The sequence below is a fragment of the Meridianimaribacter flavus genome (assembly GCF_004366715.1).
Lineage (GTDB): Bacteria > Bacteroidota > Bacteroidia > Flavobacteriales > Flavobacteriaceae > Gaetbulibacter_B > Gaetbulibacter_B jejuensis.
The window spans coordinates 1-57,671 of the sequence record NZ_SOQZ01000008.1; the positions used below are offsets into that span (position 1 = coordinate 1).

The window sequence follows — 57,671 nt, forward strand, 5'->3', positions numbered from 1 at the left end:
AACACAGTAACGTTAACAGTAACAGACAATAACGGAAACGTATCGACTTGTAGTGCAACAGTAACTGTTCAGGATAACACAGCACCAACAGTTCCTAATCTACCTGTAATTTCTGCAGAGTGTAGTGTGACAGTCCCTGTTCCTACAGTATCAGATAATTGTTTGGGAACAATTACTGGAACTACATCTGACCCTTTAACCTATACAACTCAAGGATCATTTGCAATAACATGGAATTTTGATGATGGAAATGGAAATTCTATTAATGTTGTACAAAATGTAGTGGTTGATGATGTTACAGACCCAACAGCTATCTGCCAAGATATTACTGTTCAATTAGATGATACAACAGGTTTAGCTACAATTACTAGTACTCAAATTGATAATGGATCTAATGATAATTGCGGAGTAGTTAATTTATCTTTATCGCAAAGTACTTTTGATTGTACCGATATTGGAACAAACATAATAGTATTAACAGTAGACGATGGTAATGGAAACAGTTCTACTTGTTCAGCTTCAGTAACAGTTACGAGTCCAACTATTACAGGTGGAACTTTGATAGGTCATTTGGTTGATGGTAGTGGTGATCCAATTAATACGAATCCAGATTCTAATATCATAGAAGTAACGGCATGCCCTGATGAACCTCAATATGCTTTGTTGAATTTAAGTGGTTACACTGGGACTATTTCTGGTTATGAAGTTTCAACAGATGGTGGACTTAGCTGGAGTTCTCCTTCAAACGATAGTACTAATGCAACATATACTTCACTAGCAATAACCGAGACTACTTTAGTGAGAGCTGTAATTGCTTTTGGTAGTTGTGAGGCGAGATCAAATATTGTTTACTTAGCAGTCATTCCGCCAGATATTCCTCCAACTATCGTAAGCCATAGTGATTTAACAATTTGTTTAGGAAGTGATATAACTGTTGTGGCTCAAAGTGAGTTTGGAATTAATCCTGATTTAACTGAAGGAGGATTATTCAATACATCTAACCTTAATAATTTAGGGTGGTTAGTTGATGGTATGGCTACTTGGGATGCGAGTGGGAATACAGGAAATGATACGTATTGGAAAGGAACTAATGGTCCGAAAAATTTTAACAATAAATGTTATGATTCGCCAGAAGGAAATAAATTTGGAATAGCTAGTGGTATTCCTCCATATGATAGTCCAAATCATACAATAACACCATTAACAACTCTTGAAACACCAATATTTAATACATTAGGATTAACAACTGCTACTTTAGAGTTTGATCAAGCGTATTTTTTAGAGGCTGGAGCATGGGTGAAAATAGAACTTTCATTAAACGATGGTGCAACTTATCCAATTACTTTAGATCCAGGACCTTCTTATAATTATACTGGTCCTAGCAGTACTACTTTTGGAAATGTTGGATTTGGTGGAGGTGGACCTAATGGATGCAATGGAAGACCTCAGACTTATGTCGATAATCATGTTTCTATTGATCTTCAGGATTATATTGGTCTTGTTGGTTTACGAATTAAATTTACCTATCATGGGACAGCTAATAGTGCTTGGGCATTAGAAAATATTACTATTCCACAAGCTCCTATTGATGAAGTTATAGAATGGACAGATGAAAGCGGAGTTGTTGTTACCACAGGATCAACAACAACAATTACTCCTGTTACTCCAGGAGTACAAACCTATGGTGTTACCTCTTTGATTAATGGTTGTCGTTCTGATGGAGACGAGGGAACTGAGTTTATTTCTGTTAACGCAAGTTTAGCTTATGCAGGCGAAGATATAACGCAAATTGTTGCCGAATGTGGAGAGGAAGTGAGTTTAAACGCTTATGATAATACTATAACTGCTGCTGATAATATTGTTAATGGAGTTAATAATCCTGCAATATTTACTTCAGGTACGTATCCAGGAACTGGTGTTGCTGGTGTTTGGTCTGCAGTTTCTATTTCTGGGTGTGGTAGTAGTTATTCTTTTTCAGATATTTCTAGTCCAAGGTCAAAATTTTTCGCTGAACCTGGAACTTATGAATTGACTTGGACAATACCTTCTGTTGGGTGTTCGGATGTTATGTTAGTCACTATTGAAAGTTGTCCTACTGTGGATTTTGATGGAATTGACGACCATGTAACATTTAGCAATAATTATAATTTATCAAATCAATTTAGTCTTGAGGTTTGGGTTAAGCCAGAATCTGTAGTGGGTACTCAAGCCATTTTTTCTAAGCGTGATGCAAATGATTTATCTACAGGTTATGATTTAAGACTTAACAATTCTATTGTTCAATTTAACTGGAACGCCTCAGGAACTATTCAATCGTCATACCCAATATCAACAGATAGGTGGTATCATATTGCAGTAACTAACAACAATGGTACATATAGAATGTATATAGATGGAATTGAGGTTAGTACAGGAGTTTCTGGTGCTTCTCCTTCAAGTAATTCAATGAAAAGTTTAGTAGGAGCAATGGATCAAGCAAATAATGCTCCTAATAGACCTGTGAATTATTTTAATGGATGGATAGATGAGTTAAGGATATGGAATTCTGCATTAACCGTTGACCAAATTCGTCAAATGATGAATCAGGAAATTGAAGATAATACAGCTGTTATTGGAGCTGTAGTACCACTAGATGTTCCTGGTTTAAATTGGACTGATTTAGATGGGTATTATCGTATGGATTCTAATTGTGGGTTCTTAATTCCTTATAAAGGTATTAGAGGCCAACTTATCAATATGGATACAGCTCAGCCTAACACAGCTCCTTTACCTTATACATCTAGAGTTGATGGTCAATTATGGTCTACTGATAATACATGGACAGAATTTGATGTTTGGGATGCGCCTAATAGCATTGGTGTTGACGGAGTTACTCCAATCGATTGGAATATAGTTGAAACTTCTCATAATATTGATTCAGGTAACAAGGATATAACAGTGTTAGGTTTATTGTCTATAGTACCTAATAAAACATTAAATATTACTGACCCAGGAACCTCTCAAGATGAATACAATGATGGTCAGTTTTTAAGAGTAACTCACTACCTTAAATTGGATGGAAATATAGATTTATTTGGTGAGTCTCAGTTGCTTCAAGATGAAGGTAGTATATTGGATGTTACAAGTTCTGGTCAGTTAGAACGTGACCAACAAGGAACAACTAATTTGTATAATTACAACTACTGGACTTCTCCTGTTAGTGAATTAAGTACAACATCTAATAATAATCCGTTTGCAATTAATAGTGTTTTAAGAGATGGAACTAATTCAAATACACCATTAAGTTTGTTATGGACTACAGCTAATGACGCAATAGGAAGCACAACTCCTATTACCTTAAGTAGTAGATGGTTGTATGCTTATGAAAATTACCCTGAAGATACTTATGCTGCTTGGAGAGACTTGTCTGAAAATGATGCCCTAGCAACAGGTTTAGCATTTACAATGAAAGGAAGTGGAGCAGGAGACCCAGTAAATGATGTTCAAAATTATGTTTTTGTTGGAAAACCTAATAATGGTACTATCACTACTCCAGTTACTATAGGTAACCAAGCCTTAATAGGAAATCCATACCCTTCAGCAATTGATGCTAATGCCTTTATTTTTGATAATATTCCAGGTGGAAATCCAGGAACATCTCAAAGTATAGATGGAACATTGTATTTCTGGGAACATTATGTTTCTAATTTCACCCATATTTTAGAAGATTATGAAGGTGGTTACGCAACGTATAACCTTACAGGAGGAAATCCTGCGGTATCACCTCCTTTAGTGAGTGGTAGCGGAACACCAACCAAGATACCAGGACAATATATACCTGTTTCTCAAGGGTTTTTTGTTACAGCAAGTCATTTAGGAGGAACTATTCAATTTAAAAATAGCCAGCGTGTATTTGTTAGAGAAACTTCTGCAAACTCTCAGTTTATAAGATCTAGCAATTCAAATGCTGGTACATCATATCAGATTGATAGTGATCCAAATCAAGACATTAAACGTGTTAGAATTGAATTTAAAACTACTGATGGTAATATTCGCCCTTTATTATTAGGATTTGTACCAAATAATATGGCTACAGATGGTATCGATGTTGCATATGATGCTGAAAATGCTGATGCGGAGTTTTCAAACGACCTGTTTTGGAGAATAGAAGACAGGAATTTTACAACACAAGGAGTAGGAGATTTTGATGTTAATAGTCAATATCCTTTGGCAATGTTTATAAATACCTTTGGTACTTATGAAATATCGTTAAAGGCTTTAGAAAACTTTGAAACAGATATTGACGTATATGTGTATGATGCCTTAATGGGTACTTATTTTGAAATAAATGATGAAGCTTTCCAAATATTACTAGATCCGAATGATTACTTAGGTCGTTTTTATATCACATTTACAACAGAAAGTAGCCTATCAATTGATGATGAAGTTTTTGCTAAAACAATCATTAATTACTTAAACAATACTCAAGAAATTTACATTAAAACACCTAATGTGTCTGCTATTAAAAATGTCCAGTTAATAAATATGATAGGTCAAGAAATTCAGAATTGGGATAATATACAAGCGTTTGAGTTAAATGGAGCAGTAAGAATTCCTGTGACAAACATTCCAGATGGAAGTTATATTATAAAAGTTAGTTCAGATAAAACCACAAATAGTGTAAAAGCAATTGTGAAAAACAACTGATCATTTTCTATGATTTGAATTATCTTGTATAAAGTAAATTGATAGCTTTTTTTTGTAATTTTAAGCATTGTTAAATGCTATATTATGTCTGAAGAAAAGCTAGGATTAAATACCATTTGTACACATGTAGGTGAAATTAAAGACGAACAGTTTAAAGGAGCTGTATCTCCAATCTATATGTCAACATCTTATCAGTTTGAAGATGTGGATGTAAAACGTTATCCTCGCTATTTTAATACGCCTAATCAAGAATTTTTATCCAAAAAAATAGCAGCTTTAGAACATGCTGAAGCAGCTATGATTTTTGGTTCTGGTATGGCAGCTATCAGTACTACACTTTTTGCTTTTCTAAAAGTTGGAGACCATTTGGTAGTTCAAAACACATTGTATGGAGGTACAACAAATTTTATTAGGGAGGAGTTTCCAAAGCATAATATAGAGTACACATTTACAAATGGATTTAATGTGTCTGACTTTGAAAATGCGATAAAACCAAACACAAAACTTATTCTTATAGAAACCCCTTCAAACCCTCTATTAACAATTACTGATATAAAAGCTGTTGCAGATTTAGCAAAATCAAAAGGTATTGTAACCTGTATTGACAATACTTTTGCGAGTCCTGTAAATCAAAATCCTATTGATTTAGGAATTGATATTGTAATGCATTCAGCTACTAAATATTTAGGAGGTCATAGTGATATTTTAGCTGGAGCTATTGCAAGTTCTAATGAGCACATTGATACCATTTGGAATGTTGGTAAAAATCTAGGAGGAAGTTTAAGCGATTTTACGGTTTGGATGCTAGAGCGTAGTATCAAAACGCTTGGTCTTAGAGTAAAAGCCCAAAACCGAAATGCTAAAAAAATGGCTAAGTTTTTAGATGCGCATATTGACATTAAAAAAGTGTATTACCCTGGTTTAAAAAGCCATCCGCAATATGAACTAGCTAAATCACAAATGAAAGGTTTTGGAGGTATGTTGTCTTTTGAATTAGCTGACGGATTAGACGCTAGCCAATTTCAAAAAGCATTAAAATTGATTAAACCTTCAATGAGTTTAGCAGGTGTAGAAAGCACAATGCTATCACCACATAAAACCTCACATGCATTATTAACACAAGAACAACGAGATAGCTTAGGGATAAGTGATAATTTGATACGTTTTTCTGTAGGAATTGAATCTCGAAAAGATTTAATGAATGATATTGAACAGGCTATTCATTCAGTGAAAAAGAGCCAACTAATAAGTTAAAAAAGAAATGAAATTAGATATACTTGCTATAGGAGCGCATCCTGATGATGTAGAGTTGGGTTGTGGCGCAACAATAGCCAAAGAAATTGCCAATGGTAAAACAGTAGGAATTATTGATTTAACTAGAGGTGAATTAGGAACACGAGGTACTGTTGAAACTCGAAAAGAAGAGGCTGAAAACTCAGCTAAAATATTAGGAGTTTCGGTAAGAGAAAACTTAGGATTTGCAGATGGGTTTTTTATAAATGATAAAAAGCATCAATTGGAAGTCATAAAAATGATTCGTAAATATCAGCCAGAAGTCGTACTGTGTAATGCTATTGATGACAGACATATAGACCATGGTAAGGGTAGTAAATTGGTTAGTGATGCCTGTTTTTTAAGCGGACTTACAAAAATTGAAACAGAAATAGAAGGGAAACCACAGGAGCAATGGAGACCTAAACATGTATACCATTACATACAATGGAAAACAATAGAGCCTGATTTTGTGGTTGATGTTTCTGATGTAATTGATATTAAAATGAAATCTGTATTAGCTTATAAAACACAGTTTTATGACCCTAGTAATACAGCACCAAACACACCAATTTCAAGTAAAAACTTTACTGATAGTGTTAAATATAGAGCTAGGGATTTAGGACGGTTAATAGGAGTAGAGTTTGCTGAAGGCTTTACTGTAGAACGCTATGTAGCAGTAAATAGCATATTTGATTTAAAATAATTTAAAAAAACACTTTGTAGAAAATAGTAAATGAATTACATTTGCAATCCAATTTAAAATGGTGGTTGTAGCTCAGTTGGTTAGAGCGCCTGATTGTGGTTCAGGAGGTCGTCGGTTCGAGACCGATCTTCCACCCAAAAATAAAAGCCTTTCAGTATTCTGAAAGGCTTCTTTTGTATAATGCATTTAGGCTTTAATCTTTTTTGGCTTTATCAACAATAAGTCTTTGCTCTCTATTAGCAACTTCCCAAGCAGTATAAAACACTAGGCGAGTTCTGTTTTCTAATAAATCGTATTCAATTTTATCTGGTGTGTCTGTTGGTCTGTGATAATCTTCATGAGTTCCATTATAATAAAAAATAACAGGAATATTGTTTTTAGCAAAGTTATAATGGTCAGATCTATAGTAGTAACGATTTGGATCAGTTTCATTATTGTATCTGTAGTCTAAGTTTATTTTAGTATAGTTGTTGTTTGCCTTTTGTAAAGCACTATCTAGCTCAGAACTTAACATATCAGATCCAATTACATAAACATAATTTCTGTCGTCTTTGTGAGCATCATCAACTCGACCAATCATGTCAATATTTAAGTTGGCAACCGTATTTTCTAAAGGAAAAATAGGATCACTGTCAGTATAATATTTTGAACCTAAAAGTCCCTTTTCTTCACCTGTAACGTGTAAAAACAATATAGAACGTTTTGGTCCATAGCCATCATTTACAGCGGTTTTAAATGCCTCAGCAATTTCTAAAATAGCAACTGTGCCAGAGCCATCATCGTCAGCACCATTGTATACTTTTCCATCCTTTACACCCTCGTGGTCTAAGTGAGCAGATATAACAACAATTTCATCAGGTTTTTCAGTTCCTTTAATAAAGGCAACCACGTTTTCTGAATGTACTGGAGTTACTTCACTTTTAATATCAATAGACAAACTAGTATTAATAGTCTTAGCTTGGTCGTCTTCAAGGATATTTTCATAAATGGCTTTAGCTGTTGTGCTGTTAACCATAAATTGTGGTAAATCAGAATCATTGTTTATTAATGAGATTCTACCTTTACTTTGCGAATTAGAAACTCGTTTGTAATAAGCTGCATATCTAGGAAAAGTAACATCGTCTAAAATAATAATAGCTTTCGCACCTTTTTCTGATGCAACATTCTTTTTTGCACTTCTAGCTCTTCGACCTTCAGACCAAGTAGTGTTTTCAGTTTTACCTGTGGTAACATAAGTTCCATCTTCGTTTTTAGGTTCACCAGCTTTAATTAATACTACCTTATTTTTAACATCAATATTTTTATAGTCTGAATAATTTTCGGCTTCAATACCATAGCCTGCATAAACAATGTCATTTACCGAAAATGATTGCGTTGTTGGACTCCCTATAGAAATAAAGTCTTCAAGATTAAGTAAGTTCTTATTGTTAAGTTGAATACTTACTTCAGGAGTTTTTCTGGCTTCAAGAGCCACTTCTTGAAAGTAATCATCATCACTTAAAGGAGATGGTATTTCTAAGTTTTTGTATTGTTGTTTTAAGTATTCTACTGCTTTTTTCTGTCCTGGTTCTCCTGTATTTCTACCTTCAAATTCATCAGAAGCATAAATGTAGAGCATTTCTTTAAGTTCTGCAGAGGTAATCGTGTTACCATACTTGGTTGGGTCAGCTGGAGCTTTAGGTTTGGAATCAACTGAGTTTTTTGTTGAGTTACAACTAAATACTAAAGCGCTTAGAGTAACTCCTAAAATTAATTTTTTCATTAGCTATTAATTAGTTTGGAGAGAATGTATGTAATTAAAAATTTAGCGATAATACAAAAAGTTATTTGTAACCTTGATTAAAGCTTAAATCTTTAACAGATTTTAACAACAATTTTTAATATTATTTTTTGTCGGCAACTATACGGTTTTTGGAATTGGCTAAATACCAAGCTGTAGTAAAAATAAGTTGTGTGCGTTTTTGAAGTAACGGATAGTTAATTTTGTCTGGAGTGTCAGTTGGTTTATGATAATCTTCATGCTCTCCATTGAAATAAAAAATTACAGGAATACCTTTTAAAGCAAAGTTATAGTGGTCAGACCTATAGTAATAACGGTTGATATCGCTTTCTTTGTTTAACTCATAATCGAGTTCAAGATTTGTGAAAGTATCATTTGCAATTTCAGAGATGTAATGTAGCTCAGTACTTAATCTATCATCGCCAATTACATATATATACTCAGGGTTTTCAATATGTTTTTCATCTACTCGACCAATCATATCCATATTAAGATTGGCAACTGTATTTTTTAATGAAAAAACAGGATGATCAGTATAATAAGTTGAACCTTTTAACCCAATCTCCTCACCAGTAAGGTGTAAAAATGCAATACTTCGTTTTGGACCAAATCCTTTTTTTTGTGCTATTTTAAAAGCTTGGGCAATTTCCATTAATGCTGCTGTACCAGAAGCGTTATCGTCAGCACCATAATAAACTTGATCTTCTTTTACACCTTCATGATCTAGATGCGCAGAGATAATGATAACTTCGTCAGGGTATTCTGTACCTTTTATATAAGAAATTACATTTTGAGAACTTTTTATGTCATCAGAAAAGAATGATTCTGGAATTTGTTGGTAATAGTTGTTTTCTCCTAAAGGGGAACTTATAGCTTCATTGATATAATAATCTTTAATGTAGTTTGAAGCTTTGTGGTAACCTAACTCTCCTGTTTTTCTTCCTTGAAATACACTAGAAGACAAATCGTAAACCAGTTTTTTTAACTCGCTAGAGTCAATGGTTTTAGAAATTTCTTTGATTTGTTGTGAGTTCTCAAAAACAATATTGTCTTTAATATCTTGAATTTTTTCGCTATATCTTTTTGTTGCACAAGAACCTACTAAAGATAGTGCTGAAGCAAAAATAAATACCTTCATCTATTAACCTCTTATTTTCAGTCAAATAAACTAAAAAAAAAGGGAATACCGAAGTATTCCCAATGATTTTTAAGAGATGGATTTTTAATCTATTTCAAGACCATCGAGTTCTTCCATATCAATATCATCAATCTCTTCAATGTCAAGGTCTTCAAGGATTTCTTTAGAATCTTCAACAGATTCATCTGCACGTTCTTGGAGTTCTTCGGTATCACCAACTTCAACTTCGTTAAATACCGATTTGTAAGTGGTAATTCCTATAGATACAATTGTAAGTATAAAAATATACTGAACAACTTTTTTAGATTGGTTTTGTTTTTTTGATAGGTAAAAAATTGCAAGCCCTAAAATAAATGCTACAATAGCAGGGATTAATGCAATGTTTGATAATGGAGTTACAGCTAAAACTACAGCAAGAATAGCTGCAATAAATCCTAGTATTACTAAAAATTTTCTCATTGATGTTTAATTTTTTAAGCCAGAAGCCGATTTTATTTTTAACTCACCACTTCCTACTGCAATTTTAAATTTAGCGTAAACAGGAATTTTATTTTCATCGGCAGTTAACCATAATAAGTTGTCATTAGAACCTTTAAGTACATTACTGTTATTTATAGAAATAGCTAGTTTATAGCATGTTTTTTTACCAATGTTGGTTGAAATAGTTTCAGTTCCTAAATATTTAAAATTAACAACGTTTTCTTTGTTGTCAAACAAAACAGTAAATGATTTAGAGGTTCCTGTTGAGTAGCTAGAAAAATCTAAAGTTCTCAATTTGTATAGAGTAGATACTAAATCGCGCGTGGCACTTCCTATGGATACATTTTTGTTTTCATCCCAAAAAGTTCCATCTTTTCTCTTTTTTCTTTTTAAACTTTTAACAGTACCAGTTTTATGACTGTATTTGTACTGCATAAACTTGTAATAACCACCTTCGTTTATATCTCTTTTGTAAAGATAAGGCGTAAGCGTTTTAGGGCTTACGTAGCTTTCGTATAAGTCTCTAATTTTAAAAAAATTATCCCATTTGCTATATGTAGCAGCAGTACATTTTAGCCTTAGCAATGTAGCTTTAGAGGTTTTTACTTCACTAGTTTCCATTGTTACTTGGGCTAAGTCAGTCATTAAACCTGACATATTATAAGAAGCAGTAAATGTTAATTTTTCTCCAGCGCCAACAGCATTGTTTTGAGAATAGGTGAGTGATGAGATTAAAATAGCGAGTACTAAAATAATTCTTTGCATAGGTTTTAGTTTGATTTCTATAACGAAGATAATAACATTTATTGTGCCAAATGTATTTTTAATTTATAACAATAAAAAAAACGCTCCATAAAATTATGAAGCGTTTTAAGCGGAGAAAGAGGGATTCGAACCCCCGGAGGTGTGACCCTCAACAGTTTTCAAGACTGCCGCATTCGACCACTCTGCCATTTCTCCGATTGCGGATGCAAATATAGAACCCTTTTTTAATTCTTTCAAATAAAAACGACAATTTTTTATACTAAATATAATACTATAGAATTAATTTATGGAATGTATATCCTCTAAACCTATGCAAGTGTTAACTTTGCACAAAAATTTAAAAATAAATAATGGATATAATAAATAGCCTTAAATGGCGATATGCAACAAAAAAATTTGATGCAACTAAAATTATTTCTAACGAAAAGCTAAATATAATTAAAGAAGCATTTAATTTAACAGCAACATCTTTTGGTTTACAAACTATAAGTATGGTTATTGTTTCTGATAAAGAAGTTAGAAATTCTTTAGTAGAACATTCATACAATCAATTACAAGTAAAAGAAGCTTCACATTTGTTGGTTATATGCATACAAGATAATATTACTGATGAAGATGTTGATAAACATTTTGATAATGTTAGTAATATAAGAAACACACCAGAGCACATTTTAGCACCTTTTAGGTTAGATTTAAAAACCATGATGCAGCGAATGACTGAACATGAAAGACAACAATGGTCAGTTAAACAAGCTTATATTGCTTTAGGTAATTTAATGACTGTTTGTGTTGTTGAAAAGATAGACGCTTGCCCTATGGAAGGTTTTAAAGCTGATAGCTATGATGAAATTTTAAACTTAAAAGATAAAAATTTAAAATCTGTATTGTTACTACCTGTTGGTTATAGAGCAGAAGACGATATGTTTGCTTCGTTTAAGAAAGTTAGAAAGAATGTTAATAATGCTGTTATTGAATATTAATAATATTCGTTAAAAAAGGCTTTGCCTTAATCGCTGAATAATTTATATTTGTTAATCTTATTAATTAATACTTCACTTATGAAAAAGCTTATCGTATTATTCGTTTGCCTAATTAGTTTAAACTTTTATGCACAAGAAAGTCAGTTTAATTGGTTAACAGATTTAAACACAGCTGTTAAAGCTTCAAAAGACCAAAACAAACCAATTTTGTTATTCTTTACTGATACTAATTCAACTGAAAGTCAGAAAATGAATATTGAATTATTCAAATCTCAGGAGTTTAAAGCTATCGCTGATAAAGCAATACTTTTAATTGCTGATAACTCTTCTGAAAACAATATACCTAAGCGATTAATTATTCATTATAATAAAATCAATCAATTTTCATCATTTGTAACTTTAGATTCTACTGGAAAAGCAATTGGTACTCCAACGACTGATTTCAGTACAGAATCATTAAACAGTTATATTTCATTTTTAAATTCGCTTTAAAATTAATACATGCCAGGATTTGAGCTTTTCGGAGATGCAGAACGAAAAGAAGTAAATGACGTTTTAGAGAGTGGTGTTTTAATGCGCTATGGCTTTGATGCTATGCGTAATGGTCACTGGAAAGCAAAAGCGTTAGAACAAGAACTTCAAAGTACATTACAAGTTAAACACGCTCAATTAGTGTCTAGCGGAACAGCTGCTGTATCTATAGCATTAGCTTCAGCAGGAATAGGTTCGGGAGATGAAGTTATCATGCCAACATTTACTTTTGTAGCTAGTTTTGAGGCTATTATGATGTTGGGAGCAATTCCTATTCTAGTAGATATTGATGATACTCTAACTTTAGATCCTGAAGCTGTGAAAGCAGCAATTACTCCAAAAACTAAAGCCATAATGCCTGTGCATATGTGTGGTAGTATGGCAAATTTAGATGAGCTCCAATCCATTTGTAAAACACATAATCTAATATTAATTGAAGACTCTTCGCAAGCTACTGGTGCCACTTATAAAGAAAAACCTTTAGGAAGTATTGGTGATTTAGGTTGCTTATCTTTAGATTATGTGAAAATTATTACTTGTGGTGAAGGAGGTGCTGTATTAACCAACAACGAAAAGTATTATACAAATTCTGATCACTTTTCAGACCATGGTCATGACCATAAAGGAAATGATAGAGGAGCAGAAACTCACCCGTTTTTAGGCTATAATTTTAGAATATCTGAACTCAATGCAGCTGTTGGTTTAGCACAACTGCGTAGGTTAGATGAATTTGTAGCTATCCAAAAGAAAAATTATAGTATTATTAGAGAAGCACTTTCTGTAATTCCTGAACTTACATTTAGAACAGTGCCAGAAGGTGGAGAAGAAAGTTATTCGTTTCTTAGTTTTTTCTTACCTGATTTAGAAACCTCAAGAAAAGCAGTAAAAGCTCTAAAAGACACAGGAATTGATGGCTGCTTTCATTACTATGATAATAATTGGCATTTTATTAGAAAGTGGGAACATTTAAAAGATTTAAAAACACTTTATCCGCTTTCTAAAGAAGTAAAGGATGGGTTAAAGTATCTTCAAACTAAAAATTTTTCTAAATCTAATCACTTTATCGGTAGAAATATTTCTTGCTTAATAAAATTATCTTGGACAGAACTAGAAGTTAAAGAGCGTGCTTCTAAAATGGTAAAAGCCATTCAGTCAGCTCTTTAAATCCCTGTTTTGTTAGGCAATTTCTTCAATGTTACATTTATTGTATACTTTGTTACAATAGTGATACTCCCTTTTTTACTTTGATTATAGTTTTACAATGCTATTAATTGAAGGAGAAGGGAGATGACAATACACAACACTGTTGTTTCCCTTTTATTTTTAAATACTTCAAGGTTAATCTTCTATATCATTATGAAATGTATAACCTTAACTATCAAAACTTTATTTGTTGTTAATACATATGCGGTTTCTATAATATATGGACAAGACATTAAACAAGAAAATAAGACAGATGTAAAGTAACATTTAGTTATAGAGTAAAATAAATGCTGTTTTCAGCTTTTTTAAATAATCGTTTTACAGTCAGTTTTAAGGTAATAGGAGATTTTAGTATAAAGATGTTTTTTGAGCATTTTAAAAACACTCAATTTTGATCAGTTAGACTAATCATGGAAAAGGACCAAATATCAAAACAATTTTATAGTAACCAAACTCAAATTGACGATTCGTCAAGGCGAACGTTTTTTAAACAATTGGTACTTGGGAGTATGGGATTTTATCTTTCACCAATGCTCTTGCAAAGTTGTGGTAAAGATGATTTAGGTAAACCTCCTTTTGGCGTGTGGAAAGACATGATTAAAATTTTAGAGCAAAGTCCAGATCATTTTATTGGAAGACGAAACGCTTTAGTTGCTTCTAAAAACCCAGAAGCAATGACCAACTTTGTTAGAGATAGTTTTCAAATTATTCCTTGGCAAAGCGATTTTCTTCACCATTCTGCTAATGGTACTATTTATGGTAAAGAGATGGCTTTACGCTGCGGACTTGCAACACCTCGCGAAAAAGCTGAAATTTTAAAAGACATGCTAGTAGATGCTGGTTATGAGGCTAAAGTAGTTTTGGAAGAAACCGAAATAACCTTAGATGAAGCAAAGGCAATAGTTTATCAAAAATTAACTCCAGAATTTGCGCCACCAATTACCAATAAAAAAATGCGCAAGTGGCAAAAAATGATGGGAGTAACCAATAAAGGGGAAACTTACAAACAAATACCAAATATTGTAGAAAGCTCCGAAACACTAGCCAATAATCTTTTAAACAATATTGATAAAAAATATATTAGAGATAGAACGGTTAATTTCAGGTTTCATAAAGCCTATGTGCCTTCGGTTGTGTTTTATGAAGAAGGAGCTGAAAAGTATGCGCATGTGTTTGACCCAAAAGTGTCTTTTGGGAACTTGCATCCAACTAACAAAAAAAAGACCTTTAATAAAGCAGGCGAATATAAAGACCCAAAAGATGAAGATGTTACTATTACATTGTCTTGTAGAAACGCCTTAGACCATTGGAGTGAAACAGAGCTGTTGACAGGAACCTGGAAGCTTTCTGAATTATTAGGGAATCAGTTGCAGGTTCAGTTTCTCAATAATATGAGTTTTGAAGAACAGTCAGTAAAATCTATTTCTGAAATTACTTCTTTCACTCCTTGTTTTGCACTTCAAGATATTAATAAGGATGCTACTTATCTAGAGGAGCGTACAGTTTTAGGAGAACCAATAACCTTAGAAGCTGTAAAAATATTTGAAAATTATAATCCTGATAGTTTGCCAAATAATGAAGAGCCAGCAGCTATAAAAAAAGTACACTCTTTTGAAGGAACAGTTTTTCCACAGGCATTTCCAAAAGTACGATTGGAGCTAAGCCCTAAAGATGCTCAAGGAAATATTATTGAAGGTATATCAATAGGCAATTTTGAAATTACTGATAATGGACAAACCGTATCAGGTTGGATGAATCAAAATGTGCTTTCACCCAAAATTTTATTGTTATATGATACGTCTGCAAGTATGCCTGGTGAATATGCAGGTGAAAATATAAAACTGTTTTTACAGAATACCGAAGCAGCAATCAAAAAAACCTATCCAAAAGCTAGAGTAATACTTCAGCAAACGGGTTCAAACATTTATACAGCATTACTCAAATCAAAACAGTTGGATGTAGATGTAATTCTTTATGCAACTGATGGCGATAATAATGATGCATTTGATGCTTCATATACACCAATTTATGAGGCTGGTCCACCTGCTATTTTTCTTAATGTAAAACCTCAAGGTACAGTATATAAACATTTGAGAGAAAATATGGACTTTATTGAGATTGCTGCAGATGATCAAGAGCTTACCATTACTGAGATTACTAAAATTATTGATGGTTTAAAGTTTCCTACTTATGTAGTAACATATTCTGCTTTTGCTGAAAAAGACGCACATAATGTAGAGGTTAAGCTAAAAGATACAACACATAAAGTCAATTTAAACTATAAGTTTCCAGAACCTAGTGACCATCTTTTAGGTAATCGTATGGTTGGACTTTATCTCACCATAAAACGATTAGGAAAAAATCCTATTAAACGTGTGTTAGCAGGTTATGAGCCTCATAACGATTTTTATGCTAATCCAACCCAACTCACCCGAAAAATGATAGATGAAGTGCACGAAATGCTTCTTGGAGGAGCAGTTATGGCTTTTGAACGAGAAGCACCAACACTTTCTATTCAGCTAACGGAGTATTTACAAGCATTAATGAGTAATCAAAACTGGTTTGAAGCCTATCAAGAAGGCAATATTAAAACAGCGGTTGAAGAAATAGCTAAAGGTGGTTTTAGTTATCCTTCTCTATTATTAAGTATGTTGCAGCCTATTCAAAATAATGTAACAGAGCAAGCCATAACCTATCCAAACGGATTTAGATCTTGTATTGTTAAATTTTCTCCAGGATTTTATAATAACGAAACTAAGACTTCTTTCGATTTTTTACCAACTTCAGAATATCAAACTGTAAGTAGAAGTGGAACTGGAAATTTTGAGGAAACCCTAAAGAAAACAGCTCAATTAGCAATTTTAGAAGGTTACGTGTTTGAAGATAGTGCCTATTCTCAACTCAAAGAAAAACCCTTACTACTAAATAAAGCAATGGGACGAGATGAACGTTTCAGTTCGCAAACTCTTGGAAGCGATTATCATTATTATGGAAAACAAATATTTGGAGGAGGTATTTTAAAACTTTTTGATACATCCTTACAAGTAAAATCATTTTGGAAAATAGATCCAATTAAAGGTGAACTCTATGGCATTTTACCAAACCAAACAGGTGGAGGCTCAAGAACCACTTATCAACAATTGATGGAGCTAGATAAGGTTATAGAAGGTTATAAAGAAGTCTTATCTGCCATGAATTTTGGTCTTACTGTTACTGGGCTTGGAAATTTACCATTGGGTCTTGTAGCAGCTTATAGCTTAACTCTAGTGAAATTATATGCGCTAGCATCTCAAGCTTTAATATTGATGAACACAACAGGAATGGATGAAGATTTAACTATTGCACTCCAAGCTTTAGCCTGCGATTTATATAAGGAAATACTATATGATTCTTTTTATGGAGTAGGTACAGCTGCCAGCACCATAGAAAACCTAATTGGAGCTATGGGAGGAATTGACGGAGAAGATTTCTCATTCTTTAAATGCTAAATATTTAATACAATATAAAATCATGAAAGCAAAAACACATATAAAAACATTGATAGCAATTATAATGCTGCTACCAAGTATAATTTTTTCTCAAGAAGATTACGAATTATGGGGAATGACTTTTCGAGGAGGAAAATCTGATATGGGAACCATCTTCAAAACTGATGAAAATGCCGAAAACTTAGAAGTTCAATACAACTTTTTTAAAACTGATGGCTATGATATAGATAGTGGAGTAATAGAAGCCTCTAACGGAAAATTTTATGGACTGTCACCTTATTCGGGACTTTATTTATATGGTGTTTACTATGATAGCGATAATATTGGTGGAGTTTTGTATGAATATGATCCTGTAACTGGAGTGTTTGAAACTAAATTTAGGTTTGGTGTTGATGAGTTTGAGGTGATCAATTCAACAAACGGAAAGCGTCCTGAAGGAGCACTTATTGAAGTTAATAATAAACTTTATGGAATGACTAGAGAAGGAGGAGACCATGGTGATGGAGTCATTTTTGAATATGATTACTTACAAGATACCTTTACAAAACTTCATGATTTTAATGATTTAAATGGTAGAGCACCAGAAGGAGAACTTACATATGCTTCTAATGGAAAACTATATGGAATGACTACTGTTGGAGGCGATTATGATGATGGCGTTATTTTCGAATTTGATCTCAACACTAATACTTACACAAAAAAAATCGATTTTGATGATAATGCACTAAACCCAGGAAGAAGACCTTATGGTTCATTGTTCGAAGCTAGTAATGGAAAGCTGTATGGCTTAACCAGTGAAGGAGGTACAAATGATTCAGGTGTATTATTTGAATATAATTTTCTTACCAATACATTGACTCACTTATTTAATTTTGGATTAGCTGGAACTTCTGGAGCTTATCCGCTAGGAACATTAGTGGAAGGTCCAAATAATTCTTTAGAACTATTTGGTACAACTTCAGAAGGAGGGACAGAAGATTACGGTATTCTTTTCAAATATAATATATCTACAAGTACCTATACTACACTGTTAAGTTTTGCATCTTCAAACAATTTAGGTTATTCACCAGGACCTAAGCTTACACTAGCATCTAATGACAAGCTATATGGCGTTACAGAGTATGGTGGAGCTAGTGGAATTGGATCGTTGTTTGAGTATAATCCTTCAACAGGTCTATCTAGTTTGCTATATGGTTTTAATATAAATTCTGGGTATTATCCATATGCAGGTCTTTTTGAAGCTTCAGACGGTAAATTATATAGTATAGCTAACAAGACGCGTTATGGATTAGTAGACTCTTTCAATAGTATGTTTTATAGTTTTGATTTATCTACAAATAGTTATAGCCCAATTTTTAAATTTAATAGCTCAACTGATGGCGCAGGACCTGATGGAAGTTTAATATATTCTGAAAACAGACAAAAATTCTATGGTTTAACATTAAGAGGAGGAATAAATGACTCAGGCGCAATTTTCGAATATAACCCAATAAGTAATATTTATACAAGACTACATAGTTTTGATGAGCCAGATAGTAGCTTTGAAATGGGAATTTTTCCAAGAGCAAGTTTACTAGAAGCGTCCAATGACAAGTTGTATGGAACAGCATTTAGAGGGGGAAGTAACGAACTAGGTATGTTGTTTGAGTTTGATTTATCAACAAACACTTTTGCTAAGAAACATGATTTTGGTCAGTTGCTAGGAGGAACACCATTAGGTGATTTGGTTCAGGCTTCTAACAATAAAATTTATGGAATGGCATCAGTAGGAGGACAAGGTAATTACATGGGAAGTGAAGTTTCTGTTGGAACTATTTTTGAATATGATATTAATACAGAAAGTTATACTAAAATTCACGATTTTAATGTAGAAAATGGAGCATTACCAAATGGTGGTTTAATTGAGGCAACAAATGGAAAACTTTATGGAATGGCTACTCAAGGAGGATTAAAGGGTGTTGGAGTTATTTTTGAATGGGATTTTGTTACAGGCTTCAACAAACTATATGATTTCGATTTTGAAGACTTAAATGGTTATTATCCTTATGGAAATTTACTTCAATTTGATGCTAATACACTTTATGGATTGACTTCAGAAGGAGGTGTAAATGGTAACGGAATTATCTTTAAATATGATATACAAACCAATACCTTTTCTAAGGTTTTTGATTTTAATGATGTGTTAACAGGAGCTAAACCTCTTGGTAGCTTAACAAAATTAAATAACAAGCTTTACGGAGTTACCTCAGAAGGCGGAACGCACAATTATGGAACTGTATTTGAGTTTAATCCTCAAACTTTAACATTCACAAAAACGTTTGACTTTGATTCCCAGAACGGAAGATTACCTGTTACTACTACATTAGTGGTTTTAGACCGAAATACACTTGCTACAAATATTGTAGATGAAAATAAGATAATTGTTTACCCAAACCCAGCTCAACAAGACATACATATAACGACAGATGCACATATTACCAAAGTATCTTTATTTGATGCTTTAGGTAAAGAAGTTTATTTAGAGATGACTGGAAATACAGTTAATGTAGAACCATTAAAAAGCGGTATTTACATATTAAAAGTAGAAACAGATAAAGGTTCAAACTCTAAAAAAATAATAATTAACTAGCTTTATATCAATAATTTAATAATTTTAATTATGAAAAAATTAAACCAACTAATCTTATTTGTTTTAGTTTTTACAGTCTTTAATTGTAAGAATGACAAAAAAACAGAATCTGTTATTGAAGTTGAAGGACCTGAGGAGACTGTAAAACTACCAACCAAAACAATAGATATTTTAACAAGAAGTATGGAGTTTGTTATGGCAGATACTATTACTTCTGGTTGGAATACTTTTAAGTATGACAATAGAGCAAATGAAACACACTTTTTTAGATTCGTTAAAATGCCAGAAGGTATAACTTCTGAAAATTTTAAAACTGAATCCGATCCAGTTTTTGAAGAAGGTATGGATTTAATAAACGAGGGTAAAACCGAAGAAGGCTTTGCTGCATTTAGCAAATTACCAGAGTGGTTTAGCAAATGTATTTCTACAGGTGGTTCAGGATTGATTGCACCAAAAAGTAAAACCTATACTACACTTTACTTGGAACCTGGTCTTTATAGTATGGAATGTTACGTAAAGATGCCTAATGGCAAATTTCACTCAACAATGGGAATGGTAAAGCAAGTATACGTAAGCGAAACAGATAGTGGAAATGTGGCTCCTAAAGCAACAGACACAATTGATATAAGAGAAGATGGATTTCATTTTAATAGACATATTCCAAAAGGAAAACATATTTTTCAGGTGAATGTTCTTAGTCAAAAACTACATGAAAACTTTGCCTCTACTGATGTGCATCTTGTAAAACTAGAACCTCATGCAAATAGAGACACTTTAGAGTCTTGGATGGTATGGTATGACCCAAAAGGGTTTATTACACCTGTTCCTAATGGTGTTGAGTTTTTAGGTGGTTTTAATGATGCAGTACAAGGCAGCACAGGCTATTTTTACGCCAATTTAAAACCAGGTAAATACGCTTTCATCGCTGAAGTACCAAATGCAAAAGCAAAAGGATTATTTAAAGAATTTGAAGTGTTAGATTAATACTTAACGTACTCAACAATTTCTAAACCATAACCAATCATACCAACACGTTTGGTTTGTTGGCTATTAGAGATTAAGCGTAGTTTATGAATGTTTAAGTCATGAAGTATTTGAGCACCAATACCAAAGTCTTTACTGTCCATTTCAATTCTTGGAGCTTTTACAACTTCACCTTTAACCTGACTATCTCTTAAAGCGCTAAGACGTTTTAAAAGATTCATAGATTGTGATTGCTGGTTGATAAAGATAATAGCACCTTTGCCTTCTTCGTTTATAACTTTAAACATATCATCCAACTTCTCATCGGCATTGTTGGTTAAAGTTCCTAAAATGTCATTATTTACTAAAGTAGCATTAACACGTGTTAATATGCTTTCATCATTAGTCCAAGTCCCTTTGGTAAGCGCAATATGGATTTGATTATTGGTTGTTTGTTGGTAAGCTCTTAATCGGAAACTTCCAAAACGAGTTTCAATGTTAAAGTCTTCTTTTTTATCAATTAAAGAATCGTGCTCCATTCTGTAAGCCACTAAATCTTCAATAGAAATTACTTTCAAGTCAAACTTTTCAGCCACTTTAACCAGTTGAGGTAAGCGTGCCATTGTACCATCTTCATTTAAGATTTCAACAAGAATTCCTGCAGGTTTAAATCCTGCTAAACGTGCTAAATCTACAGCAGCTTCAGTATGACCTGTTCTACGAAGTACACCTCCATTTTTTGCTCTTAAAGGAAAAATATGACCAGGTCTTCCAAGGTCATGAGGTTTAGTGTCATCATCCACCAATGCTTTAATGGTTTTTGCTCTGTCGTGTACCGAAATTCCAGTGGTACATCCATGACCAATTAAATCTACAGAAACCGTAAATTGAGTGTGGTGCAAAACAGTGTTGTTTTGTACCATCATGTTAAGGTCTAAATCTTGACACCTATCTTCAGTTAAAGGCGCACAAATTAAGCCTCTACCATTAGTTGCCATAAAGTTAATCATCTCTGGAGTAACCGTTTCAGCAGCAGCTATAAAGTCGCCTTCGTTTTCTCTGTTTTCATCATCAACAACAATTACTACTTTACCATCACGAATATCATTAATGGCTTCTTCTATAGTATTCAATTCAATTTTCACGGATTGTTTTGCGGTTTTAAGCATAACGAGCATATATTTATGCTGCAAAGATATGGCTTATTTTATATTTTTTATGCTACTTTTTGATAACTCTTCTTTTACTCTGTTTTTTAACAAGAAATAGGTTAAAGCATAAAAAGGCAGACCAATAAGCAGCAAAAAGTAATTGATTTTTTTATCACTCTCTTTGAGTGTGCTGAAAAACTTAGAAATCTTGATTGAAGATACTACAAAGTAAATCGCAAAGAATAATAGTGCAATTAAACCTAAGTTAAGTATAGTAACTGCTAATTCAGGAAGCTTATTGTTTTTAAATACAAAATGAAGTACTATAAAAACAGCAGCAATAGCATAAGACACAAATGTAGTTAACGAGTAGTCGTTAAAGTCTTTTGCAACTTTTTCAGAGGCTATAAAATTCTTATCAATGTTAATGCCTTTTTCAACTATTTCGCTTGTGTTTAAACCTAGTTTTTTAAGCTGCGCATAGGCTCTAGGTTTTACGGTTTCGTCGTAATCGTACGATTCAAAGTTTTTAATAACATCTACTAGCTTATCTTCATTATAAGTTTCAAGCTTCTTATAACTTAGTAGAAGTGGATCATTTTCATCTTTGGGCTTTATTCTGAACAGTTTTTTAAGCGGATCTAATATGGAATCAAACTCAAATAAACCTCTATCTTTTGTGGCACGACGTGTTAAATAAATACTTAAAGGTAACATGATTAATGTTGAAAGCCATGTTGCAAAAACAGGATTGAAAGATCCATCCTGAGAACTGTTTTTAGAAAAAATTCCTATAAAATGGTAAGTCAAAAACAATAATATTGCAATAACCAAAGGTAAACCAATACCTCCTTTTCTTATTAGTGCACCAAGAGGAGCGCCAACAAAGAATAGAATTATACAAGCAAATCCTAGTGCGTATTTTTCGTGTAATGAAATGATGTGCTTGTTTAGCCACTTGGTTTTACTGGTAGCTGCAAATGATTTAGATTCTATAATTTGATTAGTACTATTAACTGTATTTGTCGCCAAATTAAGAAGTTGAACTTTGGTTTTTGTATCAAATAACTCTAGGACTTCACCTGTGTAATTAGAATCTTTTTTGGTTTCAATGTCGTCTTTTAAATTGGCAATAGATGTTCTTTCATAAAGCGTTTTAGAAAAATCTTTAAAGTCATTTGATTTTTCATTGTAAAGACTATCTATAGTGTAGTTTAGGTCGCTAACATCAAGCATGTTAAACCTACTCTCGTAACTCTTTTCTTCGTAGTCAACATCGTTTAGTCCTTCTAAATCAACATTTATAACGTACTTTTCAAAGTAACTTTTTACATGTGGTTTTTTTACATTTTGTTTTGGGTCGTTACTAATAACTTCGTCGTAATAATTACCATTATAGAGCACTAATTGTAAAATATTAGAGTTTTCACTACTTATCAGTTCTCCAGTTTCAGAAGAAATTACAGTATAGTTCCCAACTCTTTTCGTGTTTTTTTTATGTATGTAAACATTTTTTAAGTACTGGCCTTTTTCACCACTTTTTTCTTCTACTTTAATATTGTAGTTACCAACTTCGTTAAACTGCCCTTCGGCAATTGCCATAGCAGGTAGTGTTTTGGCAATGTTTTTTCTTAAGTTATAAAAGTTATAGTTAGCCCAAGGGATAACGTTGTTAGCAAAGAAAAATGTAACTACAGCAAGTATGAGTATAAAAACACTTAAACCTCTCATTGCTCTTTGCAATGAAATACCTGTAGATTTCATCGCGGCAAATTCATAGTTTTCGGCAAAGCTACCAAACACCATTATTGAGGCTAAAAGAATAGTAAGCGGTAAAATTAGAGGAATAAGGGTAGGAGTTACATATACAAGAAACTTAAGTATTACAGAAACCGCTAAATCTTTTCCTGCAAGTTCACTTATATACAACCAAATAGATTGTAAAACAAAAATGAGCATGAGTATCACAAACACGCTCATAAATGTTTTTAAGTACGTTTTAAGTATGTACCTATCAAGTATTTTCATTAATTAAAGCCTAATCCAATTTATTGATGTAGTAATCTTTATACTTATTCTCATCAAAAGTAAATAAGGATTTTGAAATCGGCTCATTAGTTTTAAAAGAATTAACAGTTAAAGTTGTTTTTGTTCCATTTTTACCAACTTCAATAAGGTTGTAAATATGCTTGGTTTGTGCATCAATACCTAATAAAACTTGCTTAATTTCAGAATTAGTATCAATGGGACTTAGTTTTACATATTGAATTTTTCTACCATTTACATTTTGAACAATATCCATTGTGTAAGTGTAACCATCTTCGTAAAAAGATAACATTTTACTAGGTGTGATTGTGCTTTCATCTTCAGAATTATCTGAAGAAATAGTTACTTCTTCATCATCAGGACTTATCGTGTAAAGGGTTTTACCATCAAAAATTCTAGTAGCTCCTAAAATGTTAAGTCTGTATTTTTCACCTTGCATTACAACATCACCACGAGTTTCTTGGTCAATGTTTTCACTTGTGTTTTTTAATGCATATTTAAAGTCAATACTAATGTTTTCATAGCTTTTAATCTTTGCGCTAACTTCATTAAGTAAGTTTTTAGCTGAATTTTGTGCTACTGTGCTAAAACTGATTAAAAGGACTAATGCTATTATAATTTTTTTCATCATTATGTTTTTTGTGCCTAAAGGCTTTCGTTTTCTAATAGTTGGTCTAATGCTGCTAAATCTGGTACTAAAACTTGACGTGCTTTACTGCCTTCAAAACCACCAACAATACCAGCAGCTTCAAGTTGGTCAATTAACCTTCCAGCTCTGTTGTAACCTAATTTTAATTTACGTTGCAACAATGATGCTGAACCTTGTTGTGCAGTTACAATTATTTCGGCAGCTTCTCTAAACAGCTTATCTCTGTCTTCTATATCTATATCAATACTTGTGCCACTTTCTTCACCAACATACTCTGGTAAAAGGTAAGCATCTGGATATGCTTTTTGTGCACCAATAAATTCAGTGATTTTTTCTACTTCTGGTGTGTCAACAAAAGCACATTGTATTCTTATAATGTCGTTTCCTTGAGTGTAAAGCATATCTCCACGACCAATAAGTTGGTCTGCTCCAGCTCCATCTAAAATAGTACGTGAGTCTATTTTTGAAGTTACTCTAAAAGCGATACGAGCAGGGAAGTTTGCTTTAATAATACCTGTAATAACGTTAACCGATGGGCGTTGTGTAGCAATAATTAGGTGAATACCAATGGCACGAGCTAATTGTGCTAAACGCGCAATTGGAGTTTCAACTTCTTTTCCTGCTGTCATAATTAAATCGGCAAACTCATCAACAACCAAGACAATATATGGTAAGTATTGATGACCTTCGTTTGGATTTAATTTTCTAGCTTTAAACTTTTCGTTGTATTCTTTAATGTTACGACACATTGCGTTTTTAAGCATTTCGTAACGATTATCCATTTCAATACACAAAGAGTTTAACGTGTTAATCACTTTAGTGTTATCGGTAATTATGGCTTCCTCACTATCAGGTAGTTTTGCCAAATAATGACGCTCAATTTTATTGAATAAAGTAAGTTCTACTTTTTTAGGGTCAACCAACACAAACTTAACTTCTGCAGGATGTTTTTTATACAATAGCGAAGTTAAAACTGCATTTAAACCTACCGATTTTCCTTGTCCTGTAGCACCTGCCATAAGTAAATGAGGCATTTTTGCTAAGTCTACAACCATGGTTTCATTGCTAATGGTTTTACCAAAAGCAATAGGTAATTGCATGTCAGATTTTTGAAATTTTTGCGAAGCAATTACCGAACGCATAGAAACAATAGTTGAGTTTTTGTTTGGCACCTCAATACCTATGGTTCCTTTTCCTGGAATAGGAGCAATAATACGAATTCCTAATGCTGAAAGCGATAATGCAATATCGTCTTCAAGGTTTTTAATTCTTGAAATTCTTACTCCAGCTTCAGGGACAATTTCATAAAGTGTTACTGTTGGTCCAATAGTAGCTTTAATGTTAGAAATTCCAATTTTGTAGTTATTCAGGGTTTCTACAATTCGGTTTTTGTTTTCTTCTAGCTCTTCTTGGTTTATTGTGATACCTTCAGAATCGTATTTTTTTAACAAATCTAAAGGCGGAAATTCAAACTTACTAAGTTCTAGTGTTGGGTCAAACTGTCCGAAATCTTCAACGAGCTTATTTGATAAGTTATCAGCTTCAGAAATTTCTTCTTCAAATTGTTCAATTTCTATTTCTACGTCTTCTTTAACCTCTTCAGTAACTTCAACTTTTATAGGCTCTTTTTTAGGTTCTGGTTTTGAATGGTTTTCAATAGTTGGCTCTACTGTGTCTTGAACATTAAGCTCAAAAGCAGATTTGATATCTTCAGCTTCGGCAGTTAGGTCATTATCTACAGCAATTGAAGTATCATCATCAGTAGTAGTGTTGAACTCATTTTTAAGGTCTTTTTTGGCACGTTTAAAAAGGTTTACAAAGGTTTGACCTGTAAATTTAAATCGGATAGCTAAATAAGAAATCAACCCAAAAAGTAGGAGTAGAGCTGTACCAATTTTACCAATATAATCTTGAAAATAAGAGTTCATTTCAAAGCCTATGGTTCCTCCAAGTATGTTGAATTTATGTGTAAAAAAACCAAAAAATATGGATAACCAAATAACAATGAGTGTTCCCCATATCCAGTGTTTTCTTAGTTTAGCTTTATTGATATCTAGTGTAACGTAAACACCTGAAAGGAATAGTAAACCTGAAAAGATGAACGATGCAATACCAAATCCTTTAGTGATAAACAATTCGCTTAACCAAGCACCAATAACATTCATCCAGTTTTCGGCTTCTTGCTCGCGAGAAGGAAATTGACTAACGATGCTTTGGTCTGCTTTTCCACTAAATAAAAACGACAAGAAAGCTATAAAGAGTATGATACCAAATATCATCAACAAACTACCAAAAATTAATTTTTGTTGGCTTGTTAATGTTAAATTCGGCTTTTTAAATTTAGAAGTTTTACTGCTTTTAGTTTTGGTTTTCTTCTTCGCCATCAACGCATTGTTAGATTAAAACAAAAATACAAATTACTAACGTTTATCCTAACGTAATTAGTATTAAAACAACTTTGGGATATAAATCACTAAAGCGCCTATAATAGCTGTAACCGATGCGATAAAAACTGCACCAGCAGCTATGTCTTTTATTCTGCCAATTGACTTGTGATGTTCAGGATGAATAAAATCTGCAATATATTCAACAGCAGTATTAACACCTTCAATACTTATTACTAAACCAATAAACGCTATTTGAAATAACCATTCGGTAGTAGAAATATTAAAATAAAATCCAGCAGCAGTAACTAGAATTGCTACTACTATCTGAATTTTTATACTTGCTTCGGTTTTGATTAAGTAAGCAGCACCTTTATAGGCAAAACCTACGCTTTTTAATCTGTTTTGTAAAAAAGACTCTTTTTTGGGCATTTGTAAATTAAGATAAAGCGTCTAATGCAGCTTTGTAGTTAGGTTCGTCTACAATTTCAGCAACTTGCTCAGTATGTGTAACAACACCATCCGCATTGATTACTACAATACATCTAGAGTGTAAAGCTTCTAGTGGACCATCAGTAAAATCTAAGCCATAAGCTTTCCCAAAACTGCCATCTTTGTAATCAGATAAACTAATCACATTATCTAGTCCTTCAGCACCACAAAAACGTGATTGTGCAAAAGGTAAATCTTTAGAGATGCACAATACTTTAGTGTTGTTTAAGCTACTTGCTTCTTTGTTAAAAGTTCTTACAGATTGAGCACAAGTACCAGTATCAACACTTGGGAAGATGTTTAAAATTACATTGCTGCCTTTAAAATCATTTAACGATTTACTGCCTAAATCGTTTGTGGTAAGGGTGAAATCTGGAGCTTTAGAACCAACAGATGGTAAAGTTCCTGAAGTATGTATTGTATTTCCTTTTAAAGTTACGGTTGCCATAATATTGTGATTTTTTATTTATGCTAAAATTAATGATTATTTGAGGCTTAATCATTAAAAAAAGTATAATATTTTTAAAATTGAAGTTTAAATTAAAACGTACCTACTAAACCTATTTGGTTGGTACTGAATTTAATATTCCAGCTGATTTGTTTTTCTCTTTTAGGAGTGTTGTAAGCATTTTCATCGTTTAAAAACTTATCAATACTATCTACAACAACTATACTAACAATTGCACTAAAAGCAATGTCAGTAACCCAATGCGCATCATCAATAATTCTTGATATTGGAGGAATTGCTCCAACGGTATAAATACCTGCTTTGACCCAAGGGTTTTTAAATTGTTTGGCAATTGAATGTGCCATAGTTACAGAAAGAATAGTATGTCCCGAAGGAAAGGATCTAAAAGCCGCTTCTCCTGAAAAGGATTTAAAAGTGTAGTTGTCATAACCAGAACCAGGACGAGCTCTACCAATTGCAGCTTTACTAACAGTTTGTATTAAACCTGTAGTTATAGATGAAGATATGATTAAAACACTAGTTTTACGGACTTTTTCATTTTTAGTAAATATCCCAAACGCATATAAACCTGCATTTGCCATAAAGTAGTTTTGTGGACTACCAAAATACCAACCAAAATCTCTTAATGGTGTGGGAAAGTCGTCTTTATTGTTTAAAGCAAAGTCGCGAATAGGCTCATCCGCTAAACTAAGTGCAGCAGTACCTGCAACAAATAAACCAAGCTTTTCAAAATCTTTAGACTTCCAATGTAGCGGTCTAGTAAAAGAATGTCCTACACCTTTTAAAGTGTATTTAAAATCATGTTTTGCTAATTGCCATATTGAAGTAGAATCTTGCTCTTGTACATCAATAACAAGCTGCTGCGCTACAGAGTTGTTGTAGGTAAACAGCATTATAGCTAGAACTGTTATTACTTTAAATCTAAAAAGCACTTTCTTTATTACAATTAAGCGTGATGGTATTGTTTTATCTTAATTCGGCTCCAAGTTGCTTTTCAAAATTAGATTGCAGCTTGTTCATGATTTTGTCTATTTGCTTATCTGTAAGTGTTTTGTGCTCGTCTTGTAATGTAAAACTCACAGCATAACTCTTTTTACCTTTTGGAAGGTTTTTACCTTGATATACATCAAACAAATCAACATCTTTAAGAAGCTGTTTTTCAGTTTGCATAGCAATAGTATCTATTTGCTCAAAAGTAACATTGTCATCAAGTAACAACGCAAAATCTCGTCTTACTTCAGGGTATTTAGGAATGTCTTTAAAAGTAATGTTATTCTGTTTAACAGTTTCTATAATATTATCCCAATTAAAGTCAGCAAAAAGTACGCTTTGGGCTATTCCAAAATGTTTCAATACTTTTTTACCGATTAATCCAAATTCTACTAATTTGACTTTTCCTTTAGATAAGGAAATACCTTCACTAAAAACATCATTTTTAATAGGAGAAACTTTTAACGAAGTTATACCAAGACGTTCTAAAACAGCAGTAATAGTTCCTTTTAGGTAAAAGAAATCACTTTGTTGTATTGGAGCGTTCCAACGTTCAGTATTTCTGTTTCCGCTAACAAAAAGAGATAAGTGTTTGTGCTCTTCACGATTACCATTGTAGTTGTGATAAGTTTTACCAAACTCATATAATTTAAGGTTGTCTCTTTTTCTGTTGATGTTATGGCTTACAGCTTCTAAACCAGAAAACAGTAAGCTTTGACGCATAACGCTTAAATCGTTACTCAACGGATTAAGCATTTCTACATTATGCTCGTCGTTTAAGTTTTGCGTTAAAGCAATGTATTTAGGATTTGTAAGTGAATTTGCCATAATCTCATAAAAACCTTGAGCAGACAATTGATTACCTACAATATTTTGCAATTTATAATCTTCAAAACGCGATGAGTTCGAAATCGAAGCATTTAATTTTTCGGTAGTTTTAATGTTGTTGTAACCATAAACTCTCAAGATTTCTTCAATAACATCGGCTTCACGTTGTACGTCATTTCTATAGGCAGGAACTGTTAGTCCTAAGCCAGCTTCAGTAACGTTATTTACTTTAATGTCTAAGGACGTAAGTATTCTTTTGATGACTTCTTTAGGAATTTCCTCTCCAATAAGTTTTTTAGCGTTTTCAAAACTTAAACGTACCTGAAAATCTTCAATTTTATTTGGATACATGTCAATAACGTCACTCGTTATTTCACCACCAGCAATATCTTGAATTAATAGAGCAGCACGTTTTAGTGCATATTCAGTAATATTAGGGTCAATACCACGTTCAAACCTAAAAGAAGCATCAGTATTTAAACCGTGTCTTTTAGCAGTTTTTCGCACACTTACAGGATTGAAATAAGCACTTTCTAAAAAGATACTAGTTGTACTTTCGGTTACTCCAGATTCAATACCACCAAAAACACCAGCAATACACATAGGTTTTTCGGCATCACAAATCATTAAATCTTCTTCATGTAACTCGCGTTCTACTTCGTCTAAGGTTGTAAACTTTGTGCCTTTAGGAAGTGTTTTTACAATAACTTTATTTCCTGTAATCTTATTAGCATCAAAAGCATGTAAGGGTTGACCAAGTTCATGAAGTACATAGTTGGTGATATCTACAACATTGTTTTTTGGCGTTAAACCAATAGCTTTTAATCGGTTTTGTAACCAAGCAGGAGATGCTTCAACTTTTATTCCAGAAATTGTAACTCCGCAATAACGAGGAGCTAGTTCTTTATCATTAACTTCTACATCAACTTTTAAAGTTCTGCTATCTACATGAAATGCACTTACTGAAGGTGTTATCAACTCAAGGTTAATATCCTTTTGCAGTAAGCCAGCTTTAAGGTCTCTTGCAGTACCAAAATGACTCATTGCATCAGCTCTATTAGGAGTTAACCCAATTTCAAAAACATGGTCGTTTTCTACTTTGAAAATTTCAGAAGCTAATGCGCCTACCTTTATTTTCTCATCTAGAACTAAAATACCTTCATGAGACGATCCTAGACCAAGTTCATCCTCAGCGCAAATCATTCCGTGGCTTTCTTCACCTCTAATTTTTCCTTTTTTTATTTTCCAGGCTTCACCTTCGCTTGTGTAAAGTGTAGTTCCTATAGTAGCGACAGGTACTTTTTGACCAGCAGCAACATTAGGTGCTCCACAAACAATTTGTAAAGGCGTTTCTTCACCAATATTTACAGTAGTAACTTTTAGTCTGTCAGCATTTGGGTGTTGTACACAGGTAAGAACCTCTCCAACAACTATACCTTCAAGTCCGCCTTTAATAGATTGAAACGACTCAATACCTTCAACTTCCAAGCCTAAATCAGTTAGGAGTTCTCCAGTTTTTTCAGGACTCCAATCTGTTTTTATAAACTGCTTTAACCAATTATATGAAATCTTCATGTGATGTTTTAAATAGAATCGACAAAGATAAAACATTGCTGCAATGATTCAAATATTGCTAACTAATTTCTGTTTTTATTATTGTGAATAAGAAATTTGTAGTTAGTCACTTACTTTTTGGGTAATAATTGCTCTTATATAAAAGATTTTAGTCTGCTATTGAATTTTTTAATGCTCGATGTTTGTTTTTGTGTTGCACCTTGTTTTTCTTTGGAGAGTATATAATTAATCCATTTTATTTATGCAAAAATACCTCACTTTGCTACTTATATTGCTTATAGTGTCGTGTAAAGACAATCCTGAAAAGCTAAAAACAGGAAACTATAGAGCAACGCTTAAAGTCAATGACACTTTAAACTTACCGTTTAACTTTGAAGTAACTGCACCTAAGTCCATTAAAATATTTAATGCTGAAGAAGTTATTTTAGTAAATGAGATTACTTATGTTAATGACTCGGTAATTATTCAAATGCCAGTTTTTGACGCTTATTTAAAAGCAAAGATAGAAGGCGATATGCTTAAAGGATTTTATGTAAAAGAGGACTTGAATCGAGTAGTTGATTTTGAAGCGGAGTTTGGCAACTCTGAGCGATTTGCTACAAGTGAAAGAGGCTCTAAATATACAGTTGAAGGGAATTGGGAAACGGTTTTTAGCCCAAACTCTGAAGAAGATAAATACATAGCTAAAGGTGTTTTTAAGCAAGATGGAAATAAAGTAACAGGAACTTTTAGAACCACAACTGGCGATTACAGATATCTTGAAGGTGTTGTCAATGCTAATAAATTAAGTTTGTCAACCTTTGATGGAGCACACGCGTTTTTATTTACTGCTAAAGTAACTGATAGTACAATGGAAGGTATGTTTTACTCTGGAGCACATTGGAAAGAGCCTTTTATAGCAAAACGAAATGACACTTTTGAATTACCTGACGCTAACGATTTAACCTATTTAAAAGAAGGTTATGAAGCGTTGGAGTTTTCTTTTCCTGATGCATCAGGTGCAATGGTGTCTTTAGCTGATGAGCAGTTTAAAGATAAAGTGGTTGTGGTGCAAATTATGGGGAGCTGGTGTCCTAACTGTTTGGATGAAAGTAAATTTTATTCTGAATATTATAAGAACAATCAAGATAAAGATATTGCTTTTGTTGCACTTGCTTTTGAGTATGCTAAAACCGAAGAAAAAGCCTTTAATAGTATAAAACGATTACAAAACGATGTTGGGATTGAATATCCTATACTATTAGCACAATACGGAACGTCCAATAAAACCAAAGCGCAAGAAAAACTACCAATGTTAAACCATGTATTATCTTATCCAACATCCATTTTTATAGATAAAAAAGGAGCAGTAAGAAAAATTCATACAGGATTTAATGGTCCTGCTACAGGTGAAAAATATATTGAGTTTAAAACCGAGTTTGGCAGTTTTGTAAATGAGTTGTTAGCAGAAGACACTAAAATTATATTATAACTCTTCGTAGTTTATATAGACCGAAGTAGTGAGTTTTCCTTTTTTGTCAAAAATCTCTAATCGTTTAAGTTGGTCTTTTTCGTCATTTTTGGTTATAGAATAATATCCTTTTTTCTTAATAATTGTTATTCCATAATTTATGCCTCTAGCTTCAGTATGATATGTTTTTTTAATAACTCTATGAGCTATTTCTTGAGTTTCGGTTTGTAGTTCTAAGTTGCCTTTATTGTTGGTTTTGAAGTATTTTTTAGTTTTTCCATCATCTGAATAAATAAACTTTTCAATTTTAATTATGTCTTGGTTAACATTATACCAATGTCTTTGTGTAACTTCACCATGCTTGTTATAGTTGGCCTCAAAGCTTAAATAATAGTTGCCGTTTTTTTTATTATAAAGTTTAGTATTGTTACCAAACTCATCATAAGTTCTTTTTTGGTCATTTAGAGTGTCACCTTTTCTTATTTGGTAATAATTAGTTCTGTTACCTTTGTCATCATATAGATAGACTATGTAATCTAATGTGTCTTTTTCAGAAGTAATTATTGCTGATACATATTTCTTATCAGTATCTATTAATGTTACTGTTTTAGAACCTTTGTCTAAAGCTGAAGAAAGTGTATTGGTATTATGTAGGACATTCCAATTTTCATCGTAATATGTAACAAGCTTTCTGTGTTCAAGGGTGTCTTTCTTTTTATAAACAGTCGATAATATTGTTTTTATATGCTTTGTGCCTTCAGGATAATCTTGTGAAAAAGATGTTTTGAAAATAAATAATACACAACAAAAAAGTAGTAGTCTCATAGTTTATTTTCTTAACCCAAACCCTTTAGGCGCTTTTAGTTTTGAGGAATCATACATGTTTATATATATTGAGACAGTATCCTTTGAACCTTCCCAAGTCACTCTGTAATTGTCTAACATAGCATGACCCATTATTCCATTTTCACTTTTTACAGGACAGCAGCTTCCTGCTCTGTAATAAGAAACGGTTTCACCATTTGGTCCTGTTAAGGCATTAAGGTATCTGCGTTCATTCATCGGACCTTCATTTTCACTCACTCCTCCAACTTCAACAGCATTTTTAGGGGAATATCCATAACTGTCATCGGTTGAAATTTCAGTCACCAAAAACATATATTCGTTAACTAAAATTTGAGCTTGATTTTTAGAAGTTTCCTTTATTGCACTTTTGGATGAAGAGCAAGCAATTGTAGCAATGCAAACTAAAATGAGTAAAACAATTTTTTTCATTCTATACTTTTTTTATTCAGGACTATAACCTAGTAGCTTGTCAATTGTACCAGCAGTAACCGAGTGGTAATTAGGTCTTGCTTTTTTGTAAATAACAAGAGCTTCATCAACTCTGTTGGCATTCTTAAACGCTCTAAATAGTGTTTCAACATACCAACGTCTTCCTACACGAGTTAAAAAGCTGTCAATGTTTTTGTCTACATTATTGTTGTGGTAATTGTGTTTTATGGCTTGCTCAAACCATACCATAGCTATGTGCGAATTGCTTGCGTTTGAAAAATCAAAAGCATTATCAAGCATTGCTAATTGGTCTGTGGTGATGTCTTCAGGTAAATTTCTCACAAAGTGAACCCATTCTTGTGTAGTCCATTCCTTTGTAACTGAATCTTCAACTGAATTTTGATCTAAATATTTTTGAAGTGTTGCTTCAACGTTATTAAATTTATCTGATACAATTTTAGATTGATTATCAGGAACACCTGGTTGATAAATCCATTCTTCAACATTAAAAGTGATATTGTTTTTTTGTAACAAGTTAGTATTAAGATACTCTACAAAATCTTCGGTTGTAAGTGTAGAAAAAGCATGTGTGTTAAAATAGTCTTTAATGAACGCATCAAATTTTTCTCTTCCTACGGTTTCTTCTAGCGTTCTTAAAAACAAATAACCTTTATCGTAAGCGATACTGTTCATGCCATCATCAGGATTTTGTCCTTTTAAATCGAGTTTTAGTTTTGTGGCTTCAGGAGTATCTTTTAAAGCTTCAATTTCTTCGGTAAGATCTTGTCTTCCTATGAGTGCAATCATATTTGCTCTGTCTTTTCCATAAAGTGCTTCCATGATTCTTATTTCAAAATAAACTGTAAAACCTTCGTTAAGCCAAAAGTCGTTCCATGTAGCATTGGTTACTAAATTACCAGACCAAGAGTGTGCTAATTCATGAGCGATTAAAGAGGTTAAGCTTTTATCTCCCGCAATTACTGTAGGTGTAGCAAAAGTAAGTCTTGGGTTTTCCATACCACCAAAAGGAAAACTAGGAGGTAGGACAATAACATCAAACTGATCCCAGTCATATGTTCCATATAAATTTTCAGCAGCTGCAACCATGTTTTCCATATCAGAAAACTCATAGTGAGCAGCTTCAATCATAGATTTTTCTGCATAAACTCCTGTTCTGTCGCTAACTGGTTTGTATTCAATGTCACCTACAGCTAAAGCTATAAGGTAAGGCGATATGGCTTGTTTCATTTTAAAATGATAAACGCCATCTTTGGTCTTTTCTTTTGGGTTTTCGGCACTCATTACTGCCATTAACTCAACTGGCACTTTTACTGTAGCATCATAAGTAATTCTAACTTGAGGACTGTCTTGAATTGGTATCCAAGTGCGTGTTAATATGGCTTGACCTTGAGTGAATAAAAATGGATGATTTTTGTCAGCTGTTTGTTGAGGACTAAGCCATTGTAACGCTTCTGTTTTGTTGGTAGTATTGTAATTAATACTAATGGTTTTAGTGTCTTCTTTAATAGTGATAGTAAGAGGTTTACCAAGTTGCTCATTAAATTCACCTAATGAAAACTCGGTTGGTTGTCCATCAGCTAAAACCGATTGTACTTCAAGGTATTTAGTGTCTAATACAATGGTGTTAGAGTTATTGTTTTTTATATCATAAGTAGCGGTTCCTGAAACTCTTTCAGTATTAAAGTCTACTTCAATGTCTAAATTTAAATGTGTTATTACTGCTTTGTTAGGTTGAGCAAAAGAGTGTGGTTCTTCAACGTAAGTCTTGGTAGGTTCTTGTGCTTGTTCTGGCACTTTTTCATTTTTGCAATTTGTAAACAAAGCAAGTACTGTAGATAATAGTAAAAAGGTTTTTTTCATGGGTAAATATTAATTATTGTACACTTGACCTCTATGAGGTTTTAGTGCGTCTCTTACAGGTTTCATGTTGTTTTCGTCTATAACTAAAAATGCAATTGCATGCATGTCGTTAATGGCTTCAAAACCTGTTATTGTAACGTTAAGTTTTTGAATGTTAATATATTCTTTTAAGTGAATTTCATGGTGCTTAGCAGTTTGCAGTGCAGCTGGACCTCTAAAATCCCAAATGAGTTTTAGTTTACGCATTGGCAACAGATGTTCCGTTTTCAACAAAATTTTTAAAATCTTGCATGTAGAGTAACGATTGTTTTTTAAACGCTTTTGGCATAAGTTTAGTCATAATTTTCATAAAGAAGTTTAAAGGGATAAACTCACTTTTAGATGTCCAAATAGTATGGCCTTCGCTATTTTCTTTAAAGTAATTTTCCTGGATGTTATTCATGCTATTGGTAGCATAAGTTGCATGAAATTCATGAGGTAGGTTTCTATAAGTAATGGTTTCAATAAGCTCCATATCTCGTTTACCCATTTTGTATTTCAGCTTCATTTTTGCACCAAATTCTCCAGGAGTACCCGAAATATGTTCGGCAGATACCAAACCACGTTGCCAATGTTTAAGGTTTTCAGGATTGTCTAGTTTTCTGATAACCGTATCAATAGGACTTTCAATAATGATTTCGGTAGTATACTTCATGATAGTATAATTTATACGGACTAAATATAGTTAGTTTTTTTAAGTAAAATGTAAAAGTGATGTAAAAGCATGTTGTTTAATATTCTAATTGTTTTATTTTTGCTCAAATCACATAATAGACTACTAAATTTATGAATTTAAAGTTATTTGTACTGTCTGCTTTTTTTTGTTTCACAGCATTTAGTGTTGCCCAAACAAATAAGCAAGATGTATTGTTTACAGTTGATGGAGATCCTGTAAAAGCATCAGAGTTTATTAGAGTTTACAATAAAAACCTTGAATTGGTAAAAGACGAATCTCAAAAAGATGTAGATGAGTATTTAAAATTGTTTATCAATTATAAGCTTAAGATAAAAGAAGCAAAACGATTAGGATTAGATGAGAATGCTAATTATAAAAGAGAATTTTTAAACTATAAAAAACAACTTACCAAAAACTATTTAACCGATAATAAAGTAACTGATGCTTTAGTTAAAGAGGCTTATGATCGTTTGGCTTACGATGTAAAAGTATCTCATATTTTATTCAGGTTTGATGCTTCAAATACTGATACTACTGCTGTTTACAACGACTTGTTAGAGCTTAGAAAACGTGCACAAAAAGAAGGTTTTGAAACGGTTTTTAACGATTTAAATGCTAACTACAAGCAGCAAAACTCACGAGCGTTAAATTATAAAGGTTACGAAACTTACGCTGAGCATTTAGGCTATTTTTCGGCATTTAAAATGGTTTACGATTTTGAAAATGTAGCTTACAATACAAATGTTGGAGAGGTATCGATGCCATTTAGAAGTAGTTTTGGATATCATATTTTAAAGGTAGAAGACAAGAGACCATCAAGAGGAGAGGTTACAGTTAAGCATATAATGGTGTCAAACAAGCAAATGGATTCTACTTTAAAACCAGAAGTACGTATCAACGAACTATATAAAAAGATTGAACAAGGAGAGAGTTTTGAAATGTTGGCTAAGCAATTTTCGGACGATAAAAGTTCATCAGGAAAAGGAGGATTGTTATCACCATTTAAAAGCGGTCAATTAAGCTCAACAGCTTTTGAAGATGGTGCATTTGCTCTTAAAAATGCTGGTGATATTTCTGAGCCTTTTCAATCAGAATACGGTTGGCACATAGTTAAGCTAGTGGATAAAAAACCGTTAGATGCTTTTGATGTTATGAAACCTGAATTAGAACAAAGGGTTAAGCGCGATTCTCGTTCAGCATTAATAAATACAGCATTAACCGAAAAATTGAAATCCAGTTACAAGATTACTGAAAACGAAAAAGCCTTAACTTATTTTGAAACCTTAATTGTTGATGACTTTTTCAAAGGCGCTTGGAATGTTCCTTCAGGTTTTGATGCTAAGAAAAACTTTCTAGTTATAGGAAATACTGAGTTTAGTTATGGCGATTTTGCTAACCATCTTAAAAGTGTACAAAGAGGATATTTAGGGAAAAATGTTTCACCAAAAGATGTTATTTTAAAAGAATACAATGCTTTTTTAGATGCTAACCTTATTAAATACAGAGAAGATAATCTTGAGTTTGAAGATGAAAATTTTGCATTTATTTTAAACGAATACAGAGATGGATTGTTATTGTTTGACCTTATGGAAAAACAAGTGTGGAATGCAGCAGTAAAAGATACTGTTGGGCTTGAGGCTTATTACAATAAAAATTCTTCAAACTACGTTTGGGAAAATAGAATTGATGGAGTAGTTGCAACTGCTGCAAAAAAGAAAGATGTTTCTAAAGTGATAGACCTTTTTAAAGCTGGTAAAACTGTGGATGAGATAAATACTCAACTTAATACTGATAAAGAACAAAAAGTGATTTTTACAAGAGGTATTATGGACACACAACACCAATCTTTACCAAAAGATTTTGAATACAAAGAAGGACTTTCAAAAATTTACAATTACAATGGAGCTTACCATGTTATAAAAGTAGATAAAGTGCTTCCTAAGAGTACAAAAACTTTTGAAGAGGCAAAAGGTATGGTTATAAGCGATTATCAAAACTACATTGAACAAAACTGGTTACAAAGCCTAAATAAAACTTATAAAGTAGAAGTAGATAATGCTGTTTTAGAAAAGGTAAAATCTCAAATTTTAAACTAGTTTTGATTAAACGTTTTAGCGTTATTATATTAACTTTTGTGTGTGTTTTGTCTTGTGATTTTTTTAAAAAGACAGAAGATAGAACTCCTATAGCTCGTGTTAACGAAACCTATCTTTATGAGGAAGATATAAAAGATTTAGTGGCTGAAGGAACTTCGGTAGAAGATAGCACGCTATTAGTTAACAACTACATTACACGTTGGGCAACCCAATTATTGTTGGTTGAAGGTGCTGAACGTAACTTGCCTGAAACCACACAAAATAATTTCAATAAATTAGTAAGTCAATATAAAAAGGACTTGTTTACGAAAGCCTATTTAGATGCTTTAGTAAAGAAAAATATTGATACAACAGTAAGTCAGTCTGAAGCTGATACAGTGTATTCAAAAAACAAGGAAACATTTAAGCTTAACGAAGAGCTTGTAAAGTTTAGATATATAAATATTCCTCAAAACGCAATTAATCTTGACGATATAGAAACGCGCTTTAAACGTTTTGATGCTAATGATAAAAGATATTTAGATTCTATTTCGGTTCAGTTTAAATCCTACTCGTTAAACGACTCTGTTTGGGTAAAAACCTCACAAGTTATTGAGAAGGTACCAGTTTTAAATGCAGAGAATAAAAAAGAACTGTTAAAAAAATCTAATTTTTTACAACTCAAAGATTCATTACACCTATATTTGATGCAAATTAATGATGTATTACTGCAAAATGATTATGCTCCATTAGAGTATGTAAAACCTACCATTAATCAAATAATAATAAACAAAAGGAAGTTAGAGCTTATAAAGCAACTTGAAAAAGATATTACCAAAGATGCAATTAAAAACAATCAATTTGAAATTTTTAACTAATACAAAGTTTCTGTTTACAGTAACAACACTGCTTGGATTTACATTTGCCAATGCTCAAGAAATTATCGAAGAAAAAGAAGAGGTAAAGTCTGTAGATACTGTTAATACTGCTAACCAACGTAAAAAAATAGATGGTGTAGCAGCAGTAGTTGGAGACTATGTGGTGTTAGACTCCGATTTAGACAAAGAAATCATTCAGTTACAACAAAGAGGAGTTTCAGCTAGCGAAATGCCTTCACGCTGTCAGTTGTTTGGTAAGCTGCTAGAAGATAAACTGTATGCACATCATGCTATTCAAGATAGTATTGTGGTAAATGAGTTGGAAATCCGTTCTAACATCGACCAGCAAATGAGCTATTTAATGGAGCAAATTGGTTCAATGGAAGAGATTTTAAAATTCTATAATAAAGACTCTGAAGAAAGCCTAAGAGAAGAAATTTTTGAAATCAACAAAAACGGAAAGCTTGCAATGGAAATGCAGCGTAAAATTGTTGAAGATATTGAAGTAACTCCAGAAGAAGTACGTGAGTATTTCAACGAAATCCCTGAAGAGGAACGACCAATTTTTGGTACAGAATTAAAAGTGGCTCAAATAGTAGTGATCCCTAAAGTATCTGAAGAGGAAAAACAAAAGGTAATTGACAGATTAAGAGAATTTAAAGCTGATGTTATCGAAAATGGAGCGAGTTTTACAACAAAAGCTGTATTTTATTCTGATGATGTTGCCTCTCGTAAAGATGGTGGTAAATACTCTTTAAATAAGAAAAGACCTCAAATGGTAAAAGAGTTTAGAGATGTTGCTTTCTCTTTACAGGAAGGTGAAATTTCTGAGCCTTTTGAAACCGATTTTGGATACCATATCATTTACCTTGAAAAAATTAGAGGTCAAATTTACGATGTAAGACACATTCTTTTACGTCCTGAAATTACGCAAGAAGCAGTTCAAGAAGCTAAAGATAAAATAGAATTAATTAGACAACGTATAGTTGATGGCGAAATCACTTTTGCTGATGCAGCAAGAGAAATGAGTGATGAAAAAGAAACCAGACAAGATGGTGGACAGCTAATTAATCCAAAAACTCAAGATTTCAATTTTGAGTTAACTAAAATGGATCCTGAATTATATACTCAAATTCAAAACCTAAAAGACAACGAAATAAGTTTAGTGTATCAAGATGAAGATAGAGTAAACCGTATTAAGTTTAAAATATTGACGGTTACTGATAGAATTGATGAGCACAAAGCCGATTTTGCTAAAGACTACTTGAAAATTAAAAGTTTAGCTGAACAAGACAAGCAGTACAAAGCAATTGACAAGTGGCTAGATGAAAAAATATTGGATACTTACATAAAAGTTAATGGTGAATATAGAGATTGTGAATTTAGCAGCAATTGGTTAAAAAAAGAAGAATAATATGTCTGACGTAGCAGCTGTAGAACAGTTTGTAAAAAAATATCAAGCCCTAAAAAGTGAAATAGCCAAAGTAATTATTGGTCAAGACGAAGTAGTAAACCAAATCTTGATTTCGATATTTTCAGGAGGACACTCTTTATTGATAGGAGTTCCTGGTTTAGCTAAAACGTTAATGGTAAATACCATTGCTCAAGCTTTAGGATTAGATTTCAAACGTATACAGTTTACACCAGATTTAATGCCAAGTGATATTCTTGGAAGTGAAATTCTTGATGAAAACCGTCAGTTTAAATTCATAAAAGGACCTATTTTCGCTAACATTATTCTTGCTGATGAGATTAACCGTACACCTCCAAAAACGCAAGCTGCTTTATTAGAAGCAATGCAAGAGCGTGCAGTAACGGTTGCAGGTCATCATTACAAACTAAATTTACCATACTTTGTATTAGCAACACAAAACCCAATTGAGCAAGAAGGAACTTATCCTTTACCAGAAGCGCAATTAGACCGTTTTATGTTTGCAATCAATCTAGAATATCCATCTTTTGCTGAAGAAGTTGAAGTGGTAAAAGCCACTACAACTGATGTTGCTAAAACAGTAAACGCTTTATTTACTGCTCAAGAAATTATAGATTTTCAAAATTTAATACGTCGTATTCCTGTTGCTGATAACGTTATAGAATATGCTGTTGGTATGGTTGGCAAAACGAGACCAAATGCATCAATAGCTTCTGATTTGGTTAAGGAGTTTGTAGATTGGGGAGCAGGACCAAGAGCGTCTCAAAACTTAATTCTTGCTGCAAAAACACATTCTGCAATACACGGAAAATTCTCTCCAGATATTGAAAATGTTCAAGCTGTTGCTACGGGTATTCTTAGACATAGAATTATTAAAAACTACAAAGCCGAAGCTGAAGGTGTTACCGACGAGCAAATTATAAAAAGCTTGTTCTAATTCAATTCACTTCAATTATCCAGTAAATTGCTTATTTTTAAAAAGAATAAGCGGCTTTAATGCGTTCCAAAAGAATTTATGGTTTAGATGTTATTAGGTCTATTGCTATCAGTTTGGTAGTAATATCGCATTGTACATTTTTATTTTATACAGAGACCAATAACCCAATTATACTTTTTACAAGAACTTTAGGAGCTGTAGGAGTAGATTTATTCTTTGTGCTCAGTGGTTATTTAATTGGTGGCCTGCTGCTGAAAAATATTGAGTCTGGTAAGACTTCATTTTCTGATTTAATAACCTTCTGGAAAAGACGTTGGCTTAGGACATTGCCTAATTACTTTTTGGTATTAGTGCTTAATGTCGTTTTACTACTAATTCTTGGTGATGTTTTACCTAAAACCTTATGGCTTTACATTCCGTTTTTACAAAACTTTATAAATCCACATCCTGATTTTTTTACAGAAGCTTGGAGCTTATCCATTGAAGAGTATGCTTATTTACTACTTCCTTTTTTGCTGTATCTGTCTTTTTTTATGTTTAAAAAACAGCATAAGCAATTGTTTTTAAAGGTGACGCTCATTATGATAATTGCGCTTTTCGCTTTCAAAATAAGTTACTATTACAATGCTAATGTTACTAGTTATAAAGATTGGAGCTCAGGGTTTAGAAAAGTAGTGTTATATCGAATGGATGCTATCTATTTTGGGTTTTTATTAGTCTATATAATGAATACTTATATTACGTTTTTTAAACAAAACCAAAAAATCTGTATTGGTATCGCATGTGCTGTTTTTGGAGGAACTCATCTCTTGATTTACCATTATAGTTTGCTGCCTCAAACGCATTTAGTTTTTTATGTGTTTTTTTATTTGCCTTTAGTACTGCTGAGTTGTGCTTTGTTATTTCCGTATTGTATTCAATTAAAACAACATAAGGTTTTTGACAAGGTCTTTTACTTTTTAAGTACACGATCGTATGCTATTTATTTGGTGAATTATTCTTTGATTCTGCTAAGTATTCAAAGGAGTTTTAAAATAGAGCAACTAGTTTTTTTTGAAAAAGGTTTACTGTTGCTTTTGTACTTGGTATTAACTTTAAGTATGTCGCAAATAATCTATGCGTTTTTTGAACGACCAATATTATTTTATAGAGATAAACATGTGGGTAATTAGGTTGTTCGACAGAAAAAACTACAATAAAGACTCATTCTAAATAAGGTGAATTGTTAAATTTTTATTCAACTAATAATTTAAAAGCTAATTTTTTACCTTAAACGTTGTTTTGTTATTGTTTCGTGGTTTATTTTCAAAGAAAATGCAATTTCGTTGCATATTTTAAAATGCATATTAAAATTCGTAATTTTGCTGTCTGTTTTAAATAAAGTAATGCTTATGGGCATTACGTTTTTTTACAATAATAAAATATATATAAACATATATGCAAACATACAACGACTACCTTAAAGAAATTGAAGCTCGTAAACTTCAAGGATTACATCCAAAGCCTATTGATGGCGCAGAATTATTAAGCGAAATTATAGCGCAAATAAAAGATGAAAATAACGAGCATAGAAAAGATTCTTTAAACTTTTTTATATATAACGTTTTACCAGGTACTACAAGTGCTGCACGTGTAAAAGCAGACTTTTTAAAAGAAATTATTTTAGGTGAAACTAAAGTAGAAGAAATTACTTCAGAATTTGCTTTCGAGCAATTATCTCACATGAAAGGAGGACCATCTGTAGAAGTACTTTTGGATTTAGCTTTAGGTGAAGATAAAGCAATTGCTGAAGCTGCAGCTAAAGTATTAAAAACACAAGTATTTTTATACGAAGCAGATACCGAGCGTTTAGAACAAGCAATGAAATCTGGTAGCGCAATTGCAAAAGAGATAATCGAGAGCTATGCACAAGCAGAATTTTTTACAAAACTTCCAGGAGTTCAAGAAGAAATTCAAGTAGTAACTTATGTTGCTGGTGTTGGTGATATTTCAACAGATTTATTATCACCAGGTGCAGATGCGCACTCAAGATCAGATCGTGAGTTACATGGTCAATCTATCTTTGAGCATAACAAAGAGATGCAACAAGAAGTGTTAGCTTTAAAAGAGCAACATCCAGATAAACGTATTATGCTTATTGCAGAAAAAGGAACAATGGGTGTAGGATCTTCTCGTATGTCTGGTGTAAATAACGTGGCATTATGGACAGGAATTCCTTCGTCACCTTATGTACCATTTATAAATATTGCACCTGTAATCGCTGGAACAAATGGTATTGCACCAATCTTCTTAACTACAGTTGGTGTAACAGGAGGAATAGGAATTGACCTTAAAAACTGGGTAAAACAAAAAGACGAAAACGGTAACACAGTTGTAGATGCAGATGGAGAACCTATTTTAAAAGAGGTTTATTCTGTAAAAACGGGTACGGTTTTAACGATCAATACAAAAGAGAAAAAATTATATAACGGAGACCAAGAACTTAAAGATATTTCTACAGCATTAACACCACAAAAAATGGAGTTTATCAAAGCTGGTGGATCTTACGCTGTGGTTTTTGGTAAAAAATTACAAACCTTTGCTTGTAAAGCTTTAGGTATCGAAATTCCTCAAGTGTACGCAGCTTCTAAAGAAATTACTTTAGAAAACCAAGGGTTAACAGCAGTAGAAAAAATCTTTAATAAAAACGCTGTTGGTACGACACCAGGAAAAACATTACATGCTGGATCTAACGTTCGTGTAGAAGTAAACATTGTAGGTTCTCAAGATACTACAGGTTTAATGACGTCTCAAGAATTAGAAATGATGGCAGCAACGGTAATTTCACCAATTGTAGATGCTGGTTACCAATCTGGTTGTCATACAGCTTCAGTTTGGGATGATAAATCAAAAGCTAATATTCCGCGTTTAATGAAGTTTATGAACGATTTCGGTTTAATTACTGGTCGTGATCCTAAAGGTCATTATCACGCAATGACAGACGTAATTCATAAAGTATTAAACGATATTACGGTAGACGATTGGGATATCATTATTGGTGGAGATTCGCATACGCGTATGTCTAAAGGTGTTGCTTTTGGTGCCGATTCTGGTACTGTAGCATTAGCTTTAGCAACTGGTGAAGCTACAATGCCAATTCCAGAGTCTGTAAAAGTAACGTTTAAAGGAAACATGAGAAGCTTCATGGATTTTCGCGATGTGGTACATGCAACGCAACAACAAATGTTAAAGCAATTTGATGGAGAAAACGTATTCCAAGGTCGTGTTATCGAAGTACACATTGGTACATTAACATCAGATCAAGCCTTTACATTTACAGATTGGACTGCAGAGATGAAAGCGAAAGCGTCTATCTGTATTTCGGAAGAAGAAACCTTAATCGAATCTTTAGAAATTGCTAGAGATCGTATCCAAATCATGATTAAAAAAGGTATGGATAACGAAAAGCAAATGTTACAAGGGTTAGTAGATAAAGCAAACAGCAGAATAGAAGAGCTTAAATCAGGTTCTAAACCAGCATTAAAGCCAGATGCAGATGCTAAATATTATGCAGAAGTGGTTATCGATTTAGATGAAATCGCAGAACCAATGATTGCAGATCCAGATGTAAACAACGAAGATCCTTCAAGACGTTATACTCACGATACAATACGTCCATTATCTTACTATGGAGGAACTAAAAAAGTAGATTTAGGTTTCGTTGGATCATGTATGGTACATAAAGGTGATATGAAAATTTTAGCGCAAATGCTAAAAAATATCGAAGCTCAACACGGTAAGGTAGAATTTAAAGCGCCATTAGTTGTAGCGCCACCAACATACAATATTGTTGATGAATTAAAAGCTGAAGGAGATTGGGAAGTATTACAAAAGTACTCAGGATTCGAGTTTAACGACGACGCACCGAAAGCAGCTGCACGTACTAAATATGAAAACATGTTGTATTTAGAACGTCCTGGTTGTAACCTTTGCATGGGTAACCAAGAAAAAGCTGAGCCTGGAGATACAGTAATGGCTACATCTACACGTTTATTCCAAGGTCGTGTAGTAAAAGATGCCGATGGTAAAAAAGGTGAATCATTATTGTCATCAACACCAGTTGTAGTATTATCAACTATTCTTGGTCGTACGCCAACTATGGAAGAATATGAAGCTGCAGTAGATGGTATCGTATTAACTAAGTTTAAGCCATCTCAAAAGCAATTAGTGATGGCGTAACAGTCATAACAATATATATTCAAAAGCCCGAATTTTTAATTCGGGCTTTTTTATTAACCTTTTTTTATGATAGTTTGAGTTGAATTTTATTAAATTATCGCTACTTCGTTATGGTTGCAGTATTATGCTTTAAAGGTAATGTAACTTATAACAAATCTAAATTAAAGTGATATCTTACTTAAATAAAAAGACGTGTCACTTTTTTTTAATAATTTTAATACGTAAACACTATAAAAGAAGATTTATATGGCATTTGATATTGACATGATTAAAAAGGTTTATACTAATATGGCTGAACGTGTAGATAAAGCACGTGAAGTTGTAGGTAAACCATTAACACTATCTGAAAAGATTTTATATTCTCACCTTTGGGATGGTAGTCCAGAAAAAGCCTTTGTAAGAGGTAAAGATTATGTAGATTTTGCTCCAGACCGTATTGCTTGTCAAGATGCAACAGCGCAAATGGCTTTATTACAGTTTATGCAAGCTGGTAAAGACAAAGTTGCTGTACCTACAACTGTACATTGCGATCACTTAATTCAAGCAAAGCAAGGAGCAGCTGCCGATTTAAAACGAGCAAATGAAACGAGTAGTGAAGTATTCGACTTTTTAGCCTCTGTATCAAATAAGTATGGAATTGGCTTTTGGAAACCTGGAGCTGGAATTATCCATCAAGTAGTCTTAGAAAATTATGCATTTCCGGGAGGAATGATGATTGGTACTGATTCGCATACTGTAAATGCAGGAGGATTAGGTATGGTTGCCATTGGAGTTGGAGGTGCTGATGCTGTAGATGTAATGGCAGGTATGGCTTGGGAATTAAAATTTCCAAAGTTGATTGGTGTTAAATTAACAGGTAAATTATCTGGATGGACAGCACCAAAAGATGTGATTTTAAAAGTAGCTGAAATACTTACTGTAAAAGGTGGTACTGGAGCTATTGTAGAATATTTTGGTCCTGGTGCGACTTCTATGTCTTGTACAGGAAAAGGAACTATCTGTAATATGGGAGCTGAAATAGGTGCAACAACCTCTACGTTTGGTTATGATGAGTCTATGGAGCGTTACTTGCGTGCTACTGATAGAGAAGATGTAGCTGACGAAGCTAATAAAGTAAAAGCACATTTAACAGCAGATCCTGAAGTGTATGCTAACCCTGAGCAATATTTCGATCAAGTTATTGAAATTAATTTGTCAGAGTTGTTACCACACTTAAATGGGCCTTTTACTCCAGATTTAGCTACAGAAGTAGGAACAATGACTGAAAAAGCTAAAGCAAACGATTGGCCTATGAAGGTAGAATGGGGATTAATTGGTTCTTGTACAAACTCGTCTTATGAAGATTTATCAAGAGCATCCTCTATTGCGCAACAAGCTTTAGATAAAAAATTAAAAACAAAAGCTGAATTTGGAATTAATCCAGGTTCTGAGCAAGTACGATATACAACTGAGCGCGATGGTATCTTAGAGATTTTTGAAAAACTAGATGCTACTATTTTTACTAACGCATGTGGACCATGTATTGGTCAGTGGGCTCGTTATGAAGACCCTAAGAATGCGCCTAAAAACAGTATTGTGCATTCGTTTAACCGTAATTTTGCTAAGCGTGCTGATGGTAACCCAAATACACATGCATTTGTAGCATCGCCTGAAATGACTGCTGCTATTGCTATTGCAGGACGTTTAGATTTTAATCCATTGACTGATAAATTAATCAATGAAGATGGGGAAGAAGTGATGTTAGATGAACCAACAGGATGGGAATTACCACCTAAAGGTTTTGAGGTAAAAGAAAATGGATACGTAGAGCCATTAGCAGACGGAAGTGGAGTAGAGGTAATTGTATCTCCAACATCTGAACGTCTAGAACTTTTAACGCCATTTAAGCCAATTGGAGATGAAATTAAAGGTGCAAAGTTATTAATCAAAGCACATGGAAAATGTACAACAGATCATATTTCTATGGCTGGACCTTGGTTGCGTTTTCGTGGACACCTAGATAATATCTCTAATAACTGTTTAATTGGTGCTGTAAATGCATTCAATATGAAAACAAACATGGTTAAAAGTCAAATTACTGGAGATTATGCAGGTGTTCCTGATACACAACGTGAATATAAAGCTAAAGGCATTAAAACGATTGTAGTTGGAGATCATAACTATGGAGAAGGTTCTTCTCGTGAGCATGCTGCAATGGAACCAAGACATCTTGGTGTTGCTGCTGTAATTGTGAAATCTTTTGCGCGTATTCATGAAACCAACTTGAAAAAGCAAGGTATGTTAGGATTAACTTTTGCGAATGAAGCTGATTACGATTTAATTCAGGAAGATGATACGTTTAACTTCTTAGATTTAAACGAGTTTGCTCCTGACAAGCAATTAACTATTGAAGTTGTTCATGCAGATGGTAGTAAAGACACTATAAAAGTGAATCACACCTATAACGAGGCACAAATTGCATGGTATAAAGCGGGTTCTGCATTAAACCTAATTGCTGCAGAAAACGCATAAACATTAATGAAATGAATACTAAAACTCCTGAAGGTTCTTCAGGAGTTTTTTTGTTTTGTATGTAAGGATAAAGCAAGTGCTTTCGACTGAATTTGATAACTAACACAATTCAAGTATATTATGAAATCAGTTTGGTTTTTCGAGGATGTTAACTTGTTTAAAATACTGTGTCCTCATAAGTTTAAAGCATATAGAAAATCTCACGAGTTTACTTCTTATAAAAAGCAAGATTATATCTATTTTGAAGCTGATAATTCTAACAAGGTATTTCTTATAGAAAAAGGTAAAGTAAAGATTGGTTATTACAGCGAATCAGGAGACGAAGTAGTAAAAGCTATTTTAACTAAAGGAGAGTTGTTTGGAGAAAAAGCCATTTTGGGAGAACGAATGCGAGATGAGTTTGCTCAGTCTATAGACAATGAAACGTCTATTTGTCCAATAGGTGTCGATACTATGCATACTTTAATGCGAGATAATGAAACTTTTAGTTTTAGAGTGTATAAACTTATTGGATTTAGGTTTAAGAAACTAGAAAGACGTTTGCAGTTGTTATTATTTAAAGACTCAAAAACTAGACTTATGGAGTTTTTAGAGGAATTGTGTGATGAGTATGGTTATGACTGTAAAGACACAGGAAATAGAGTGATAAAACATCCATACACCCAAAAAGATATGGCGTCACTTATAGGAACTTCTAGACCAACACTAAATGTGCTTTTAAACGAATTGAAAGAAGAACATTTAATTGATTTCAATAGAAAAGAGATAAGATTATTGAAAAAAATTGCCTAATGTTAGCTAGCTAACATTTTATAATTTGTAGCTCTTTTAATTTTGGCATATAACCTTAAAAATTTATGCAATGATTAAAAGAATGTTTTTAGCAGTAGTACTGCTTTCAGTGTTAGTGGTGTCGTGTAGTGATGATGACGATAATACTACAAATCCAAATTCGAATTTAACGTTAAACCTTAACGGATTGGAAGCTTTAGGTGACGATTATGTTTATGAAGGCTGGATTATTGTTGATGGTCAACCAGTATCAACAGGAACTTTTTCTAGTGTTACTTTTCCACAAACGTTTTCAGTTAACACCATGCAATTAAATGAAGCAACGATGTTTGTATTGTCTATTGAACCAGCTGTTGATCCTGATCCTGCTCCAGCAGCAACAAAAATTTTAGCTGGTGCTTTTACTGGAGATTTGGCAATGGTGGATAGTAATAGTATAGTTGGTGACTTTAGTGCAGCTTCTGGTACTTATATTTTAGCAACACCAACAGATATGGATGATACTAATGAAGCTAGTGGTGTGTGGTTTTTAGACAATTCAAGTGGAAGTCCTATGACAGGTTTAAACTTACCAACATTACAAGATGGTTGGAAATATGAAGGTTGGGCAGTAATAGATGGAACTCCTGTAAGTACAGGTACTTTTACATCGGTTGATGATTTTGATGATAACGCAACAACATCACCTTTTAAAGGAGATTCGGGAGATGGACCAAGTTACCCAGGAGAAGATTATTTACAAAATGCACCTGCTGGATTAACTTTTCCAACAGATTTAAGAGGAACAACAGTAGTTGTTTCGGTTGAACCTTTTCCAGACAATAGCTCAATGCCATTTACGCTAAAGCCATTAGCTCACATGGTTCCAAATGATGCTATGACACATACAGTAATTAATTTAGGAGATGGACCTGTTGCTAGTTTATCAGGTTCTGTTACAAGATAATTTATAGTTTAGAGTTTAATTAATTTATAGATTTGAAGCATGGTTTCAATTATGAGGCTGTGCTTTTCTTGTGTTTGGATATTCTATTTTACCTTTGAAAAAATATACAACAGCAAATGACATTTAGAAAACTTAAAATAAGCAACATTGTTTTTTTAGTAATAATAGTTTTAATGCTTATTCCTCAAACAAGGCAACCTATTCAAGTAGCAATTCAATCTGTGATTTCAAAGTTTAGTCCTTCGGTTATTGATAAAGAAGACCGAAAAAAAATAGAGTATTCTAGTTGGAACTTAAGAGATTTAAATGGCAACGAGTTTAATTTTAAGGACGCTAAAGGTAAAGTGGTGTTTATAAATCTTTGGGCAACTTGGTGTCCTCCTTGTATTGCAGAATTTCAGTCTATTCAAGATTTGTATAATGATTATAACGAAAGCGTTGTATTTTTATTAGTTTCAGATGAATCTCCTGAAGTCATTAATGCGTTCTTAGATAAAAAAGGGTATAATATTCAAATTTTTAATCCTTTGACCAAGTATCCTGAAGGTCTTAGTTCAAGAAGTATTCCTAGAACATTTATTGTAGATAAAGAAGGATATCTTGTGGTTGATAAAAGTGGAGCTGCTGATTGGAACAGTGATAAGGTTCGTGAACAGTTAGACGAATTACTTATTAAGTAATTTTGACTGGAAAAACTCAGTTAACACTAAGTTGGTTAAAATTAAGGTAAAAGCATAAATACTGTCTTCAATAGGTATTGTAAAAAGTCTTATACCCAAATTTTCAGCATCATTATACCAAACCACTTCGTTTTCAATACAACTTCCTGTTAAAATTCCATTCACAATAAAAAAAGGAATAAGCATCACTATAAAGGTTAAATAGTAGGTTCTAAGTAATTGTAAATTATACTTTATAACTAACAAAAGAAGTATTACAGCATAACTAAAATTAACAAGAGTGTACCATTTGCTGTAAAAGAATATGCTCAAAAATAAAAAGAGTATAATTAAACAGTAACTAAGTTTTTTAGTAAAACCTTCAGATAGTTTTTTGTGTGGAAAGTAATATAAAAGTGAATGGTGAGTAAACACACATGCATACGGAATACAAATAAAAAACAGCCATTCTTCAATAGGCAAACCAAGAAATTTTTGTCCTAAAAAATAGGTGTCGTTAAAACCCCAAAAACCATTTTGTGTAAATAATACATCCCAAGGAATGTAAAACAGCATAGTTATAACTATTGAAATAGCTAATGATTTCCAGTATTTATAAAACTTTAATTTAGGGTGAAAACTAAATAAAAAAGGAATAGATAACGAACCAATATTAAGAAGTAGGTATAAGTAGTTCATAAATTACTTTTTGAAATACTTAAAAGGAACAAACAGCATTCCAAAGCATTCTCCATCACTTTTTCCTAAGTGTTTATGATGCATTTTATGTGCACGACGAATACCTCTAGCGTACCAATTGTTAGCATTTCTAAAGAGCTTAAATCGCTGATGAATAAAAATATCATGGACTATAAAATAGGTAGCTCCATAAGCAAAAATACCTAAGCCAATAGGTAAGCAAAACCAAACGTTTTCATAGCTCCATAAATAAAAGCAAACAATGCTTACAGCTGCGTAAAACAAAAAGAAAGCATCATTGCGTTCAAACCAACTGTCATGATCTTTTCTGTGATGATCTTTGTGCAAATGCCATAAAAACCCATGCATGATGTATTTATGGGTAAACCACGCCATAAATTCCATAAAGCAAAATGTGCCTAAGAAAACTAATATCCAGTAAAGTGTTTGCATCGTTTTTAAAGTTACAATAAATTCAATTGATATTTAACATAACTCCTAGTTAAGAGTTCAATTTTTTTAGAATTTGAAACCCTAATACGTGTAGACTTTATTTTGAGTGCAGGTGTTTTCTTGAGCTTTTTTAATAATTGGCTGTAATATCTGTAAGCCATGAATACACCAAATTTAGCCTCAATTGGTAACTGTTTTATACCTTCCAAACCTTTGCTAAAATCTTCTTCAATATCATTAATTATATCTTGTTTTGATTGCTCGTCAAGTTTAGATAAATCAGCATTAGGAAAATAGCTTCTGTTTAAATCTTCAAAATCGGCCTTTAAGTCTCTTAAGAAATTTACTTTTTGAAAAGCAGAACCCAAACTCATAGCACTATCTTTAAGTTTTTGGTATTTCTCTTCATCACCTTTAACAAATACCTTTAAGCACATTAACCCAACAACATCAGCAGAACCATAGATGTATTCTTTAAACTCGTCTTGTGTTAAATAATCTGTTTTATGTAAATCCATTTTCATGCTTTTCATAAAAGCAGTGACAAGAGCTTTATCGATATTGTATTTATGATACGTTTCTTGAAACGCATTTAAAATAGGGTTCAAGCTAATTTTATTGTGTATTGCTAGTTCTAGGTCTTTTTCAAACCAATGAAACAAAAACTCTTTATTGTAGTCATGAAAAGAATCTACAATCTCATCAGCAAACCTTACAAAACCATAAATGTTGTAAATGTCTTGACGAATGGATTTAGCAAGCATTTTTGTTGCTAATGAAAAAGAAGTGCTGTACGTTTTAGTGGTGATTTTACTGCACTCATGAGAAACAGTGTCAAATAGAGCTTTCATAATTAAAGAGAATGATGTTTGTTTATTAGTTCTGCAGCCAATTTCCCAGATATTAATGATGGTGGAACACCAGGTCCAGGAACGGTAAGTTGTCCAGTAAAATAAAGGTTGTTAACCTTTTTACTTTTTAATTTAGGTCGTAAAAATGCAGTTTGTAATAGCGTATTGGCCATTCCATAGGCATTTCCTTTATAGGAGTTATATTCTGATATAAAATCATTCACACAAAACGACTCTTTAAAAAGAATATCTTCTTTAACCGATTGAGAAGTTAATGCTTCAAATCGATTGATAATTTTATCAAAATAACTACTTCGTAACGCTTCGGTATCCTCAAGCCCTGGAGCTAAAGGTATTAAAAAAATTCCAGCTTCTTTATCATTAGGAGCAGTAGAATTATCAGTTATTGAAGGAAAACTAGCATAGAATAAAGGTTTTTCTGGCCATTTAGGGTTATCATAAATAGCTTCGGCATGTGTGTCAAAGTCCACATCAAAAAACAAAGTATGATGATTTACATTTTTTAGTTTTTTATTAAACCCAACATAAAATAGGAGTGAAGAAGGAGCAAAAGTCTTTTTGGTCCAATAAGCTTCACTATATTGCCTATAGGATTCTTCAAGTAAAGTTTCGGTATGATGATAATCTGCACCACTTAAAACAATATCACAATTAATTATTTTGCTGCTGTTGGTAATAATGGTATTGGCTTTACCATTATCTACGAAAATCTTTTGAATTGGGTTTTCAGTTTTAATAGTAACACCAAGTTCTTTTGCTAGTTTTTCAAGCGCTAATATTACTTGGTACATACCTCCTTTTGGATGAAAGGTGCCTAATCCAAAATCGGCATAATTCATAAAATTATAAAACGAAGGTGTGTCGCTTGGTTTAGCGCCTAAAAATAAAACAGGAAACTCTAGAATTTGTACTAAGCGTTTATTGCTAAATGCTTTTCTAACATCTTTTTTAATAGTACCAAAAAACTGATTTAATTTTTTAGCTGTTTGTAAATTCACAAGCTCTAGAGGAGAAACTCCAGGGTTATATACCAAATCCTTGATGGCAATATTGTAGTTGTCTTCGGCTTGTTGAATGAACTTTTTAAGTTTTTTAGAGCTTCCTGGTTCTTCTTTTTCAAATGCAATACAGATTTTATCTAAAGTATCTTCAATGGTGATAAAATCATTTTTCCCAAAATAAACACTATATGCAGGATTGAGCTTTTCTAATTGATAATAGTCTTTAGGATGCTTATTAAAATCGCTAAAAAAGCGTTCAAACACATCTGGCATCCAATACCATGTTGGACCAATATCAAATGTAAAACCATCTTTTACATATTGTCTAGCTCGACCACCTATGGTCTTATTTTTTTCGTAAATGGTTACGTCATAACCATACTTAGCTAAGTAACATGACGCAGCCAAAGACGAAAACCCAGAACCTATAATTGCAACTTTTTTCATGAATGTTTAACAAATATAAAAAAAGATTAAACAAAATAAAAATATTTATATTGAGTCTACTAAATTTTTAATGGAAGTGTAGCGTTTAATCTTTTTATTAATTGATGATTCGTCTATTTCTAAAGCTAATCTCCCTAAGATATGTAATTTGTTTTCTTTTTTTAATAATGTATTGTAAAAAGAATTGAGATAATTATCAATATTATCTGTATCAGGTTTTATTGTAAAATAGCTTATAAAGTCTACATGATCATAATGAGTCAGTAAATCTTCAAGACTTTTGCTTGGTACGCTTGCACCTAAATAGATAGTTTGATAACCTAATTTTGTAAGTTCAAAATTTACAAACTGTAAACCAAGTTCATGGATTTCATTTTCAGGAAGAAATAAAGCATAAACTCTGTCATGTTTTTTTATTTCAGCAGTTTGAAATTGCTCAGTATTAACTAATATTTTCTGCTTTATCAGTTCAGAAATAAAATGTTCTTGTGCAGGAGTTATTGTATTGGTTTGCCATAGAAAACCAATTTCTTCTAATAAAGGAATAAATACTTCATAGAAAATTTCTGAAAACGTTTTTTCTTCTTCTAAATTCTTAAATGTATTAATGAAAAGAGCTTTGTCAAAGTTTAGTGCAGCTATCTTAAAAGTATTTAAAAGATGGTTTTCATTAGAAGAGATTGCAAGTTCCTTTGCTTTTTCAATAATTTCTTCAGGAGTTAGTTTTGCAATTTTTGAAATCTTTAAACCATTATTGTAAAGAGCAGTAATGTTTAAAAGCTTTTGTAGGCTTTCAATACTGTAAGTTCTAATATTAGTTTCAGTACGGTTGGGAGCTAATAGGTTGTAGCGTTTTTCCCAAATACGTATTGTGTGTGCCTTGATACCCGAAAGGTGTTCAAGGTCTTTGATACTGAATTCGTTTTTAATGTTGTTCATCTTTTACTTAAAAAAACTAAACAAAATTAATAAAAAAGAAGTAATTTAAAAAGTGCGCACGAGAAGACTCGAACTTCCACGACCAAAAACGGTCATTAGGCCCTCAACCTAACGCGTCTACCAATTCCGCCACGTGCGCAAAAATGAAGTGTTCAAAAATAAAAAAAGTTAAGCATTTCGCTTAACTTTTTTTTTAGTGACTTGGCTGGGGCTCGAACCCAGGACCCTCTCCTTAAAAGGGAGATGCTCTACCAACTGAGCTACCAAGTCTGCCGTGTTTCTCTTAACGAGGGTGCAAATATAAAACGATTAATTTATTTTCCAAACCCTTTTTTAGATAAATTTTCGTTTTTTTGCATTTCATAATCTTATGGATTTAATAATCAATTTATAACGTAAAAATGAATTTTTTTTTAATTGGATATATGGGCTCTGGAAAGTCTACTATTGGAAGCAAACTTGCACAAGTTTTAGACTATAATTTTATAGATTTTGATGATTATATTCAATTCAAGGAAAAAAAGACTATTTCTGAAATTTTTCAATCTAAAGGAGAAATTTATTTTAGAAAAATTGAAAACATATATTTAAAGGAGTTAATAGAAGACACGACAAATACTATTATTTCTCTAGGAGGAGGAACTCCGTGTTATGGAAATAACATTGAGCTTATAAAAGCTTCTAAACACGCGAAGAGTATTTATTTAAAGGCGTCTATACCTGTTTTAACTGAGCGATTATTTAATGAAAAGGGAAAACGACCTTTAATTGCTCATATTGATTCAAAAGAAGAGATGGTAGAGTTTATAGGTAAGCATTTATTTGAGCGAACTAATTATTACAATCAATCTGACGCTACAATCCTTACTGATAATAAATCAATAGAAGAAATAACTGAAAAAATTATACTAGAGCTATTTTAAATACGCTTCAAAGTTTTTTCCATCAAGTACAACTTCAACATGCTCTTTTAGAGAAGTAGATAAAGAAATACCTTTAAAATCAGCTTTTACAGGAAACTTCTTATGGTTTCGGTTAACAAGAACAGCAGTTTTAAATTGCTTTAATGGCACGTTTAAAAAATGTTTAACACCATAAATAAGTGTGCTTCCAGAGTTTAAAACATCATCAATAAGAATGATAGATTTATTGGTGTATTCTTCTTCTGAAAGAGATGTTTTTATTTCTGATAACGGATTTTTTTTATCGACAACAACTTTACATAAAGTAGATTTTATATCAGAAATTTTATCAAGATTCGTCTTGAGCTTTTTTGCTAATAAATATCCATTAGTATCAATACCAGCCAAAATAATTTCAGATTCATTTACATTGCTTTCGTAAATTTGATAAGCAATACGTCTTATTTTATGTAAAATTTCTTGATGTGTTAGTATTGTATTTTTAGTGGCTGTCATTTGTAATAGTGTTTTTTCAAAGATAAAGGAGAATTTTCAATACTATTCATTTTCGTCATAAAAATCATCAATATCGCGTCTATCTTTTTTAGTAGGTCTTCCTGTACCTTTTTTACGGTAATAATCCTTAGAATATTTAAGTAGTTCTTGAGCTTCAAAGGCTTCTTTGGGTGTTGTATCAGTTCTATAAATGTCAACTAACTTAGCTCCAACTCTGTTAGGAGGTATATCGTTAACTGTTAATTGATAGTTGATTTGATTTTTTCGCAATTCAATTTTATCACCTATATAAACTTCTCTACTGGGTTTTACTACTTGATCATTTACTTTAATATGACCTTTTTTACATGCTTGTGTTGCAATGCTTCGGGTTTTGTAATATCTAACACTCCACAAGAATTTGTCTATCCGCATATTAAAAATATAAAAACTACGTTAATGTTGTTGTACAAAAATATTATAATATTGTATCTTGCGCTAATAAAAATGAGCAATATAAATTCAGGCAAGAGGTCTTGTTTTTGAATTGATGAAAGAAAAATTTACTATTTATGAAAATTAAAAATTACTGTGCTTTACTTCTAGTTCTGGTTTTAGGTTTTACATCGTGTAAAAAAGATGATGATAATGGTTCTACATTTGTTGAACGAGATAGAACAGAACAACAAGTTGCCGATAGAGATTCCTTGCTAGGGTATTTTGAAACTCATTACTATAATTCTTCAATGTTTGAGACTCCTGGAGATTATTCAATTTCTGATATAGAAATTTCTGAATTACCTATGGACGAAAATGGAAATTATTTAGAAATGCCTGATCCAGAAAACAATACTATGCTAAGTGACCCTGGAGTAATTGAAGTACACAC

The 57,671-nt window shown here is 32.7% G+C and carries 46 protein-coding genes and 4 tRNA genes (1 of these 50 running past the window's edge); 23 read left to right on the forward strand and 27 right to left on the reverse strand.

The genetic code is table 11. The annotated features are described in order from the left end of the window. The 4 genes from A8975_RS13650 to A8975_RS13665 form a co-directional block, all read left to right on the forward strand. The coding region (locus A8975_RS13650; RefSeq protein WP_317128050.1) for a LamG-like jellyroll fold domain-containing protein at positions 1 to 4,686 on the forward strand (4,686 nt) is incomplete at its 5' end. 84 nt (positions 4,687 to 4,770) lie between these two features. Continuing rightward, a complete protein-coding gene (locus A8975_RS13655; RefSeq protein ID WP_134201215.1) occupies positions 4,771 to 5,940 on the forward strand; it encodes a trans-sulfuration enzyme family protein in 1,170 nt (389 codons plus the stop codon). A gap of 7 nt (positions 5,941 to 5,947) precedes the next feature. Further along, a complete protein-coding gene (gene bshB1, locus A8975_RS13660) occupies positions 5,948 to 6,664 on the forward strand; it encodes a bacillithiol biosynthesis deacetylase BshB1 (RefSeq protein WP_129761739.1) in 717 nt (238 codons plus the stop codon). 60 nt (positions 6,665 to 6,724) lie between these two features. Further along, positions 6,725 to 6,800: transfer RNA gene (locus tag A8975_RS13665), tRNA-His, on the forward strand. A gap of 57 nt (positions 6,801 to 6,857) precedes the next feature. On the opposite strand, the gene A8975_RS13670 is transcribed toward A8975_RS13665, so the two are convergent. The 5 genes from A8975_RS13670 to A8975_RS13690 form a co-directional block, all read right to left on the reverse strand. Further along, positions 6,858 to 8,426 carry a M28 family peptidase gene (locus A8975_RS13670; protein ID WP_134201217.1) on the reverse strand — a complete coding sequence of 523 codons (1,569 nt, stop codon included), beginning with the start codon at positions 8,424 to 8,426 and terminating at the stop codon, positions 6,858 to 6,860. Positions 8,427 to 8,547: 121 nt separating this feature from the next. Continuing rightward, positions 8,548 to 9,582 (reverse strand): M28 family metallopeptidase, encoded by a 1,035-nt coding sequence (locus A8975_RS13675; RefSeq protein WP_134201219.1) that lies wholly within the window; start codon positions 9,580 to 9,582, stop codon positions 8,548 to 8,550. 84 nt (positions 9,583 to 9,666) lie between these two features. Continuing rightward, a complete protein-coding gene (locus A8975_RS13680) occupies positions 9,667 to 10,041 on the reverse strand; it encodes an FUSC family protein (RefSeq protein ID WP_129761742.1) in 375 nt (124 codons plus the stop codon). 6 nt (positions 10,042 to 10,047) lie between these two features. Beyond that, positions 10,048 to 10,827 carry a DUF3108 domain-containing protein gene (locus A8975_RS13685; protein WP_129761743.1) on the reverse strand — a complete coding sequence of 260 codons (780 nt, stop codon included), beginning with the start codon at positions 10,825 to 10,827 and terminating at the stop codon, positions 10,048 to 10,050. A gap of 110 nt (positions 10,828 to 10,937) precedes the next feature. Beyond that, positions 10,938 to 11,022: transfer RNA gene (locus tag A8975_RS13690), tRNA-Ser, on the reverse strand. Between the two features lie 155 nt (positions 11,023 to 11,177). Between A8975_RS13690 and A8975_RS13695 the strand changes: the two genes are divergently transcribed. The 6 genes from A8975_RS13695 to A8975_RS13720 all read left to right on the forward strand — a co-directional run bounded on the left by A8975_RS13695 (position 11,178) and on the right by A8975_RS13720 (position 20,642). Further along, entirely contained in the window at positions 11,178 to 11,807 is a 630-nt protein-coding gene (locus tag A8975_RS13695) for an NAD(P)H-dependent oxidoreductase (RefSeq protein WP_134201221.1), read from the forward strand. 78 nt (positions 11,808 to 11,885) lie between these two features. Beyond that, entirely contained in the window at positions 11,886 to 12,299 is a 414-nt protein-coding gene (locus A8975_RS13700) for a thioredoxin family protein (RefSeq protein ID WP_131509012.1), read from the forward strand. Positions 12,300 to 12,308: 9 nt separating this feature from the next. Then, on the forward strand, positions 12,309 to 13,502 hold the full coding sequence (locus tag A8975_RS13705; RefSeq protein ID WP_134201223.1) for a DegT/DnrJ/EryC1/StrS family aminotransferase: 1,194 nt from the start codon (positions 12,309 to 12,311) through the stop codon (positions 13,500 to 13,502). 449 nt (positions 13,503 to 13,951) lie between these two features. Continuing rightward, positions 13,952 to 17,029 carry a hypothetical protein gene (locus tag A8975_RS13710; RefSeq protein ID WP_134201225.1) on the forward strand — a complete coding sequence of 1,026 codons (3,078 nt, stop codon included), beginning with the start codon at positions 13,952 to 13,954 and terminating at the stop codon, positions 17,027 to 17,029. A 22-nt stretch (positions 17,030 to 17,051) separates the two neighbouring features. Continuing rightward, entirely contained in the window at positions 17,052 to 19,658 is a 2,607-nt protein-coding gene (locus A8975_RS13715) for a choice-of-anchor tandem repeat GloVer-containing protein (protein ID WP_134201227.1), read from the forward strand. Between the two features lie 30 nt (positions 19,659 to 19,688). After that, the gene (locus A8975_RS13720; RefSeq protein ID WP_134201229.1) at positions 19,689 to 20,642 is read left to right on the forward strand and encodes a hypothetical protein; all 954 of its coding nucleotides are present in this window, start codon (positions 19,689 to 19,691) and stop codon (positions 20,640 to 20,642) included. Here the strand turns inward: A8975_RS13720 and ribB are convergent. From ribB to pheT, 8 genes are all read right to left on the reverse strand, one after another. Then, positions 20,639 to 21,790, reverse strand: coding sequence for a 3,4-dihydroxy-2-butanone-4-phosphate synthase (gene ribB / locus A8975_RS13725; RefSeq protein WP_129761750.1), 1,152 nt, complete (start codon positions 21,788 to 21,790; stop codon positions 20,639 to 20,641). The two genes, A8975_RS13720 and ribB, sit on opposite strands and share 4 nt — an antisense overlap. Positions 21,791 to 21,823: 33 nt before the next feature. Beyond that, on the reverse strand, positions 21,824 to 23,800 hold the full coding sequence (locus A8975_RS13730; RefSeq protein WP_134201231.1) for an LptF/LptG family permease: 1,977 nt from the start codon (positions 23,798 to 23,800) through the stop codon (positions 21,824 to 21,826). Between the two features lie 10 nt (positions 23,801 to 23,810). Next, positions 23,811 to 24,446 (reverse strand): LolA family protein, encoded by a 636-nt coding sequence (locus tag A8975_RS13735; RefSeq protein ID WP_129761752.1) that lies wholly within the window; start codon positions 24,444 to 24,446, stop codon positions 23,811 to 23,813. Positions 24,447 to 24,463: 17 nt separating this feature from the next. After that, positions 24,464 to 26,851 carry a DNA translocase FtsK gene (locus tag A8975_RS13740; RefSeq protein WP_134201233.1) on the reverse strand — a complete coding sequence of 796 codons (2,388 nt, stop codon included), beginning with the start codon at positions 26,849 to 26,851 and terminating at the stop codon, positions 24,464 to 24,466. 63 nt (positions 26,852 to 26,914) lie between these two features. Continuing rightward, positions 26,915 to 27,283: a diacylglycerol kinase gene (locus A8975_RS13745; RefSeq protein ID WP_129761754.1), complete on the reverse strand. Its 369-nt coding sequence runs from the start codon at positions 27,281 to 27,283 to the stop codon at positions 26,915 to 26,917. Between the two features lie 7 nt (positions 27,284 to 27,290). Next, positions 27,291 to 27,791 (reverse strand): thiol peroxidase, encoded by a 501-nt coding sequence (gene tpx / locus A8975_RS13750; protein WP_129761755.1) that lies wholly within the window; start codon positions 27,789 to 27,791, stop codon positions 27,291 to 27,293. Positions 27,792 to 27,883: 92 nt separating this feature from the next. After that, the gene (locus tag A8975_RS13755; RefSeq protein WP_134201235.1) at positions 27,884 to 28,705 is read right to left on the reverse strand and encodes a phosphatase PAP2 family protein; all 822 of its coding nucleotides are present in this window, start codon (positions 28,703 to 28,705) and stop codon (positions 27,884 to 27,886) included. Positions 28,706 to 28,778: 73 nt separating this feature from the next. Further along, a complete protein-coding gene (gene pheT, locus A8975_RS13760) occupies positions 28,779 to 31,205 on the reverse strand; it encodes a phenylalanine--tRNA ligase subunit beta (RefSeq protein ID WP_134201237.1) in 2,427 nt (808 codons plus the stop codon). A 241-nt stretch (positions 31,206 to 31,446) separates the two neighbouring features. Between pheT and A8975_RS13765 the strand changes: the two genes are divergently transcribed. Next, positions 31,447 to 32,676 (forward strand): peroxiredoxin family protein, encoded by a 1,230-nt coding sequence (locus A8975_RS13765; RefSeq protein ID WP_134201239.1) that lies wholly within the window; start codon positions 31,447 to 31,449, stop codon positions 32,674 to 32,676. On the opposite strand, the gene A8975_RS13770 is transcribed toward A8975_RS13765, so the two are convergent. From A8975_RS13770 to A8975_RS13790, 5 genes are read right to left on the reverse strand one after another with little or no spacing between them, the layout of a single operon-like run. Continuing rightward, entirely contained in the window at positions 32,671 to 33,480 is an 810-nt protein-coding gene (locus tag A8975_RS13770) for a hypothetical protein (protein WP_129761759.1), read from the reverse strand. The genes A8975_RS13765 and A8975_RS13770 overlap by 6 nt on opposite strands. Positions 33,481 to 33,483: 3 nt before the next feature. Beyond that, positions 33,484 to 33,930 carry a 2-dehydro-3-deoxyphosphooctonate aldolase gene (locus A8975_RS13775; protein ID WP_129761760.1) on the reverse strand — a complete coding sequence of 149 codons (447 nt, stop codon included), beginning with the start codon at positions 33,928 to 33,930 and terminating at the stop codon, positions 33,484 to 33,486. A gap of 12 nt (positions 33,931 to 33,942) precedes the next feature. Continuing rightward, on the reverse strand, positions 33,943 to 35,811 hold the full coding sequence (locus A8975_RS13780; protein ID WP_134201241.1) for a M1 family metallopeptidase: 1,869 nt from the start codon (positions 35,809 to 35,811) through the stop codon (positions 33,943 to 33,945). A gap of 9 nt (positions 35,812 to 35,820) precedes the next feature. Beyond that, positions 35,821 to 36,057, reverse strand: a complete 237-nt coding sequence (locus A8975_RS13785; RefSeq protein ID WP_129761762.1) for a hypothetical protein — start codon at positions 36,055 to 36,057, stop codon at positions 35,821 to 35,823. Further along, entirely contained in the window at positions 36,050 to 36,505 is a 456-nt protein-coding gene (locus A8975_RS13790; protein ID WP_131509028.1) for an SRPBCC family protein, read from the reverse strand. The genes A8975_RS13785 and A8975_RS13790 overlap by 8 nt, the downstream gene beginning before the upstream one ends. Positions 36,506 to 36,636: 131 nt before the next feature. Here A8975_RS13790 and A8975_RS13795 point away from each other — a divergent pair, with 131 nt between their 5' ends. From A8975_RS13795 to A8975_RS13840, 10 genes are all read left to right on the forward strand, one after another. Beyond that, positions 36,637 to 38,622 carry a peptidylprolyl isomerase gene (locus tag A8975_RS13795; protein WP_134201243.1) on the forward strand — a complete coding sequence of 662 codons (1,986 nt, stop codon included), beginning with the start codon at positions 36,637 to 36,639 and terminating at the stop codon, positions 38,620 to 38,622. A 38-nt stretch (positions 38,623 to 38,660) separates the two neighbouring features. Next, positions 38,661 to 39,479, forward strand: a complete 819-nt coding sequence (locus A8975_RS13800) for a peptidyl-prolyl cis-trans isomerase (RefSeq protein WP_134201279.1) — start codon at positions 38,661 to 38,663, stop codon at positions 39,477 to 39,479. Then, complete coding sequence (locus tag A8975_RS13805) at positions 39,442 to 40,893, forward strand: peptidylprolyl isomerase (RefSeq protein WP_134201245.1); 1,452 nt, start codon at positions 39,442 to 39,444, stop codon at positions 40,891 to 40,893. Before A8975_RS13800 ends, A8975_RS13805 begins: the two co-directional genes overlap by 38 nt. A gap of 1 nt (position 40,894) precedes the next feature. Continuing rightward, on the forward strand, positions 40,895 to 41,848 hold the full coding sequence (locus A8975_RS13810) for an AAA family ATPase (protein ID WP_134201247.1): 954 nt from the start codon (positions 40,895 to 40,897) through the stop codon (positions 41,846 to 41,848). A gap of 59 nt (positions 41,849 to 41,907) precedes the next feature. Continuing rightward, positions 41,908 to 43,020 (forward strand): acyltransferase family protein, encoded by a 1,113-nt coding sequence (locus A8975_RS13815; protein WP_134201249.1) that lies wholly within the window; start codon positions 41,908 to 41,910, stop codon positions 43,018 to 43,020. 265 nt (positions 43,021 to 43,285) lie between these two features. Then, the gene (locus tag A8975_RS13820; protein ID WP_134201251.1) at positions 43,286 to 46,066 is read left to right on the forward strand and encodes a bifunctional aconitate hydratase 2/2-methylisocitrate dehydratase; all 2,781 of its coding nucleotides are present in this window, start codon (positions 43,286 to 43,288) and stop codon (positions 46,064 to 46,066) included. 246 nt (positions 46,067 to 46,312) lie between these two features. Beyond that, positions 46,313 to 48,577 carry an aconitate hydratase gene (locus A8975_RS13825; RefSeq protein WP_131509034.1) on the forward strand — a complete coding sequence of 755 codons (2,265 nt, stop codon included), beginning with the start codon at positions 46,313 to 46,315 and terminating at the stop codon, positions 48,575 to 48,577. Positions 48,578 to 48,697: 120 nt separating this feature from the next. After that, positions 48,698 to 49,369, forward strand: a complete 672-nt coding sequence (locus tag A8975_RS13830; RefSeq protein ID WP_131509035.1) for a Crp/Fnr family transcriptional regulator — start codon at positions 48,698 to 48,700, stop codon at positions 49,367 to 49,369. A 70-nt stretch (positions 49,370 to 49,439) separates the two neighbouring features. Beyond that, positions 49,440 to 50,315: an anti-sigma factor gene (locus tag A8975_RS13835; protein WP_134201253.1), complete on the forward strand. Its 876-nt coding sequence runs from the start codon at positions 49,440 to 49,442 to the stop codon at positions 50,313 to 50,315. 116 nt (positions 50,316 to 50,431) lie between these two features. Further along, complete coding sequence (locus A8975_RS13840; protein WP_134201255.1) at positions 50,432 to 50,995, forward strand: TlpA family protein disulfide reductase; 564 nt, start codon at positions 50,432 to 50,434, stop codon at positions 50,993 to 50,995. Here A8975_RS13840 and A8975_RS13845 read toward each other — a convergent pair. The 7 genes from A8975_RS13845 to A8975_RS13875 form a co-directional block, all read right to left on the reverse strand. Beyond that, positions 50,981 to 51,673 carry a lycopene cyclase domain-containing protein gene (locus A8975_RS13845; protein WP_134201257.1) on the reverse strand — a complete coding sequence of 231 codons (693 nt, stop codon included), beginning with the start codon at positions 51,671 to 51,673 and terminating at the stop codon, positions 50,981 to 50,983. The genes A8975_RS13840 and A8975_RS13845 overlap by 15 nt on opposite strands. A 3-nt stretch (positions 51,674 to 51,676) precedes the next feature. Then, positions 51,677 to 52,126, reverse strand: coding sequence for a sterol desaturase family protein (locus A8975_RS13850; protein WP_131509039.1), 450 nt, complete (start codon positions 52,124 to 52,126; stop codon positions 51,677 to 51,679). Between the two features lie 11 nt (positions 52,127 to 52,137). Next, entirely contained in the window at positions 52,138 to 52,977 is an 840-nt protein-coding gene (locus A8975_RS13855) for a phytoene/squalene synthase family protein (protein WP_129761773.1), read from the reverse strand. A 2-nt stretch (positions 52,978 to 52,979) separates the two neighbouring features. Further along, positions 52,980 to 54,446: a phytoene desaturase family protein gene (locus tag A8975_RS13860; RefSeq protein WP_131509040.1), complete on the reverse strand. Its 1,467-nt coding sequence runs from the start codon at positions 54,444 to 54,446 to the stop codon at positions 52,980 to 52,982. A gap of 45 nt (positions 54,447 to 54,491) precedes the next feature. Continuing rightward, positions 54,492 to 55,385: a MerR family transcriptional regulator gene (locus A8975_RS13865; protein ID WP_131509041.1), complete on the reverse strand. Its 894-nt coding sequence runs from the start codon at positions 55,383 to 55,385 to the stop codon at positions 54,492 to 54,494. Between the two features lie 53 nt (positions 55,386 to 55,438). Beyond that, positions 55,439 to 55,524 (reverse strand) — tRNA-Leu (locus tag A8975_RS13870). Between the two features lie 58 nt (positions 55,525 to 55,582). Beyond that, a tRNA-Lys gene (locus tag A8975_RS13875) sits at positions 55,583 to 55,655 on the reverse strand. Positions 55,656 to 55,786: 131 nt separating this feature from the next. Between A8975_RS13875 and A8975_RS13880 the strand changes: the two genes are divergently transcribed. Further along, positions 55,787 to 56,308, forward strand: coding sequence for a shikimate kinase (locus A8975_RS13880; protein WP_134201259.1), 522 nt, complete (start codon positions 55,787 to 55,789; stop codon positions 56,306 to 56,308). On the opposite strand, the gene A8975_RS13885 is transcribed toward A8975_RS13880, so the two are convergent. Further along, positions 56,300 to 56,803, reverse strand: coding sequence for a phosphoribosyltransferase family protein (locus tag A8975_RS13885; protein WP_129761777.1), 504 nt, complete (start codon positions 56,801 to 56,803; stop codon positions 56,300 to 56,302). The genes A8975_RS13880 and A8975_RS13885 overlap by 9 nt on opposite strands. A gap of 42 nt (positions 56,804 to 56,845) precedes the next feature. After that, positions 56,846 to 57,217: an RNA-binding S4 domain-containing protein gene (locus A8975_RS13890; protein ID WP_129761778.1), complete on the reverse strand. Its 372-nt coding sequence runs from the start codon at positions 57,215 to 57,217 to the stop codon at positions 56,846 to 56,848. A gap of 137 nt (positions 57,218 to 57,354) precedes the next feature. Between A8975_RS13890 and A8975_RS13895 the strand changes: the two genes are divergently transcribed. Then, a protein-coding gene (locus A8975_RS13895) for an FKBP-type peptidyl-prolyl cis-trans isomerase (protein WP_134201261.1) crosses the window boundary here: on the forward strand, positions 57,355 to 57,671 show its 5' end (the start). Its footprint extends 628 nt past the window's final position; only the first 317 of its 945 coding nucleotides appear in the window; its start codon is at positions 57,355 to 57,357; the stop codon falls past the right edge of the window.

What these genes read in the sequence shown, in the direction of transcription:
- A8975_RS13655 (WP_134201215.1), top strand. Translation starts at nt 4,771, where the DNA reads ATGTCTGAAGAAAAGCTAGGATTAAATACCATTTGTACACATGTAGGT.
- bshB1 (WP_129761739.1), top strand. Translation starts at nt 5,948, where the DNA reads ATGAAATTAGATATACTTGCTATAGGAGCGCATCCTGATGATGTAGAG.
- A8975_RS13670 (WP_134201217.1), bottom strand. Translation starts at nt 8,426, where the DNA reads ATGAAAAAATTAATTTTAGGAGTTACTCTAAGCGCTTTAGTATTTAGT.
- A8975_RS13675 (WP_134201219.1), bottom strand. Translation starts at nt 9,582, where the DNA reads ATGAAGGTATTTATTTTTGCTTCAGCACTATCTTTAGTAGGTTCTTGT.
- A8975_RS13680 (WP_129761742.1), bottom strand. Translation starts at nt 10,041, where the DNA reads ATGAGAAAATTTTTAGTAATACTAGGATTTATTGCAGCTATTCTTGCT.
- A8975_RS13685 (WP_129761743.1), bottom strand. Translation starts at nt 10,827, where the DNA reads ATGCAAAGAATTATTTTAGTACTCGCTATTTTAATCTCATCACTCACC.
- A8975_RS13695 (WP_134201221.1), top strand. Translation starts at nt 11,178, where the DNA reads ATGGATATAATAAATAGCCTTAAATGGCGATATGCAACAAAAAAATTT.
- A8975_RS13700 (WP_131509012.1), top strand. Translation starts at nt 11,886, where the DNA reads ATGAAAAAGCTTATCGTATTATTCGTTTGCCTAATTAGTTTAAACTTT.
- A8975_RS13705 (WP_134201223.1), top strand. Translation starts at nt 12,309, where the DNA reads ATGCCAGGATTTGAGCTTTTCGGAGATGCAGAACGAAAAGAAGTAAAT.
- A8975_RS13710 (WP_134201225.1), top strand. Translation starts at nt 13,952, where the DNA reads ATGGAAAAGGACCAAATATCAAAACAATTTTATAGTAACCAAACTCAA.
- A8975_RS13715 (WP_134201227.1), top strand. Translation starts at nt 17,052, where the DNA reads ATGAAAGCAAAAACACATATAAAAACATTGATAGCAATTATAATGCTG.
- A8975_RS13720 (WP_134201229.1), top strand. Translation starts at nt 19,689, where the DNA reads ATGAAAAAATTAAACCAACTAATCTTATTTGTTTTAGTTTTTACAGTC.
- ribB (WP_129761750.1), bottom strand. Translation starts at nt 21,790, where the DNA reads ATGCTTAAAACCGCAAAACAATCCGTGAAAATTGAATTGAATACTATA.
- A8975_RS13730 (WP_134201231.1), bottom strand. Translation starts at nt 23,800, where the DNA reads ATGAAAATACTTGATAGGTACATACTTAAAACGTACTTAAAAACATTT.
- A8975_RS13735 (WP_129761752.1), bottom strand. Translation starts at nt 24,446, where the DNA reads ATGAAAAAAATTATAATAGCATTAGTCCTTTTAATCAGTTTTAGCACA.
- A8975_RS13740 (WP_134201233.1), bottom strand. Translation starts at nt 26,851, where the DNA reads ATGGCGAAGAAGAAAACCAAAACTAAAAGCAGTAAAACTTCTAAATTT.
- A8975_RS13745 (WP_129761754.1), bottom strand. Translation starts at nt 27,283, where the DNA reads ATGCCCAAAAAAGAGTCTTTTTTACAAAACAGATTAAAAAGCGTAGGT.
- tpx (WP_129761755.1), bottom strand. Translation starts at nt 27,791, where the DNA reads ATGGCAACCGTAACTTTAAAAGGAAATACAATACATACTTCAGGAACT.
- A8975_RS13755 (WP_134201235.1), bottom strand. Translation starts at nt 28,705, where the DNA reads ATGCTGTTTACCTACAACAACTCTGTAGCGCAGCAGCTTGTTATTGAT.
- pheT (WP_134201237.1), bottom strand. Translation starts at nt 31,205, where the DNA reads ATGAAGATTTCATATAATTGGTTAAAGCAGTTTATAAAAACAGATTGG.
- A8975_RS13765 (WP_134201239.1), top strand. Translation starts at nt 31,447, where the DNA reads ATGCAAAAATACCTCACTTTGCTACTTATATTGCTTATAGTGTCGTGT.
- A8975_RS13770 (WP_129761759.1), bottom strand. Translation starts at nt 33,480, where the DNA reads ATGAGACTACTACTTTTTTGTTGTGTATTATTTATTTTCAAAACATCT.
- A8975_RS13775 (WP_129761760.1), bottom strand. Translation starts at nt 33,930, where the DNA reads ATGAAAAAAATTGTTTTACTCATTTTAGTTTGCATTGCTACAATTGCT.
- A8975_RS13780 (WP_134201241.1), bottom strand. Translation starts at nt 35,811, where the DNA reads ATGAAAAAAACCTTTTTACTATTATCTACAGTACTTGCTTTGTTTACA.
- A8975_RS13785 (WP_129761762.1), bottom strand. Translation starts at nt 36,057, where the DNA reads ATGCGTAAACTAAAACTCATTTGGGATTTTAGAGGTCCAGCTGCACTG.
- A8975_RS13790 (WP_131509028.1), bottom strand. Translation starts at nt 36,505, where the DNA reads ATGAAGTATACTACCGAAATCATTATTGAAAGTCCTATTGATACGGTT.
- A8975_RS13795 (WP_134201243.1), top strand. Translation starts at nt 36,637, where the DNA reads ATGAATTTAAAGTTATTTGTACTGTCTGCTTTTTTTTGTTTCACAGCA.
- A8975_RS13805 (WP_134201245.1), top strand. Translation starts at nt 39,442, where the DNA reads ATGCAATTAAAAACAATCAATTTGAAATTTTTAACTAATACAAAGTTT.
- A8975_RS13810 (WP_134201247.1), top strand. Translation starts at nt 40,895, where the DNA reads ATGTCTGACGTAGCAGCTGTAGAACAGTTTGTAAAAAAATATCAAGCC.
- A8975_RS13815 (WP_134201249.1), top strand. Translation starts at nt 41,908, where the DNA reads ATGCGTTCCAAAAGAATTTATGGTTTAGATGTTATTAGGTCTATTGCT.
- A8975_RS13820 (WP_134201251.1), top strand. Translation starts at nt 43,286, where the DNA reads ATGCAAACATACAACGACTACCTTAAAGAAATTGAAGCTCGTAAACTT.
- A8975_RS13825 (WP_131509034.1), top strand. Translation starts at nt 46,313, where the DNA reads ATGGCATTTGATATTGACATGATTAAAAAGGTTTATACTAATATGGCT.
- A8975_RS13830 (WP_131509035.1), top strand. Translation starts at nt 48,698, where the DNA reads ATGAAATCAGTTTGGTTTTTCGAGGATGTTAACTTGTTTAAAATACTG.
- A8975_RS13835 (WP_134201253.1), top strand. Translation starts at nt 49,440, where the DNA reads ATGATTAAAAGAATGTTTTTAGCAGTAGTACTGCTTTCAGTGTTAGTG.
- A8975_RS13840 (WP_134201255.1), top strand. Translation starts at nt 50,432, where the DNA reads ATGACATTTAGAAAACTTAAAATAAGCAACATTGTTTTTTTAGTAATA.
- A8975_RS13845 (WP_134201257.1), bottom strand. Translation starts at nt 51,673, where the DNA reads ATGAACTACTTATACCTACTTCTTAATATTGGTTCGTTATCTATTCCT.
- A8975_RS13850 (WP_131509039.1), bottom strand. Translation starts at nt 52,126, where the DNA reads ATGCAAACACTTTACTGGATATTAGTTTTCTTAGGCACATTTTGCTTT.
- A8975_RS13855 (WP_129761773.1), bottom strand. Translation starts at nt 52,977, where the DNA reads ATGAAAGCTCTATTTGACACTGTTTCTCATGAGTGCAGTAAAATCACC.
- A8975_RS13860 (WP_131509040.1), bottom strand. Translation starts at nt 54,446, where the DNA reads ATGAAAAAAGTTGCAATTATAGGTTCTGGGTTTTCGTCTTTGGCTGCG.
- A8975_RS13865 (WP_131509041.1), bottom strand. Translation starts at nt 55,385, where the DNA reads ATGAACAACATTAAAAACGAATTCAGTATCAAAGACCTTGAACACCTT.
- A8975_RS13880 (WP_134201259.1), top strand. Translation starts at nt 55,787, where the DNA reads ATGAATTTTTTTTTAATTGGATATATGGGCTCTGGAAAGTCTACTATT.
- A8975_RS13885 (WP_129761777.1), bottom strand. Translation starts at nt 56,803, where the DNA reads ATGACAGCCACTAAAAATACAATACTAACACATCAAGAAATTTTACAT.
- A8975_RS13890 (WP_129761778.1), bottom strand. Translation starts at nt 57,217, where the DNA reads ATGCGGATAGACAAATTCTTGTGGAGTGTTAGATATTACAAAACCCGA.